Genomic DNA, 57,671 nt, shown 5'->3' with positions numbered 1-57,671 from the left:
TGCCAATAATGCCGGTGAGCATATTGTTGAAGTCATGGGCAATGCCCCCCGTGAGCTGGCCGACCGCTTCCATTTTTTGCGCATGGCGCAGGGCGTCTTCGGCGCGCTCACGCTCGAACATCTCGTTTTGCAGGCGCTGGTTGGCCTCGGCCAGTGCCTGGGTGCGCTGGGCCACGCGCTCTTCAAGGTTTTCATTGAGGTGGCGCAGGGCTTCTTCGGTGAGTTTGCGTTCGGTCTCATCGATCACAAAAATGTAGAAACCATTCACCGAGCCGTCATTGCTGAAGCGCGGCAAGTACTTCATCAGCGCGTGGCGCGGCCGGCCGTCGCGGTGCGGGGTGATGGTCATGAAACTGCAGGCCTTGCCGCGCAGCGCGGCGTCGATCTTGTCCGCGCGCCCGGCATACACCTCGTCGCCCAGCACTTCGCGGATGCTTTTGCCGTACAGCTCCTGGGGCGTCATGCCGTACCATTCCAGGTAGGCGCTGTTGTTGAGGCGAAAGCGTTGTTCGTGGTCGACGTAACCGATCAGCACCGGCATGGCGTTGATGATCAGTTGCAGCTCGGTCTGGCTTTGGCGCAGCGCCTGTTCGGTCTGCTTGCGCTCGGTCAGGTCCAGCGCGGCACCCAGGAAGCGCGCCGGGCGGCCTTGGTGGTCCTTGTAGCAGCGGCCACGGGCAAACACCCAGCGCACCTGGCCGTCGGCTTGCAGCAGTCGGTATTCCTCGGCGTATTCGGTGCCGAAGGTGATGCAATGTTTGATGCTGCGCGCGACCATGCCACGGTCTTCAGGGTGTACGCCGTGCAGGTAGTCGCTGATGGGCAAGAGGCCGGCGTCATTCGGGTCGACGCCGTGCAAATGGGCGAAGTGGGCGTCAGCGATAAAGCGATCCTCGCCGATGTCCCAGTCCCAGGTGCCCACCGCATCGGTCGCTGCCAGGGCCAGTTGCAGGCGTTGTTCGCTGTTGTGCTGGGCCTTGAGGCTGTCTTCGGAGCGCTGCTGCAGTTCGAGGGTTTTGCTGCGGCGCTCGTTGGTCTCAATGGCAGTGACCAGGATCCCGGCCACGCTGCCGCCTTCGTCGCGCACCGGGCTGTAGGTGAGGTCGAGCCAGATGTCGGTGTCGCGGTTATTGCGTTGCAGCACAAAGCGCTGTTCGCTGAAGGTGCGCACTTGGCCGCCGAGCACTGCGTCGTAGATCGGCGCAGTAAAACTCTCAAGCTCCGGCCAGGTGTCATGGGCCGGTTGGCCCAGCGCCTCGGGATGCTTGTTGCCCGCGAGCAGGGCAAAGCCATCGTTGTACAACTGGATGAGTTGGCTGCCCCACAGCAGCAACATCGGCATCGGTGAATGGATGACGATATCGACGGCTGTGCGCAGGCTTTGCGGCCAGTCATCAGCCTCACCGAGCGGGCTTTGCGCCCAGTCCAGCCGCGCAATCAATGCAGCGGCTTCGCTACCGGTGGATGTTCCATTCATGTAAAAGCCCTGCACCTGACACTTTGAAATACGACAAAAGCCGATTATCCCGCGAGACGGGAACGGCTGACTACCCCCGAAAAATAGCATGCATTGAGGGTTTGTCTTCAAATCAGTGCGTCAAAGCTGAAACCTTTCATCAGTCTGCCAGCTCAGGGCGGTTGCGAAACTGTTCCAGCGCCTGCGGATTGGCCAGGGCATCGGTGTTCTTGACTGGCTCGCCATGCACCACATTACGCACTGCCAGTTCGACGATCTTGCCGCTGATGGTGCGCGGTATGTCGCTGACGGCGAGGATCTTCGCCGGTACATGGCGCGGCGTGGTGTTGGCGCGGATCACCTGGCGAATCTGCTGCTCCAGGGCTTGATCCAGTTCAACCCCGTCATTGAGCCGCACAAACAACACCACCCGCACATCGTCCTGCCAGCGTTGGCCGATGGCCAGGCTTTCCAGCACCTGCGGGACTTTTTCCACCTGGCGATAAATCTCTGCCGTGCCGATGCGCACACCGCCAGGGTTGAGCACCGCGTCGGAGCGCCCGTGAATCAGCAGGCTGCCATTGGCGCGCTGCTCGGCGTAATCGCCCTGGGCCCACACGCCGGGAAACTGGCTGAAATACGCGGCGCGCAGTTTGGTCTGATCGGGGTCATTCCACAGGCCAATCGGCATGGCCGGAAAATGCCGGGTACACACCAACTCGCCTTTTTCCTCGATCAGCGGCTGGCCCTGGTCGTCCCACACTTCGATGGCCATGGCCAGGCTCTTGCACTGCATTTCGCCGCGCCGCACCGGCAGCACCGGGTTGCCGATCACAAAGCAGGAGACGATATCGGTGCCGCCCGACATTGACGACAGGCACAGCTCAGCCTTGATCTCGCGGTACACATAATCGTAACTCTGCGGCGACAGCGGCGAGCCGGTGGAGATCAGGCCCTTGAGGCTGCCTAAATCGTGGCTCAGGCGCGGTTGCAGGCCGGCCTTTTCCAGGGTGGCGAGAAACTTGGGGCTGGTGCCGAACACGCTGATTTTTTCCGCGTCGATCAGGTCGATCAGCCGTTCGGGGCCGGGGTGAAACGGCGAGCCGTCATACAGTACCGCCGTGGCACCGAGTGCCAGCACCGACACCAGCCAGTTCCACATCATCCAGCCGCAGGTGGTGTAGTAGAACAGGCAATCTTCGCGCGACAGGTCGGCGTGCAGGCCGTGTTCCTTGAGATGGGTGAGCAGCACACCGCCGGTGCCGTGGATGATGCATTTGGGCACGCCGGTGGTGCCGCTGGAGTAAAGGATGTACAGCGGATGATCGAACGGCACCGCGACAAATTCAGGCTCGCCGCCGGGTTGGTAGAAGTCGTCCCACAGTGCGACCCTGGCGTGGGTGCGGTAGTCCTCGATGCGTGCCTGGGGCCGGGCATACGGTACGATGATCAGCTGTTCCAGGGACGGCAGGCGTTCGAGGATTTCATTGAGTTTGGCGCTTTGGTCGATGTCCTTGCCGGCATAGCGATAGCCCGCGCAGGTGATCAACACCTTGGGCTCTATCTGGCCGAAGCGGTCGATCACGCCTTGGGTGCCGAAGTCCGGCGAGGAACACGACCAGATCGCGCCCAGGCTGGTGGTGGCAAGCATGCCGACCAGGGTTTGCCAGGTGTTGGGCATGCACGCGGCCACGCGGTCGCCCTGGGTGACACCGGCCGCTCGCAAGCTGCGCTGCAAGCCGGCAACATGCTCGGCCAGTTCGGCATAGCTAAGCTGTTCGCGCTGGCCGTCTTCACTGACCGCCACCACCGCCGGGTGGTCATCCCGACGGCGCAGCAGGTGTTCGGCAAAGTTCAGGGTCGCGCCGGGGAACCACTCGGCGCTGGGCATTGCCGTGCCTTCGATCAGCGTGGTGCTGGGCGGGCTGCGAAACTGCACCTCAAAAAAAGAGACGATCGCCTGCCAGAAGTCGGCGCGCTGGTCGATGCTCCACTGGTGCAGCGCGGGGTAGTCGCCGAGCTGCAGGTTGTAGCGTTGGTTGACGAAGCGCCGGAACTGGTCCATTCGCGTGTTGGCGATGCGTTCGGGGGAGGGTTGCCAGAGGATCTCGGACATACAGTTGCCTCTTCTCGTTCCCATGCTCTGCGTGGGAATGCCTCTATGGACGCTCTGCGTCCGCTCTTGGGACGCGGAGCGTCCTGGGCTGCATTCCCCCGCGGAGCGTGGGAACGATCATTACGATCATTACGATCATTACTGGGCCAGCCAGCCGCCATCAATGTTCCACGCGGCGCCGCGTACTTGGGCGCCAGCCTCACTGCACAGAAACAACACCAACTCACCCAACTGCGGCGGCGTCACAAACTCCAGCGACGGCTGTTTTTCCGCGAGCAAATCATGCTGCGCCTGCTGCGGATCAATGCCCTTGGCCGCGCGATCATCAATCTGCTTTTGCACCAACGGCGTCAACACCCAGCCTGGGCAGATAGCATTGCAGGTGACGTTGCCGGTGGCGGTCTCCAGGCCCACCACCTTGGTCAGGCCGATGACTCCGTGTTTGGCCGCCACATAGGCGGCCTTGCCCACCGAGCCGACCAAACCATGCACCGAAGCGATATTAACGATGCGCCCCCAGCCCTTGGCCTTCATGCCCGGCAAGCTCAAGCGCGTGCTGTGGAATACCGACGACAGGTTGATCGCGATGATCGAATCCCAGCGTTCCACCGGGAAGTCTTCCACGGCCGCCACATGCTGAATGCCGGCGTTGTTGACCAGAATGTCGACGCCGCCGAACTCGCGCTCGGCGTAGGCAAGCATGTCGGCGATCTGCGCCGGGTCGCTGACGTCCGCCGGGTGATGCCCGACCTTGCCGCCGAACGCCTGTACCTGGGCGATCACCACACTGGCGTCGCCGAAGCCGTTGAGGATCAGGTTGGCACCGGCCTTGGCCAGGCTCAGTGCGATGCCCAAACCGATGCCGCTGGTGGAGCCGGTAACCAGGGCGGTCTTGCCGTTCAAAGTCGTCATGAAAACCTCACACAATGCCGGTGGCGTAGAAAGTACCGATCACCACGAAGACCGCGAGGGTCTTGATGATCGTGATGCCGAAAATGTCCTTGTAGGCTTCGCGGTGGGTCAGCCCGGTGACCGCCAGCAGGGTGATCACCGCGCCGTTGTGGGGCAGGGTGTCCATGCCGCCGCTGGCCATGGCCGCGACCCGGTGCAGCACTTCAAGGGGGATATTGGCCGCATGGGCCGCCGAAATAAAGCTCTCGGACATCGCCGCCAAGGCGATGCTCATGCCGCCCGACGCGGAGCCAGTAATACCGGCCAGCAAGGTCACGGTAATCGCTTCGTTGACCAGCGGGTTGGGGATGCCCTTGAGCCAGTCCGCCAGTACCAGAAAGCCTGGCAGCGAGGCGATCACCGCGCCAAAGCCGTATTCCGAGGCGGTGTTCATGGCCGCCAGCAGCGCGCCGCTGACCGCGCTTTTACTGCCTTCGGCGAGTTTGCTTTTGATCGCCGACCAGCCGAACACCAGCACCATGACGATGCCCACCAGCAAGGCCGCCTGCACCGCCCAAATCGCCGTAAGCTTGGCAATTTCGGTGGTCACCGGCGTGCTCATGCCCGGCAGGCTGAGGCTGTGGGTCTTGCCGTACCATTGCGGGATCCAGTGGGTGAACAGCAGGTTCATCACGCCCACCAGAATCAGCGGCGACAGCGCGATCCACGGGTTGGGCAGCGCCAGGTTGTCGGCGGTTTCCGGCTCATTGCGCAGCTCGGTGCCATAGCCTTCACCGGCGCGTTGCGCCTTGTTGCGCTGGCGCGCCAGGTAGAGCATGCCGGTGCAGAACACGAAGACCGTGCCGATCAGGCCCAGCCATGGCGCCGCCCAGGCGGTGGTGTTGAAGAAGGTGCTGGGGATGATGTTCTGGATCTGCGGCGTGCCGGGCAGGGCGTCCATGGTGAACGAAAACGCACCGAGGGCGATGGTCGCCGGGATCAGGCGCTTGGGAATATCGCTCTGGCGGAACATCTCCGCCGCAAACGGGTACACCGCAAACACCACCACAAACAGCGACACGCCGCCGTAGGTGAGCAGGGCGCAGACCAGCACAATCACTAGCATCGCCTGGCGCGTGCCGAGCAAGCGGATGGCGGCGGCCACAATCGAGCGCGAAAAGCCCGACAGCTCGATCAGCTTGCCAAACACCGCGCCGAGCAGGAACACCGGGAAATACAGTTTGATAAAACCGACCATTTTCTCCATGAACACCCCGGTAAACGCAGGGGCGACGGCGGACGGGTCGGTGAGCAGCACGGCGCCGAGGGCGGCGATGGGGGCAAACAGGATAACGCTGTAGCCACGGTAGGCAGCCAGCATTAGCAGCGCGAGGGCTGCCAGGGCAATGATCACACTCATGGTGTGTCTCCAGATCGAATTGTTATTTTTGTGGGGGTAACGCGTTGGAGAGGGGCTATAGCGAGATGTGTGCCAAGTAACTAACTTATTGAAATATATACATATTTATAATTTTTATAACTAAGATTTTGCATTTTGTCTCGAATCAGAGACAAGTACATATCCAATGTGGGAGCGGGCTTGCTCGCGAATGCGGTGGTTCAGCAACAATTTTGCTGGCTGATACACCGCATTCGCGAGCAAGCCCGCTCCCACATTAGATTGTCTTTTTAATGAGATGTATGTCTCTTTATTGAGATTCGCTGATGCCCAGCGCCACCATCTTCTTGTACAGGGTCGATCTACCCAGCCCCAGCCGCTTGGCCGCTTCCACCACATTGCCTTCACAGGCCTTGAGCGCCGCCGCAATTACCTGCCGATCAAAGCGCTCCCGCGCTGCCGCAAACGTCTCGCCCTCCACCGTTTCCGCGGCTCCACGCGCCACCGGGCTGAACGTCCCGATCGCCGCACGAATTTCCCTGGCGTCCAGCACCAGGTCATCACTCAACAACGCCGCACGTTCCAACACGTTGCGCAGCTCACGGATATTGCCTGGCCACGCGTGCTGCGCCAGCAGCGCCAGGGCTTCGCGGTCAAGCTCATGCTGGCTGCGCAGTTCCTCAAGAATCGCCTCGGTCAACGCCGGAATATCTTCCAGGCGCTCACGCAGCGGCGGCACCTGGATCGGCAGCACGTTTAAGCGGTAATACAGATCCGCCCGGAACTCGCCGCGCTTGATCGCCGCTTCCAGGTCCATGGACGTGGCGGCTATCACCCGTACATCGCTGTGCACCATCTCGTTGGAACCCACCGGTTCGTATTCCTTTTCCTGCAACACGCGCAGCAGCTTGCTTTGCAGCGGCAGCGGCATGTCGCCGATTTCATCGAGGAACAGTGTGCCGCCCTGGGCGATCTGCAATTTGCCGGGGCGGCCCTTGCGGTCGGCGCCGGTGAAAGCGCCCGGTGCGGTGCCGAAGAACTCGGCTTCGAGCAGGTCGCCGGGAATGGCCGCGCTGTTGATACTGACAAACGCCTTGTGGGCGCGTGTGGAGGCGCCATGGATGGCCTGGGCCAACAGCTCTTTACCGGTGCCGGTCTCACCCAGCAGCAACACTGGCGACTCGGCACTCGCACTGCGCCGCGCCCGGCGTTTGACTTCCAGGCTGGCGGCGCTGGTGCCGATAAAATGCGCGAAGTTGTATTTGCTCTGGCGTGATCGCAACAGCGAACGGGTGGAGGCCAGCTCCTGCTGCATGCTCAGGTAGCGCTCGATCAGCGGCGACAAGTTGCGCAGCTCATCGAACAGCGCAAACCCGATCGCGCCGATCACCGCGCCTGCGTCATCGTGGATCGGCAGGCGCATCACCACCAACGGGCCTTTGGGTGTGTCCTGGATATCCAGCAGAATCGGCTGGTCGTTGCGCACCACCTGGCGTAACAGGCTGTTGGAGATCACCTGCTCGCACGGCTGGCCGATGGCTTCATCGGCGCTTTTAAGGCCGAAACGCTTGGCGTAGCGCTCGTTCATCCACACGATATTCGCGTCGCGATCGACAATCACCGTGCCTTCGCTGGACTGCTCGATAATCTCGAACAGCGACTGGATGGCCAGGCCGCGAACCTGCTGGTAGTCCTTGAGGCTGTCGCTGATGTTCATGTGTGCCGAATCCTGTGATGTGATCGTTCCCACGCTCTGCGTGGGAATGCCTCCCATGACGCTCCGCGTCACTTGGCGAGCGGGACGCGGAGCGTCCCAGGCTGTGTTCCCACGCGGAGCGTGGGAACAATCTCATAAAGGAATGTGCGCTGCGGCCAGCAGCTCTTTGGTGTAAGGATGCTGCGGCGCGTCGAACACCACATGGCTCGCGCCGCGCTCCACCACCTTGCCGTCCTTGATCACGATCATGTCATGGGCCATGGCCCGCACCACCGCCAGGTCGTGGCTGATAAACAGGTAGGTCAGGCCGTATTTTTCCTGCAGTTCACGCAGCAGCGCCACCACTTGTTTCTGCACGGTGCGGTCGAGGGCCGAGGTCGGCTCGTCCAGCAGCATCAGTGCTGGCTTAAGCACCAGGGCGCGGGCGATGGCGATGCGTTGGCGTTGGCCGCCGGAAAACTCATGCGGGTAACGGTGGCGGCTTTCGGGGTCGAGCCCTACATCCTTGAGCACCTGAGTGACCTGCGCATCACGCTCGGCCAGGCTGCAGGGCGCATGCACTTCCAGGCCCTCGCTGATGATCTGCTGCACCGACATGCGCGGGCTGAGGCTGCCGAACGGGTCCTGGAACACCACCTGCATCTGCTTGCGCCAGGGGCGCATCTGCTGGTTGTTCAGCGGGTCGAGGGCTTCACCCTGAAAACGGATACTGCCGGTGGAATCGAGCAACCGCAGGATCGCCTGGCCCAGTGTGGACTTGCCCGAGCCGGACTCGCCGACGATCCCCAAGGTCTTGCCGCGCTGCACGCTAAGGCTGATGCCGTCGACTGCGCGCAGCCAGGTTTTGCGCCTGAACAACCCGCCGCCGAGGGGGAATTGCACGCTCAGGTCGTCAACTTGCAATACGGTTTCGCGTTCATCACTGCACAGCGCATCGCCGGCCGGCTCGGCATCCAACAGCAGGCGGCTGTAAGGGTGTTGCGGCGCCGTGAACAGCGTTTCGCAGTCGGCCTGCTCGACAATTTCCCCGGCGCGCATCACGCACACGCGCTGGGCAATGCTGCGCACCAGGTTGAGGTCGTGGCTGATCAGCAGCAGCGACATGCCCAGGCGTTGTTGCAAGGACTTGAGCAGCAGCAGGATCTTGCGTTGCACGGTCACGTCCAGCGCGGTGGTGGGTTCATCGGCAATCAGCAGTTCCGGCTCGCAGGCCAGGGCCATGGCGATCATCACCCGCTGGCGCTGGCCACCGGAGAGTTGATGCGGGTAAGCCTTGAGTCGCTCTTGCGGCTTCTGAATACCTACCAGCTCGAGCAGCTCCAGAATGCGCGCCTGCGCTGCCTTGCCGCCCAGGCCCTTGTGCAGCAGCAGGGTTTCGCCGATCTGCTTTTCGATGCTGTGCAGCGGGTTGAGCGAGGTCATCGGCTCCTGGAAAATCATCGCAATGCGGTTGCCGCGCAACTTCTGCAAGGTGGCCGCCGAGGCGCCGATCAGCTCCTGGCCGCGATACTTCACCGAGCCGGTGGTGTGCGTGCCGGCCTCAGGCAGCAGTTGCAGAATCGAGTGGGCGGTCACTGACTTGCCCGAACCCGACTCGCCCACCAATGCCAGGCATTCGCCAGGGCGCACGTCCAGGCACAGGTTGCTCACCACGGTCTGGCCGTTGAAGGCGACACAGAGGTCGCGGATCTCGATCAGGTTCATACGCAATTACTCATGAGCGTGGGTCGAAGGCATCACGCAATGCCTCGCCGATAAAGACCAGCAGCGACAGGATCAGCGCCAAGGTAAAAAACGCCGTCAGGCCCAGCCACGGTGCTTGCAGGTTCTGCTTGCCCTGGGCGATCAGCTCGCCCAGGGATGCACTGCCGGCGGGCATGCCGAAACCGAGAAAATCCAGGGCGCTCAGGGTCGAAATCGCCCCGGTCAGGATAAACGGCAGGTAGCTCAAAGTGGCGGTCATGGCATTGGGCAGGATATGCCGGCGAATGATCTTGCCGTCGCCCAGCCCCAAGGCGCGCGCAGCCTTGACGTATTCCAGGTTGCGCCCGCGCAGGAACTCGGCGCGCACCACGTCCACCAGGGCCAGCCAGGAAAACAGCGCCATGATCCCCAGCAGCCACCAGAAATTCGGCTCGACAAAACCGGACAGAATGATCAGCAGGTACAGCACCGGCAGCCCGGACCACACTTCGAGGATGCGCTGGCCGAGCAGGTCGACCCAGCCGCCGTAGTAACCCTGCAACGCGCCGGCGGCAATGCCGATGGCGGCACTGATGGCGGTGAGCGCCAGGGCAAACAGGATCGACACCCGTGCGCCAAAGATCACCCGCGCCAGCACATCGCGGGATTGATCGTCAGTGCCCAGCCAGTTCACCGTCGAGGGCGGGCTGGGGGCAGGGCGGGTCAGTTCGTAGTTAGGCGTGTCGTCGCTGAACGGGACGGGCGGGAACAGCATCCAGCCGCCGTCCTGCTTGATCAGCTTTTGCACGTAGTCACTGCGGTAGTCGGCCTGGAAGGGCAGCTGGCCGCCGAACTGCTGCTCGGTGTAGCGCTTGAACACCGGGAAATACAGCTCGTTCTTGAAGCTCAGCACCAAGGGCTTGTCATTGGCGATCAACTCGCCGCCCAAGGTCAGGATAAACAGGCCGATAAACAGCCACAGCGACCACCAGCCACGGCGGTTCTTCTTGAAACGCTCGAAACGCCGACGGGCCACCGGAGACAGATTTAACATCAGGCGTTCCTCGCGGCGAAGTCGATACGCGGGTCCACCAGGGTGTAGCAGAGGTCGCCGATGAGTTTTATCAAGAGCCCGAACAGGGTGAAGATAAACAACGAGCCAAACACCACCGGGTAGTCGCGGGACACGGCGGCTTCGTAACTCATGCGGCCCAGGCCATCAAGGGAAAAGATCACCTCAATGAGCAGGGAACCGGCAAAAAACACGCTGATAAAGGCCTGGGGAATCCCCGAGATCACTAGCAGCATGGCGTTGCGAAACACATGGCCGTAGAGCACGCGGCGTTCACTCAAGCCCTTGGCGCGAGCGGTGACCACGTATTGGCGCGTGATTTCATTGAGGAATGAGTTTTTGGTGAGGATGGTCAGCGTGGCGAAACCGCCGATCACCAACGCGGTGACGGGCAACACCAGGTGCCAGAAGTAGTCGGCAATCTTGCCGATTGTGCTGAGTTCGTCGAAGTTCTCCGAGACCAACCCGCGCACCGGGAACCAGTTCAGCGAGGTGCCACCGGCGAACAGCACGATCAGGAACATCGCAAACAGGAAGGCCGGCATGGCATAGCCGATGACAATCGCGGTGCTGCTCCACACGTCAAAGCTGCTGCCGTGGCGCACGGCCTTGCGAATTCCCAAGGGGATCGACACCAGATAGGTGATCAAGGTGGCCCATAAACCGAGGGAAATGGTCACCGGCATTTTTTCCAGGATCAGGTCGATCACGCTTTTGCCGCGAAAGAAGCTGTTGCCGAAATCCAGCTGGGCGTAGTTCTTGAGCATCAGCCACAGGCGTTCCGGCGCGGGCTTGTCGAAGCCGTACTGTTTTTCGATGTCCTTGATCAGTTTGGGGTCCAGGCCACGGCTGGCGCGCGAGCCGTTAACGGCTTCGCCACCACCACTGCCGATGCCGCCACCACCGATGCCTTGCAGGTGGGCAATGGCCTGTTCAACCGGGCCGCCAGGCGCGGCCTGCACGATCACGAAATTGACTAGCAGGATAATCACCAGCGTGGGGATGATCAGCAGCAGGCGCCGCACGATATAGGCAAACATCAGCGCGTTCCTCCGCGTTTTTTCAGCTCGGCGTTCATCTGCTCATTGGTCAACGGTGTGGGGCTGATTTCCCACCAGGTTTCCAGCGCCTCGTCGTTCTTGGCCTCGATGGCCGGGCGGCCGAAGCGGTTCCACCACGCCGCCGAGGTGCCGGGCGGGTAGTAGTTGGGGATCCACAGGTAATTCCATTGCAGCACGCGGTCCAGCGCATGGGCGTAGGTGAGCATCTGTGCCTGGGTGTTGGCTTTGACCAGCCCGCTGATCAGGGTGTCGACGGCGGGGTCTTTAAGCACCATGTAGTTATTCGCGCCTGGGTCGTAGGCGGCCTGCGAGCCGAAGTAGTTGTACAGCTCCATGCCTGGCGAGGTGGTGACGGGGAAGCCGATCACGATCATGTCGTAATCACGCGCCATCAAGCGGTTAACGTACTGGGAAGAGTCGATGCGGCGGATATTGAGGGTGATGCCGATCTGCGCCAGGTTGCGTTTGTACGGCAGCAACAGGCGTTCCAGGCCGGCCTGGGCATTGAGGAAGGTAAACTCCAGCGGCTCGCCGTCGGCGTTGACCAGCTTGTCGCCCTTGGGTTTCCAGCCGGCCTCTTCGAGCAGTGCCAGGGCTTGCAGCTGTTTGTCACGGATCATGCCGCTGCCGTCGGTGACCGGCGCCTTGAACACTTGGGTGAACACTTCGTCGGGAACCTGGCCGCGCAGAGGCTCAAGAATCGCCAGTTCCTCTGGGGTTGGCGGTTGGCTGGCGGCCAGCGGGCTATTGGAGAAGAAGCTCTGCTGGCGGATGTACAGGTTGCGCATCATCTGCCGGTTGGCCCATTCGAAGTCCCACAGCATCGCCAGCGCCTGGCGCACGCGGCGATCCTTGAACATCGGCTTTTGCACGTTGAACACATAGCCCTGGGCCGGTTGCGGCATCTCCTTGGCCAAGTGCGCACGTTGCAGGCGGCCATCGTCGAGGGCCGGGCCGTTGTAGCCGATGGAGTAGCCGGTGGCGGAGAACTCGCGGTTGAAGTCATAGGCACCGCCGCGCAGCACCTGGCGGGCTACTTCGGTGTCGCCGAAGTACTCCAGGCTCAGGTGATCGAAGTTGTACAGGCCGCGGCTGACGGGCAAGTCCTTGCCCCACCAGTCGGGGTCGCGGGTGAAGGTGATGGTGCTGCCGGAGTCGATCTTGCTGATTTTATACGGGCCGCTGCCCAGCGGGGCTTCGTAGCCGCCTCCGTTGGCGAAGTCGCGGGTTTTCCACCAATGCTCGGGGAACACCGGCAGGGTGGCGATATCCAGGGGCAGGGTGCGGTTTTCATTGCTGGAAAAGTCGAAGCGCACCTGGCGCTCGCCTTCGACTTCGACGTGTTTGACGTCGGCAAACAGCGTGCGAAAGCGCAGGCTGCCTTGGGTCATCAGCAGGTCGAAGCTGTAGCGTACGTCTTCGGCGGTGATCGGCGTGCCATCGGCAAAACGTGCCTTGGGGTTGAGGTAGAAGCGCAGCGACAGGCCGTCTTCGGCGCGTTCCATTTTTTCGGCGACCAGGCCGTAGACGGTGTAGGGCTCATCCAGGGAGCGCTGGGCCAGTGGGGCATAGAGCCAGCCGTCGACCTGGGAGACACCGATGCCTTTGTCGATATACGGCAGCACGTGGTCAAAGCGCCCGATCTCGATGGCCGAGCGGCGCAGGCTGCCGCCTTTGGGCGCATTCGGGTTGGCGTAGTCGAAATGGGTGAAGCCGGTGGGGTACTTGGCTGGCTCGCCGTACACCGTGAGGTAGGCTTGCGGGGCCGCGATCACGGCGGTGCTGGCCAGTAGCAGGGCCAGGGTGGAGCTGAAGAGTTTTGTGGAAAAAACCAATCGCATTATCAGCCTTGAGCGCCGGGTGAATAGTAATAGGGATTTGTACGTTAACGGCTTATGGGGTGCCCGTCACCTGATGCACAACGGCCCACCAAAAGGCGGGCCGTTGTTTATAGCATCAGTGCAGACAGGATCAATCCTGGCGGCTGGTGACTTCCAGCAGGTGGTAGCCGAACTGGGTTTTTACCGGGCCTTGCACGGTGTTGACCGGGGCGCTGAAGACGACGGTGTCGAATTCCTTGACCATCTGGCCTGGGCCGAACGAACCCAGGTCACCGCCTTGACGGCTGGATGGGCAGCTGGAGTTGGCTTTGGCGATTTCTGCGAAATCGGCGCCGCCTTCGATCTGGGCCTTGAGTTCGTTGCACTTGTCTTCGGAGGAAACGAGGATGTGGCGGGCGGTGGCTTTGGCCATGGGGGTAACTCCTTGAAGTAAAAAGGGTGAGCCTACCGGATTCAGGCGGTTTTTTGTTGGCAAAGTTCCATCTTGTGGTGGAGTAGGGTAATTGAGGTGATCTGCTTCTCTGTGGGAGCTGGCTTGCCTGCGATAGCATCAACTCGGTGTACCTGACCCACCGAGGTGTCTGCATCGCAGGCAAGCCAGCTCCCACAGTTGATCGAGTATGGCTCCGCAGTTGCCGTTACCTAAATAACGGATATGCACACGATCAAACCACAACAGCAGGCACCAAAAACGCCGCTTCCAACAACTGCCGCGTATAAGCATGCTGCGGATCCGCAAAGATCCCCGCCGCGTCCCCTTGTTCCACCACCTGCCCATGCTTGACCACCATCAACTGGTGACTCAAGGCCTTCACCACCGCCAAATCATGGCTGATAAACAGGTATGTCAGGTTGTACTTGGCCTGCAAACCCCGCAACAACTCCACCACTTGCCGCTGCACCGTGCGGTCCAGTGCCGAGGTCGGTTCATCGAGCAGTATCAAGCGCGGTTTGAGCACCAGGGCACGGGCGATGGCGATGCGTTGACGCTGCCCGCCGGAAAACTCATGGGGGTAACGATGCCGCGAGTCCGGGTCCAGGCCCACTTCCTTGAGCGCCGCAATAATCGCCACTTCCTGCTCGGCCGGCGTACCCATCTTATGAATACGCAACCCTTCACCCACAATCTCACTCACACACATTCGCGGGCTCAAGCTGCCGAACGGGTCTTGAAACACCACCTGCATCTCGCGTCGCAGTGGGCGCACCTGTTGCTGAGTCAAGCGGTCAAGCTGCTGGCCTTCAAAGCGAATCCCGCCCTTGCTGGCGATCAAACGCAGAATCGCCAGGCCCAGGGTGGACTTGCCCGAGCCGCTTTCGCCGACGATGCCCAGCGTCTGGCCCTGGGGCAGGCTGAAGTTGATGCCATCCACCGCCTTGACGTAATCGACGGTGTTGCGCAAAAAGCCCTTTTTGATCGGGAACCAGACCTTCAGGTCGTCAACTTCCAACAGCGGCGGCCCGGCCTCGTTACTGGCTGGCCCACCGCTGGGCTCCGCCGCCAGCAGCTCCTGGGTGTAAGGGTGCTGAGGTGACTGAAACAGCGTCTCGCAATCCGCCTGTTCAACGATGCAACCTTGCTGCATCACACACACGCGGTGGGCGATGCGCCGCACCAGATTCAGGTCATGGCTGATCAGCAGCAAGGCCATGCCCAACCTGGCCTGCAGTTCTTTGAGCAGCTCCAGGATCTTCAATTGCACGGTGACGTCGAGGGCCGTGGTCGGCTCGTCGGCGATCAGCAGTTCGGGTTCGTTGGCCAGGGCCATGGCGATCATCACCCGCTGGCGCTGGCCTCCGGACAGTTCGTGGGGCAAGGCTTTGAGGCGTTTGTGCGGCTCGGGAATGCCCACCAGTTCGAGCAGTTCCAGGGTGCGCCGGGTCGCGACCTTGCCGGTGAGGCCTTTGTGCAGGCCGAGCACTTCGTTGATCTGCTTCTCGATGGAGTGAAGCGGGTTCAGCGAGGTCATTGGCTCCTGAAAGATCATCGCAATGCGGTTGCCGCGAATATGCCGGATGGTTTTCTCTTTGAGGGTCAGCAGATCATGCCCGGCGTAACTGATGGTGCCGGCCGGGTGCCGCGCCAGCGGGTAGGGCAGCAGACGCAGGATCGAGTGGGCGGTCACCGATTTGCCCGAGCCGCTTTCACCCACCAGTGCCAGGGTTTCGCCGCGCTTGATATCGAAGCTGACGTGGTTGACCACGCGGTGGTGATTGTCGCCGGTGACGAACTCGACGCAGAGGTCGCGGACTTCGATCAGATTGTCCTGGTTCATCTCATTTCCTCGGGTCGAAGGCGTCGCGAGCGGACTCGCCGATAAACACCAGCAAACTCAACATGATCGCCAGCACGGCAAACGCACTCATGCCCAGCCACGGCGCTTGCAGGTTGGATTTGCCCTGGGCCACCAGTTCGCCCAGGGACGGCGAGCCCGCTGGCAGGCCAAAGCCGAGAAAATCCAGGGCGGTAAGGGTGCCGATGGCGCCGGTGAGGATGAACGGCATAAAGGTCATGGTCGAGACCATGGCATTGGGCAGGATATGCCGGAACATGATCGCGCCGTTCTGCATGCCCAGCGCTCGGGCGGCACGCACGTATTCCAGGTTGCGCCCGCGCAGGAACTCGGCACGCACCACGTCCACCAGGCTCATCCACGAAAACAGCAGCATGATGCCCAGCAGCCACCAGAAGTTGGGCTGCACAAAGCTGGCAAGGATGATCAGCAGGTAGAGCACCGGCAAACCCGACCAGATCTCCAGGAAACGCTGCCCGGCCAGGTCGACCCAGCCGCCATAGAAGCCCTGCAAGGCGCCGGCGACAACGCCGATGATCGAGCTGAGCACGGTCAGCGTCAGGGCAAACAGCACCGACACACGAAAGCCGTAGATCACGCGCGCCAGCACATCGCGGCCCTGGTCGTCGGTGCCCAGCAGGTTCACCGAAGACGGCGGCGCGGGGGCGGGTACTTTCAGGTCATAGTTGATGCTCTGGTAACTGAACGGGATGGGCGCCCACAGTGTCCAGGCGTCCTTGGCCTTGAGCAGTTCCTGGATATAGGGGCTCTTGTAGTTGGCTTCCAGCGGGAACTCGCCGCCAAAGGTGGTCTCCGGGTAGCGTTTAAGCGCCGGGAAATACCAGCCACCGTCGTAATGGACTGCCAGCGGTTTGTCGTTGGCAATCAACTCGGCGCCCAGGCTCAGCACAAACAGAATCAGGAACAGCCACAGCGACCACCAGCCACGTTTGTTGGCTTTGAAGCGCTCGAACCGGCGGCGATTGAGGGGGGACAGATTCATCTCAATGCTCCCGGCTGGCGAAGTCGATACGCGGATCGACCAGGGTGTAGGTGAGGTCGCCGATCAACTTCACGATCAGCCCCAGCAAGGTGAAGATAAACAGCGTGCCGAACACCACCGGGTAATCGCGGTTGATCGCCGCTTCAAAGCTCATCAGGCCCAGGCCGTCGAGGGAAAAGATCACCTCGACCAGCAATGAGCCGGTGAAGAAAATCCCGATAAATGCCGAAGGGAAACCGGCAATCACCAGCAGCATGGCGTTACGAAACACATGGCCGTAAAGCACGCGGTGGTTGGTCAGGCCTTTGGCTTTGGCGGTGACCACGTACTGTTTGTTGATTTCGTCGAGGAAGCTGTTTTTGGTGAGCAGGGTCATGGTTGCGAAGTTGCCGATCACCAGTGCGGTGACGGGCAGGGCCAGGTGCCAGAAATAATCGAGAATCTTGCCGCCCCAACTCAGCTCTTCGAAGTTGTTGGAGGTCAGCCCGCGCAAGGGGAACCAGTCCAGGTAGCTGCCGCCGGCAAACACCACGATCAGCAGGATCGCGAACAAAAACGCCGGGATCGCATAGCCGACGATGATCGCCGAACTGGTCCACACATCGAAGTGGCTGCCATGCCGCGTGGCCTTGGCGATGCCCAGCGGGATCGACACCAGGTACATGATCAGCGTGCTCCATAACCCGAGGGAGATGGACACCGGCATCTTTTCCTTGATCAGGTCAATGACCTTGGCGTCGCGAAAGAAGCTGTCGCCGAAATCCAGGCGTGCATAGTTCTTGACCATGATCCACAAACGTTCCGGCGCCGACTTGTCGAAGCCGTACATCTTTTCGATTTCCTTGATCAGCGCCGGGTCCAGGCCCTGGGCGCCCCGGTAACTGGAGCCGGCCACCGAGACCTCGGCGCCGCCACCGGCGATGCGGCTGGTGGCGCCGTCGAACCCTTCGAGTTTGGCGATCATCTGTTCCACCGGGCCACCGGGGGCAGCCTGAATGATGATGAAGTTGATCAGCAAGATCCCGAACAGTGTGGGGATGATCAGCAACAGGCGGCGAACAATATAGGCCAGCATTTAATCGCCTCCGCTCGCCGGATCGGCGCTTTGGACAGTATCGACGGCAGGTTTGACTTCAGGTTTGGCCCACCAGGTGGCCGTGCCGACGTCGTAGCGTGGCGGGACCTTGGGGTGACCCAAGTGATCCCAGTACGCCACGCGGTAGGTCTTGATGTGCCAGTTGGGGATCACGTAGTAGCCAAACTGCAAGACCCGATCCAACGCCTTGGCGTGGTCGACCAAGCTTTGGCGCGAGTCGGCGTTGATCAATTCTTCGACGAGTTGGTCGACCACCGGGTCCTTGAGGCCCATGTAGTTGCGGCTGCCGGATTTGTCGGCGGCAGCGGACGACCAGAACTCGCGCTGCTCGTTACCCGGCGAGGTGGACTGCGGGAAGCTGCCCACCAGCATGTCGAAGTCCCGCGAGCGCAGGCGGTTGATGTACTGCGATACGTCAACGCGGCGGATCACCAGGTTGATCCCGAGGTCCGCCAGGTTGCGCTTGAAGGGCAGCAGTACCCGTTCGAAATCGGTCTGGGTCAACAGGAACTCGATGTTTACCGGCTTGCCGGTGGTGTCGACCATCTTGTCGTCAACGATCTTCCAGCCAGCCTCTTGCAACAGTTGGTAGGCTTCACGCTGCTGGGTGCGGATCATGCCGCTGCCGTCGGTTTTGGCCGGCTCGAAAGCTTGGGTGAAGACCTCGGCGGGGAGCTTGTCGCGAAACGGCGCGAGGATGGCGGTTTCCGCCGGGCCGGGCAGGCCGGTGGCGGCCATCTCCGAGTTTTCGAAGTAGCTGCGGGTGCGGGTGTAGGCGCCATTGAACAGCTGTTTGTTGCTCCACTCGAAATCCAGCAACAGACTGATGGCCTTGCGCACCCGCACATCCTGGAACATCGGTTTACGCGTATTGAACACAAATCCCTGCATGCCAGTGGGGTTGCCGTTGGGGATTTCTTCCTTGATCAATCGGCCCTGGGCCACGGCCGGAATGTTGTAGGCGTTGGCCCAGTTTTTGGCGCTGAACTCCAGCCAGTAGTCGAACTGCCCGGCCTTCAAGGCTTCAAGGGCCACGGTGCTGTCACGGTAGTAGTCGGTGATGCGGTTATCGAAGTTGTAGAAGCCCTGGGTCACCGGCAGGTCCTTGGCCCAGTAGTCCTTGACTCGCTCATAGCGCACCATGCGCCCCGGCTTGACCTCGGCAACCTTGTACGGGCCGCTGCCCAGCGGAATTTCCAGGTTGCCCTTGGCAAAGTCGCGCGTCGCCCACCAATGCTTGGGCAATACCGGCAATTGGCCGAGGATCAGCGGCAATTCACGGTTATTGGTGCGCTTGAACTTGAACAGCACACGCAGCGGGTCTTCGGCGACCACTTCGTCGACGTCGGCATAGTAGTTGCGGTAGAGCGGCGAACCGTCCTTGATCAGCGCCTGGAAGGTGAACACCACGTCTTCGGCCCGGATCGGGTGGCCATCATGGAAGCGCGCTTCGGGGCGCAGGTAGAAGCGCACCCAGCTGTTGTCCGGGGCCTTTTCGATCTTGCCGGCCACCAGGCCGTATTCGGTGACGGGCTCGTCCAGGCTTTGCATGGCTAGGGTGTCGTAGATCAGCGGCAGGTTGTCTGCGGGCACGCCCTTGCTGATGTAGGGGTTGAGGCTGTCGAAGCCGCCCATGCTCGATTCACGGAAGGTGCCACCCTTGGGCGCGTCGGGGTTTACATAGTCGAAATGCTTGAAGTCGGCGGGGTACTTGGGTGGTTCGCTGTACAGCGTCAGCGCATGTTGCGGCGCGGCGTTGGCTGCACCGCACGCTAACAAGGCGCCAAACAAGGCGGTGCGCAAAGTCATCATTGGGCTTTCTCCGAAGCTTTCAGCCACCATGCGCTCAGGCCCAGGCTGTAGGGCGGCGTGGTGACAAAGGCGAACCGGTTGCGGTACGCCAAGCGATGATAGTTGAGGTACCAGTTGGGAATACTGTAGTGCTGCCACAGCAGCACCCGGTCGAGGGCGCGGCCGGCGGCCAATTGTTCTTCGCGGGTCTGCGCCGCCAGCAGTTGATCCAGCAGGTGGTCGACCACCGGGTTGGTGATGCCGGCGTAGTTTTTGCTGCCCTTGATGGCCGCCTGGCTGGAGTGGAAGTACTGCCACTGCTCAAGGCCGGGGCTCAAGGTCTGGTTGAGGGTGATCAGGACCATGTCGTAGTCGAACTGATCCAGGCGCTGTTTGTATTGCGCCCGGTCAACGGTGCGCAGGCGCGCGTCGATGCCGATGCTTTTGAGGTTCTCGACGTAGGGCTGCAGGATGCGTTCAAGGTTCGGGTTGACCAGTAGAATCTCGAAGCGCAGCGGTTGGCCCTTGCTGTCGAGCAGGCGCTGGTCGGAGAGTTTCCAGCCGGCTTCGCCGAGCAACGCCAGGGCGCGGCGCAGCGTTTCGCGCGGAATACCCCGCCCGTCGGTCTGCGGCAGGCTGAAGGCTTGGGTGAACAGGTTGGGCGGCAACTGATCGCGGTAGGGCGAGAGCATCAGCCATTCATGCCCCACCGGTACCCCGGTCGCAGCAAACTCGCTGTTGGGGTAGTAACTCAGCGTGCGTTTATAGGCGCTGCTGAACAGGGTGCGGTTGGTCCATTCAAAATCGAACATCAACCCGAGCGCCTCACGCACTTTGGTCTGGCTGAAGGTCGGCCGCCGCGTGTTCATGAACAGGCCCTGGCTCTGGGTCGGGATCTGGTGGGCGATCTGCGCCTTGATCACGTCGCCGCGGTTGACCGCCGGAAAGTTGTAGCCGGTGGCCCAGTTCTTGGCCTGGTGTTCGATATAGATATCGAATTCGCCAGCCTTGAAGGCTTCGAAAGCCACGTCGCTGTCGCGGTAGAACTCCACTTCGACCTTGTCGTAGTTGTAGAAACCCTGGTTGACCGGCAGGTCTTTGCCCCAATAATCCTTGACCCGCTCGAACACCAGTTGGCGGCCCGGGGTGACCTTGGTGATGCGATAGGGCCCGCTGCCCAAGGGCGGCTCGAAGGTGGTGGCCTTGAAGTCGCGGTTCTTCCAGTAATGCTGGGGCAGTACCGGCAACTCGCCCAGGCGCAGGATCAGCAGCGGGTTGCCGGCGCGCTTAAACACAAACCGGATGCGATGGCGGTTGAGGATGTCGACCCGCGCCACTTCCTGCAGGTTGGTGCGGTACTGCGGGTGGCCTTCGGTGAGCAGGGTGCGATAGGAAAACGCCACGTCATAGGCGGTGATAGGCTTGCCATCATGAAAACGTGCCTCCGGGCGCAGGTTGAACACCACCCAACTGCGGTCCTCGCTGTACTCCACCGATTGGGCGATCAGCCCGTAGCTGGAGGTGGGCTCGTCACCGGAAGGCGCGTACTGGCCGGTGCCGACCATCAGCGGCTCGTTCAGCTCGTTGACGCCGTATTGCAGGAAGTTGGGCGTGGAAACCGGGCTGGTGCCCTTGAAGGTGTAGGGGTTGAGGGTGTCGAAGGTGCCAAATGCCATGACCCGCAATGTCCCACCTTTGGGCGCTGCAGGGTTTACCCAATCGAAGTGGGTGAATTTTGCCGGGTACTTGAGTCTGCCGAACTGCGTATAACCGTGGCTCTCGGTAATCGTCGCGTTCGCAGCAAAGCTCAAGGCCAGACTTATTAGTAGAAGGAGGGGACGCTTCAAGTCAGAGATCCGATCCAGGCGGCTTGGGCTTTATGATCGGTACAGTAACAGCTTGTTCCGGTTGGAAAAAGGCTGTTGAAAAGCCCTGGGGTCAGGGTTGGGAAGGTATCGAATTGGGTGAAGATCAAATGTGGGAGCTGGCTTGCCTGCGATGCAGGCACCTCGGTACATCTGTTACATCGAGGTGATGCTATCGCAGGCAAGCCAGCTCCCACACAAGCCAGCTCAATGCTGAAGGGGGCTTAGCGTGGCCCGGAAACCACCAGCATCTGCCCCGGCTTCAACGCCTGGCCAGTACGCGGGTTCCAACGCTTGAGATGTTGCATCTCCACGTTGAAACGCTTGGCGACGATGTACAGCGAGTCGCCTTTCTTGACCTTGTACTGCACCGGCTTCTTGCTGCTGGCCACCAGTTTGCGGGTGTCCTGCATCACCAGGGTCTGGCCGACCTTGAGGGCCTGGCCATTGAGCTTGTTCCAGCGCTGCAGGTCATGCACATCGACCTTGTTCGCCTTGGCGATCAGCGTGAGGTTGTCGCCACTGCGCACCTTGTAGTTGCGGGTACGCCCGGCCACCCGCGTGCTCTCAACTTCGTCGAACACCTGCTTTTTAGGGCGCATCGCCAGCAATTCTTCGGGCTTCATCGTCGAAAGTGTGCTGGTGAGCAACTGCGCCTTGGAGCTGGGCACGAGCAAATGCTGCGGGCCGTCCAGGGTGGTGCGTTGTTTCAGGGCCGGGTTGAGCTGGAACAGTTCGTCTTCGTCGATCTCGGCCAGCGCGGCAACCCGGGACAGGTCCATGCTTTGCTTGACTTCAACCACTTCGAAGTACGGCGTGTTGGCAATCGGGCTCAGGTTGACGCCGTAGGCCTCGGGGGCTAGCACCACTTGGGACAGCGCCAGGAACTTGGGCACGTAGTCCTTGGTTTCCTGGGGCAGGGGCAGGTTCCAGTAGTCGGTAGGCAGGCCGAGCTTTTCGTTGCGCTCAATGGCCCGGCTGACCGTGCCTTCGCCGGCGTTGTAGGCCGCCAGGGCCAGCAGCCAGTCGCCGTTGAACATGTCATGCAGACGCGTCAGATAGTCCAGGGCGGCGGTGGTGGAGGCGGTGATATCGCGGCGGCCGTCGTAGGCGCGGGTCTGGCGCAGGTTGAAGTAGCGCCCGGTGGAGGGGATGAACTGCCACAAACCGACCGCATCGCTGCGCGAATAGGCCATGGGGTTGTAGGCACTTTCGATCACTGGCAGCAGCGCCAGCTCCAGGGGCATGTTGCGTTCTTCAAGGCGTTCGACGATGTAATGAATGTAGAGGCTGCCGCGTTCTCCGGCGTTCTCTAAAAAGGACGGGTTGCTGACGAACCACAAGCGTTGTTGCTCGATGCGCGGGTTCACACCCAGGCCGTCCTGCAATTGAAAGCCCCGGCGCATGCGTTCCCAGACATCCTGGGGCACTTCGGGGCTAGGCTTCTCTGAGAGCCAAATAGGTTTTTGCTTGATCTTGGCAGCAAGATTGGGTTTGGGTTGCACGGTGGATTGTGCAGCGAAATTGGTCGATTGGCAGCCCGCCAGAGTCGCGGAAACGGCCACCGCCACGGCTTGAGCCAGGCGGGTCAATGCGTCTGAAGAAATGGATTTACGAATAGATGACGACATTGGCTGGAAGTAAGTTCCGGGCAAAAATGTCGGGCGATTCTAGAAAGCGCTTTGGTTCCGGTCAACCATTCAGAAATTCCGTATCAGATTGCATCCGCTTAGAACTTATCTTTCCAAGCCCTCAAGCTAGCAAACACCTCGGCCCCAGTGCGGTTATCGCGACCATTCCGTTCGTCCGCTTTTTGTTTAACGGATGTTTCGGTGGTACGCAAAAAAGGGTTAGTACGTTTTTCCAGGGCCAGGTTGGATGGCAGCGTCATCTCGCCACGGGCGCGCAATTGCTTGACGGTTTCGACGCGTTCGGCAATATCGGCATTGTCCGGTTCCACAGCCTGGGCAAATTTAAGGTTACTTTGCGTGTACTCGTGGGTGCAGTACACCAGCGTGTCGGCGGGCAGGGCGGCCAGGCGCTCAAGCGAGGTGTGCATTTGTTCCGGGGTGCCTTCGAACAGGCGCCCGCAGCCGGCGGCAAACAGGGTGTCGCCACAAAACAGCACGCCCTGGTGGTAATAGGCGATATGGCCGAGGGTATGGCCGGGCACGCTATAAACGTCGAAGTCCCAGCCGAGTGCGCTGATGCGCTCGTTATCGTGCAGGGCCACGTCGCGCGCGGGGATTTTCTCGTTCGCCGGGCCGTAGACCTGGGCGCCGGTTACCTGTTTGAGCTGTTCGACGCCGCCGACATGATCATGATGGTGGTGGGTTATCAGGATGTCGCTGAGCCTGTATCCAGGGTTTTGCTTGAGCCAGGCGAGCACCGGCGCGGCATCGCCGGGGTCGACCACGGCGCAGCGTTGGGTATCAGGGTCTTGTAACAACCAGATGTAGTTATCGGTGAAGGCGGGCAGGGCACTGATCTGTATCATTCTTCGATTCGCCAAGCTGAACACATTGGTGCATCTTAGAACGTCTAGGCGAGTTGGAGAATGCAATGACTGATAAAGCGTTCGCCCAGGCCGATCCTGAATGGCTGGCCCTGATCAGCGCAGCCCGTGATTGGCTGTCCGGGCCGATCGGGCAATTTTTGCTGGATGAAGAGCGGCGCATGCTCGAAGACGAGCTGGGCCGGTTCTTTGGTGGTTACCTGGTGCACTACGGCCCGTCAGCGCAGACGCCGCCCGCTGCGCCGCAGGTGCAACGCAATGTTCGCCTGGGCGCGCCGTTGCCTGGGGTCGAGATTGTTTGCGAGGAGCAGGCCTGGCCGCTGAGCGAACATGCTGCCGATGTGGTGGTGCTGCAGCATGGCCTGGATTTCTGCCTGTCGCCCCACGGTTTGCTGCGCGAGGCCGCCAGCAGCGTGCGCCCAGGTGGCCATTTGTTGATTATCGGCATCAACCCCTGGAGCAGTTGGGGCCTGCGCCATGTGTTCGCCCATGATGGCCTGCGCCAGGCGCGCTGCATCGCGCCGTCGCGGGTGGGCGACTGGTTGAACCTGCTGGGCTTCGCGCTGGAGAAACGCCGCTTCGGGTGCTATCGTCCGCCGCTTGCGTCTGCCAAGTGGCAAGGCCGGCTGGCCGGCTGGGAACGCCGCGCAGGTGCCTGGCAACTGTCGGGCGGCGGCTTCTATTTATTGGTCGCGCGCAAGATCGTGGTCGGGCTGCGGCCGGTGCGTCAGGTGGCGCGTCAGCCCATGGGCAAGCTGGTGCCGATGCCGATGGCCAAGGTCAACCGCAAGCAAAGCGAACCGTAAAACCCTTTTTTTGATTTAAGACCGAGCAACTGATGACCGATACCGTAGAACTCTTCACCGATGGCGCCTGCAAGGGCAACCCTGGCCCCGGCGGCTGGGGCGCGTTGCTGGTGTGCAAAGGCGTGGAGAAGGAACTGTGGGGCGGCGAAGCCAACACCACCAACAACCGCATGGAACTGATGGGCGCCATTCGCGGCCTGGAAGAACTCAAGCGCCGCTGTGACGTGCTGCTGGTCACCGACTCGCAATACGTGATGAAGGGCATCAACGAGTGGATGGTGAACTGGAAGAAGCGCGGCTGGAAAACCGCAGCCAAGGAGCCGGTAAAGAATGCCGACCTGTGGCAATTGCTCGATGAGCAATGCAACCGCCATGACATCACCTGGAAATGGGTACGCGGCCACATCGGCCACCCGGGCAACGAACGCGCCGACCAGTTGGCCAATCGTGGCGTGGACGAAGTGCGGGGCTACAAACAGAGCTGAACCGGTTGACGTGTTAACATCGCGCGCCTTGATTTACACCACACTGCATACCACCGTTGAGAGCTGAACCCTGATGGCCATCCGATCTGTTGTACTCGATACCGAAACCACCGGCATGCCGGTGACCGATGGTCACCGGATCATTGAAATCGGCTGTGTCGAACTGATGGGTCGGCGTCTCACCGGGCGCCACTTTCACGTCTACCTGCAACCGGACCGCGACAGTGACGAAGGCGCGATTGGCGTCCACGGTATCACTGATGAATTCCTCAAGGGCAAGCCGCGCTTCGCTGAAGTGGCGGACGAGTTTTTCGACTTCATCAACGGCGCTCAGCTGATCATCCATAACGCGGCGTTCGACGTCGGCTTCATCAATAACGAGTTTGCCCTGATGGGGCAGACCGAGCGTGCGGATATCTCCCAGCACTGCTCGATCCTCGATACCTTGATGATGGCCCGTGAGCGTCACCCCGGCCAGCGCAACAGCCTGGATGCCTTGTGCAAACGTTATGGCGTCGACAACTCCGGTCGTGAACTGCACGGCGCCTTGCTCGACTCCGAGATTCTCGCCGACGTTTACCTGACCATGACCGGCGGGCAGACCAGCCTGTCCCTGGCGGGTAATGCCTCCGATGGCAGCGGCTCGGCAGAAGGTTCGGGCAACCGGCCTTCGGAAATCCGCCGCTTGGCGGCGGATCGCAAGCCGACCAACATTATCCGTGCCAGCGAGCAGGATTTGGCCGAGCATGCGGCGCGCTTGGAAGCGATTGCCAAGTCGGCGGGTGCGCCGGCGTTGTGGTCACAACTGACTCAGCAATAATCACTGTCGAGCACGGTTGAACATGTGGGAGCGGGCTTGCTCGCGAATGCGGTGGGTCAGTTACAGATAAATTGACTGACCCACCGCATTCGCGAGCAAGCCCGCTCCCACAGTTGATTTGCGGTGTCCTCACAATCTTCATTCGCCACATCCACTCCCAGCTTCTACCCTGAGTGCATAGCCCTCAGGACGCCAAGCACTCATGTACAAAGACCTGAAGTTCCCTGTTCTTATCGTGCACCGCGACATCAAGGCCGACACCGTTGCCGGTGATCGGGTCAGAGGCATCGCCAGGGAGTTGGAACAAGAGGGCTTCAGTATTTTTTCCGCGGTGGATTACGCCGAAGGCCGATTAGTGGCTTCTACCCATCACGGCCTGGCGTGCATGTTGATCGCCGCCGAAGGCGCTGGCGAAAACACCCACCTGCTGCAAAACATGGTCGAGCTGATTCGCCTGGCGCGGGTGAGGGCGCCCAACCTGCCGATCTTTGCCCTGGGCGAGCAGGTTACCCTGGAAAACGCGCCGGCCGACGCCATGAGTGAGCTCAACCAACTGCGCGGCATTCTGTACCTGTTCGAAGACACTGTGCCGTTTTTGGCCCGCCAGGTTGCGCGTGCCGCGCGCGCCTACCTTGATGGCTTGTTGCCGCCGTTTTTCAAAGCGTTGGTACAGCACACCGCTGACTCCAACTATTCCTGGCACACCCCCGGCCATGGCGGCGGCGTGGCTTATCGCAAGAGCCCGGTGGGGCAGGCGTTCCACCAGTTCTTCGGTGAAAACACCTTGCGCTCGGACTTGTCCGTGTCGGTGCCGGAGCTGGGTTCGCTGCTCGATCACACCGGGCCCTTGGCCGAAGCCGAGGCCCGTGCGGCGCGCAACTTTGGTGCCGATCACACGTTCTTTGTGATCAACGGCACCTCGACCGCCAACAAGATCGTGTGGCATTCCATGGTGGCGCGCGACGACTTGGTCTTGGTGGATCGCAACTGCCACAAGTCGGTGCTGCATTCGATCATCATGACCGGCGCCATCCCGCTGTACCTGTGCCCGGAGCGCAACGAGCTGGGGATTATCGGCCCAATCCCCTTAAGTGAATTCAGCCCCGAATCGATCCGCGCCAAAATTGACGCCAGCCCGTTGACCCGTGGCCGGCCGGCGAAAGTGAAGCTGGCGGTGGTCACCAACTCCACCTACGACGGCCTGTGCTACAACGCCGAGCTGATCAAGCAGCAATTGGGCAACAGTGTTGAGGTGTTGCACTTCGACGAGGCCTGGTACGCCTACGCGGCCTTTCACGAATTCTTCGCCGGGCGTTATGGCATGGGCACGTCGCGCACCCCGGACAGCCCGCTGGTGTTCACCACCCACTCGACGCACAAATTGCTCGCGGCGTTCAGCCAGGCGTCGATGATCCATGTGCAGGACGGCGGTGCGCGCCAGTTGGACCGTGACCGTTTCAACGAAGCCTTCATGATGCACATCTCCACGTCCCCGCAATACAGCATCATCGCCTCGCTGGACGTGGCCTCGGCGATGATGGAAGGCCCGGCCGGGCGCTCGCTGTTGCAGGAGATGTTCGATGAAGCCCTGAGTTTTCGACGTGCGCTGGCCAATCTGCGCCAGCATATTGCAGCCGAAGATTGGTGGTTCTCGATCTGGCAGCCGCCGTCGGTGGCCGGCATCGACCGGGTCGCCACGGCGGATTGGCTGTTGCACCCGCAGGATGATTGGCACGGCTTTGGCGATGTGGCCGAAGACTATGTGTTGCTGGACCCGATCAAAGTCACCCTGGTCATGCCCGGCCTTAACGCCGGTGGTGCCTTGAGCGATTGCGGAATTCCCGCCGCAGTGGTCAGCAAATTCCTCTGGGAACGTGGGTTGGTGGTGGAAAAGACCGGTTTATATTCCTTCCTCGTGTTGTTTTCCATGGGCATCACCAAGGGCAAATGGAGTACCTTGCTCACCGAGTTGCTGGAGTTCAAGCGCAATTATGACGCCAATGCCAGCCTGGCCAGCTGTTTGCCCTCGGTGTTCAAAGAAGGCCCGGCGCGTTATCAAGGCCTGGGTTTGCGTGACCTGTGCGACCAGTTGCATAGTTGTTACCGCAGCAACGCCACGGCCAAGCACCTCAAGCGGATGTACACGGTGTTGCCCGACATTGCGATGAAACCGGCTGATGCCTACGATCATCTGGTCAGGGGTGAAGTCGAAGCCGTTTCCATTGACGCCTTGCCAGGACGCATCGCAGCCGTGATGCTGGTGCCGTATCCGCCGGGCATTCCGTTGATCATGCCGGGCGAGCGCTTTACTGAATCCACGCGCTCGATCATCGACTACCTGGCATTTGCCCGCACGTTCGATAGCAGTTTCCCCGGTTTTGTCGCCGATGTTCATGGGTTGCAACACGAAGATGACGGCAGTGGTCGTTGTTACACCGTCGATTGCATCAAGGGTTAAGGATGTTTATGCAAGCTGTAATGAACCCGAAGTATCCGGGGCTTAGTGTTCGGGTCGCCGACGAAGGCTTTGACGCCTACGTGTGGGGCAATGACTTCAGCTTTGAGGTCAGCGCCTATGGCGTGCCGGAGATGGGCCAGCGGGTCGATCAATGGGCGGTGGAGCGCATCCTGCCGTACCGCAAATGTTATGGCATCGACCCGGAAGAATTCGCCAGTTTTCGCGATGTTCCCGACAGTGCGATTTTTATGGCGTACCTGGATGATCGCGCGGTGGGGCACGTTGTGGTCAGCACCAACTGGAACGGTTTTGCCCATGTCGACGAGCTGGCGGTGGCCTTGCCTGCGCGACGCCATGGCGTGGCCAAGGCGTTGCTGGATGTGGCGCAGTTCTGGGCGCGCAAAAAGAATCTGCCGGGCATGATGCTCGAGACCCAGAACAATAACCTGGGGGCCTGCCGCCTGTATGAACGTTGCGGGTATGTGATGGGCGGGATCGATCAATTGCGCTATCGCGGGATTGATCCGCAAACCCGCGAAGTGGCGATTTTCTGGTATCGGCTGTTTAAGCCCGAGTCGCAAATGGCCTGAACACGCTGACGGCTGATGTTCAGGCCACGTTGAAGTACAGCGGCTAGATCAGGAATCGATCCAAGAGTGTTCGGCGCCGATTTCGATCTTCAACTGGTCACGGAACGCGTGGTAGTGCGTTTTGGCTTGCGCCACGCTTTCTTTGAGCCCATCCGGTTCAGTCAGGCCTTTATTGCGATAATACTGGCGAGTGTCGTCTTCCAACTTGAACTGGGGGCCGGAGGTGTACCTGTTATTGAGCTTTTGTATTTTTTCTTTGCTTATCCCATCAAAGCCTGCATCGTAAATGTCAGGTCGCTTGGTTTTCAGTACGTCGTCAAACATGTTCGGGCCGACGGTTTCAAAGATCTTGCCTTCGTACTCCAGAAAATCTTGGGTGTAGGTGAATCTGCCATTGGCCTCTTTGGAGAGGGTGGGGCGATTGGCCTCTAAGTACGCCTTGTTTTTAGTGAAGCGCCGGTTCATCTCGGCGATCATTTCGGTCACGACCGGGTTATCCGGTTGCGTGGCGAAGTTACTGGTATTGAAGAAAGGTTTGTAGTCGGTGACTTTGTGAGCGACCGGTTTGCTGAGCAGCATATCCGAGTCACCCGCGTTCAAGCCGGCGGACCCCACAGCACCTTTAATCGTGTCATCGGTGTCGAGATAAATACCGCCATATTTATTCATCAACGGATAGCGAGCCACATCGGAAGTGGCGGCAAGGTTTTTCCCCTGGCCCTTGCGGAAGTAGGTGTACAGTTCTGTTGTTTTCAATGGCTGGAAAAAGTCTTCGTCATGCAAGTTCATGACGGTAACGCCGGGAGCATCCGTCTCCAGCTTGAGCTTGATGGCCTGCAGCAACTCTGGAGTGTCGGCGTCGACGTGCACAATGGATGTGAAACCGGGCATCTTTTCGGCGTTGGCCGCGATGTTCTTGACCAGCTTGTCGGGGATTTCGCCGCCTGCCCAGAAGTAGTGAATGTTGGTAGGGATGGGCCTGATATTGCTGGGCATCTGCAAGATAGCCGGCGGGGTTGCATCGATGAACCTGAAATTGTGCTCGGGTATCTTCTGGGCTTTTTTAAGTTCTTCCAGTGGTCCCATCTGCCACTTGTTCTTGGCGCTTCTCCAGAAGTACTCGGCGGCCTTTCCGTTGGCTTTACCCGAACTAGCCATCCAGGCACCGACCTTGGTATCAAAGGTGGCGACAATGTTCATGCCCCGGTGTTTGATCGTGAAGGGGTATGAAGAATCCGTGGTTATTTTTACGTCGTCTACCGGCACGACGTAGGTGTGTTCGTTTAGTTTCCAGGGTGAGAGGGAGTCACCGCCGAACAAACGATTGGCGGTGGCGGAGGGTTCCCAACCGGCGCTGCCCAAGTCCTTGACCGCAATGTTGTCGCGTGGCGCGCTGGGGTGTTGGATAACCCGCTGGCCGTCCTTGAGGCTGGACTGATAGAGCTTGCCATCGACTTTTATATATTCTTTGTTGTTAGGGCCCGTATATACATTGCCCTGCAACCCTTTGACCCGCAGCAGGTCCGGATCAATCACGGCCTCATAACCCAGCAGCGAGGGTTTATTGAGGACTTTGACTTCCCCGGCAGCCGCCGCCATCGCAGGCTGGAAATCTTTCAGCGGTGAACCGTAGGGCCGCCCCTTGGCAGCGTCGAAGGCATACCAGTTGCCGCCCCGGAACAACGCATCACCTTCCAGAACTTCACCGGCAACCTTGGAGGTGCCTATAGCAACCAGGCCATGCTGCGTGCCGGCCGCTTTGAGTGCGTCGTTGCTGCCGCTGACGCCCTTGAGGGCACTGAATGCGCTCTTTCCCTTGGACCAGGTCCAGCGGCCAATGCCTTTGAGCAAGTCGCCCGCGCCGCCTAGCGGGTTGAGCACGTCGGTGGCGACGGTACCCAGAAACCGGGCGCTTCTTACTGCGCCCTTCAGGCCGGCGACACCCTTGGCGACCACTTTACTCGCCTGCGCGGCCTTGCCGGCGCCCAGGGTCACCAGGCCAATCACGTCCATGCCCAGGTCAAGCAAGCCATCGCCGATATTGCCCTGCATGAAATTAACAATCGCAGACCTGAACGGAATCATACTCAGGAAAAACTCGCCGATGGCCGTGTTCGCGGCGCTGGTTTTATCGTAGGACGTTGTTCCGCGTGCATGTTTGAGCAGGTCATCGCCCTGCAAGTCCAAGCGTTTACTGAGTACTTTGGCGATGTAGCGGGTACGGTCTGAATCGAACATCTGTGGCGTTTCAACGACCGCCGGCTTTTCCTTGGCCTGCTCGGTGTGCTCGTCTTCGAAGGGGTTGAATCGCACGGTTCTATGCAGTGTGTTGGCGTCTCGGCTATCGAGCCTGGAGTAGGGTGGCGAGTAAATATTTCTCAGGTAATCGTGTTTTGAAATGGTCCCGGCGCGTGTATCGATGCGGTAAATACTGACCTGGCCCTCACGGGTGATTTTCACGTCCAGCGTATGGCCTTTTTGGGTCAGGTTTTTTGTCGAGAAATCCAAGCCAATGAGATAGCTGTCGGTATGAAAAAATTCGAGTTGCCCATATTCGAAGTTTTTCCGGTCCTCGGGGGGCAACGTCGAGATCAGATACTGGGCCATCCCCGTGTGGCCTATTTCCAGCTTTGCCATGGCTGGTGTGTAGCGCTGGGTAAAGGTGTCTGCGACAGAGAGTTCGCCACTGTCGGAAAGCGCGCAAAACTGCTTGATGGGGATGCGCTTGTCGTTGGTGATCCAATGTTCGTTGTCATCATTTTTGACTGTGTCGCCGTGCATGACGACATCCAGCATTGAGTGCGTACCGGGGAAGCGTCCGGGGCGTCCTTTGATCAACCGGGCCTTCGTGAGATTTTTCGCCTTGAAGACCTCATCGGGTACGCCTGGAAATTTCTCCCTGAGCAAATCCATTCCCATGTTTTCACGCATCGGAATGGGGGTTGCAAGTGCCAGGGAAGTGGCTTGCAAGGCTGTCTGCTGGGCGCTGAAGGCACTCTGCACAGTGCGCATCTGAGTGTCGGTAGGTGTCTCGTCAGCCTTCAAGTAGCCATTGACCACCGCCCAATTGTGCACGGCTTCCCACTGGATATTTTGAGCGAGCGATGTACCAACGTCGCTCGCTTCGGCGGCGGCGAGTACTTCGCGATAGGTCATGGTGAGTACACGCCCCGGTGATTCGATTTCCAGCTTGGCCACAGCGATAGCCAATTGGGTCCAGGGAATGCTGCCGTAGGTCACGTTGGCCGGGATATCTTTGATCAGGTATTCAGGGGCGCTGTGTGCCAGCAACATGCGGGCCGCCAGTTCAGCCGATGCTGCGCTGGCTCGGCCTGTTGCCACCAGATGGCGGCTCAAGCCCTCGATGACTACCGTGGCCGGTCGGTTCCAATGCTGGCGCTGCCCCAGATCAAAGCCGGCAACGTTGTTACGCATCGGTGTGCTCACGGATTGCGGGTTCAGTCCCAGATGAATCGCCGCGAGCAAGTAGTCATTGACGCTGGTGTTCGTGGCAATGCCGCCCAACCGGGTCTGAATGGCCTGGCCCAGCGCTTGTGCCTTGGCCGATCCCAGCAGTGTTTCGACTGCGCTGCTGGGATATTTATAGTCATTGCTGGATAACTCGCAGGCGGACAACAGATAGCCCAGCACGCCTTTTGGGTCGGTCAATGGCAACCCTGGCAGCGCTGAGTCAGGTGCGTTCAACAAGGCGACGATGGCTTGTTTGTCTTGCGCCGAGAGCGGCATCGGCCAGGACAGCGCGCCGCTGAAGTTGCCCAGGGGCGGTGTCTGAACGTGCTTTGTCGCTAATTGATAAAGGGCCTGCAACGCATCCAGGGTTTTGGGAAGGGGCAGGTCGCTGCCGCTGAGGAAGGTGCCCAGTTTGACGATGCTGGTGGGCGCCAGATTGTGCTGCTGATAGTAGCTGGAGCCTTCGCATACCGATACTGAGACGCTGTTCAAGTGCGACGTCAGTTGGACCTCAAGCAGACTTTGCTGCTCACTGGAAAGGGGGGCCGGGAAGGCAGTGTGCAGATCCTCCAGGATCGTGTGCAGTTTTGCCGCCAGGGTTTCCCAGTTACACCGATCGGCAAAGGCTTTTTTAAGCGCTGCCGGGTTGTTCAGATCATCAGGTGTTGCATCGTTGGCTGAGGCTTCAATCAAAGCCGGCTCAGCGGTAATTAGCGCACCGGTGCCCTGCGACGCAGTGAGGTTGGCAGGGTTCTGTAGCGCTTGATGAGAAAGGGCAGATTGGAGGGTAGTCATAGGAAACGCTTCCTTGGTTAGAGTATGTCGTCCAGTGGAAAGCACGCAGCTGTGCTTTCTGCCTCTGTGAGTGCGACGTCTCTAGAACAAGGTTCCAACGGGTTTTTTTAGATTTTGTGTCGGTGAAAGGGTATACAAAAAGGTACGCAGGGCGGGGTCAGGTGGCAGCTGTGCCCGTCAGCAAGGCGTCGGCCTTAGAGGCGACGATCTCCAGCAGTGCATTCAGCGCTGGGGCGGGTTCAGACGCCTTCAACGTCAACGCGTAAAGGAGCACAGGTATCGGCGGTGACAACGGGCATGCATCCAGCCCTGCTTCCCGAGCCCCGTAGGCGGTGAACGGGTCGACAATCGCCAGACCTTCTCCGGCCTCGACCATGCTGCGCATCATCTGGTAGGTCTGCACCCGCGTTTGCACCACCGGCAGCGGGCGCAGGGCTTGCAGCTTGGCGTCCAACACACGGCTCAGCGGGTCATGGCCTTCCAGCCCGATCATCGACTGCCCGGCCAGGTCCTGCAGTGCAATGTACTTTTGCTTGGGTTTGAGCCAGCCATGGGGTGCGAGCAGTTGCAACTTGCCCTGGGCCAGCACGGTGCTGTGGATTTGCGGGTGTTGCGGATCATGCAGGCTAAGGCCCACGTCGGCTTCACGCAGCAACAGGCTCCTGACGATCTCCCGCGTTGGCTGGCTCGACAGGTTGCACGGCGTGTCCTGAAAGCGCCGGCGCAGCAGCGCCAGGCTTTGTGGCAAGAGTTGATTGGCCAGGGGCGGCGTACACAGCGTGCGCAAGGTCGGGGCGTGATGGTGTTTCAGGCGGCTGGCCAGGCGCTGCACTGGCTCCAGCGCCTCATAGAGATGGGCGATTTCAGCCTGCAGCTCCAGGGTTTCGCGGGTTGCTTGCAAACGTCCGCGCACACTGGCAAACAGCATAAAGCCCAATTGCTGCTCGGCGTCCTTGAGGGTCGCGTCCACATCGCCCACGGGGAGTTGCAACCATTCGGCGGCCGTGCCGAGATGTCCGGTCTGCAAGATGGCCTGAATCACTTCGATATGACGTAAACGCATCGCCGGAGTCTATGTTCAGTGCGGTGGGGTTTCAATGCCTGGGTAAAAAAGAGCACAGGCATGGGGGAGTATTGGCTACCGTCAGTGGGTATGTCACTGTCACGGGCAGGGTATACAAAGAATGTATCAATCGAGGGAAAGGGGGAACCTCAACATGCCAGCAAGTCTCTTGAACGGAAAAATACCCACCCAGCCCGACGCCCCCTTCGATCTGTTTTCATTCGGCAAGGACCGAACCCTGGGCGGCGTCGGCGCTAGCAAGGATATTACCTACGGCGACCACTGAATCACCTGGCATTCCCCATCGACCTGATTAGAATGGCGCATCTGATCATCAACGACCAATACCGCTCACCCGGCACTTAAAACAACAACAGGTCTGGTCTCACATGCCTCTACCCTCGACGTTTTTCGGGGTAACGGCCAAACAACTGCTGGTTCTGGTGACCATTGGCTGCGTGGCTGCTTACCTCTTCAATAATCAAGACGAACACCTCCCGGAAAACCATGCCCTTGAGGCGTTTATCCGTTCCCAGGAACAGGTGAGCGAGCAAGTCGGCGCGGTGCTGGAGATTGCGCTGGTCAGGCAGGTGGTGGCGTATCCCGCCTACGGCGCGCCGGGCTACAAGCGTTCGCTGTATGCCGTTGAAGGCGAGCGGGGGCGGTTGCTGGTGACGCTCAAGCAACTGGACGGTGAGCAAGGCGTGGAAGTGACGCAGATACGCCGGCCGTGATCACCCGGCCCAGTCAACGCCAGTAATGGCCAGGACTGAGCAGGTCGATAAGGCGCGATCTTATGAAGCGAGGGTGGTTTGCGATTCGCGGACGATGATGGTCCCCGACTGGATCAATTTGAATTCATCGCCTTCCAATTTCTCTACACGGTCGCCAATGGCCAGCTTGTAGGTGGTGGTAGGCGTCGAGCCAGCCTGGCTGTCCTGCGCCGGGTTGGATTCCTGGAACTCATGCACCGAATACACGCGTCCTTCCGCGTCTCTGGCATGGAACTGTCCGACAAGTACTGCAGCCATCTGTTTAGAACCTCTGGAGATAAACACTCGATTTGCGGTTCTGTAGACCGTCATGGAGCGGGGTAGTTTACCTATGGAAAAAAAATACTATTCGTTGATGTTTTCAGACGCTTCCTACGCGGGTGGCTTTGTGGGAAACGCTGTTGGGAGTATCAAAACCCGCTGGTGAAGCCGTCGCGAAGGCTCTATAACTACAAGTTCCTTTAGTCAGACGTCGGGAAACCTCAATGAGCAAGGTCTACACGATTGCCGTCCTGGTTGGCAGCCTTAGAAAAGAGTCGATCAACCGTAAGGTCGCGTTGGCATTGGCCGAACTGGCACCTGCCAACCTCAAGTTGAACATTGTGGAAATTGGCGATTTGCCGCTCTACAACGAAGACATCGACGGTACCGCGCCGCCCGCAGCCTACAGTACTTTCCGTCAGCAGGTACGTTCATCCGACGCGGTGTTGTTTGTGACCCCGGAATATAACCGCTCTGTGCCGGCCCCGTTGAAGAACGCCATTGACGTTGGGTCTCGTCCTTATGGGCAAAGTGTCTATGGTGATAAGCCTGGGGCGATCATCAGCGTGTCGCCGGGGGCCATTGGTGGGTTTGGGGCGAACCATCATTTGCGTCAGTCGCTGGTGTTTTTGGATGTGCCTTGCATGCAGCAGCCCGAGGCGTACCTGGGGGGCGCGGGTAGCGTGTTTGATGAGGCGGGTAAGGTGTCGGAGAAGACCCGGCCGTTTTTGCAGGCGTTTATTGATGGGTATGGTAAGTGGGTTGAGAAACAGTTGGGTTGATGGCTATTAGTGGGGGGTGTGTACATATCCGTTGCTGCGGTGATGGCTACTTAGGGTTCCGCCCTGACGGCGGGTCACTTTTGTAAAGACACAAAAGTAACCAAAAAGTCTTCGCCCCACCACTCGGTGCCTCGCTGTGGCTCGGCATGCCCTCACTCCGGCTTGAATCCGTGGGCCGCCGCGATGGGCCATCCTTGGCCCAGCGCGGCTAACCCGGCGTCCTGCCGGGTTACCCACGGATTCAAGCCTGCGTTCGGCCATCGTGGTTAACGGGGCGATTCTCAGATCAAAAGCAGATCAAGATCAAAAGCAGAGCACGGCGGCCTGAAAGCCGACCTGAGTGGTTGAAGCAAGAGCCAGATCAAGTGCAAAGCAAAAGCCTGTGTACCTGATGTGACGCGGTCTAAATGTGGGAGCGGGCTTGCTCGCGAATGCGGTGTGTCAGTCAATTCATCTGTCACTGATACACCGCATTCGCGAGCAAGCCCGCTCCCACCTTTGACCGAGTATGGCTGCGCAGGTGCTAACCCCCAACCGTCCCCAATCGATCAGCAAGCTTCAGCGCCAACCCCGCACTTTCAAGGCGCGACGCCTGATCCACCTCCGGCCCCAAAATAGTTTTTTCCACATAAAGCGAGTGCACCTCGCTCACCCCGATAAACCCCAGCCACGCCTCCATGTAGGGCTTCTGAAAGTCCATCGCCTGCGCGCCAGGTGCGGAAAAATCCATCCCTCGCGCATACACATTCACTGCGATCTTGTTATGCAGGAGCCCGCGCAACCCATGCTCCGGGCTGAATTCAAACAGCACATCCTTCTGCGACACCACGTCGATAAAGTGCTTGAGCTTGTAGGGAATCGCGAAATTCCACAGCGGCACCGAGAACACCAGCACGTCGGCCTGATGCAGGTGAGCCGCCAGCGCTGTGAGTGTCGCCCAGGCAGCGCTTTGTGCTGCGCTTAATGGCGTGCCCGCGATACCGGCGTATTTGGCGTCCATCACCGGCCCGTCAAACTCCGGTAAGTCCAGCGCCCATAAATCCAGGGTCACCACCTGGGTGTCCGGGGCGTTCTGCTGGTAGCGGGCGATAAACTGGCGAGCGATTTCCAGGGAGGCGGAGCGTTGTTTACGCGGCGAACATTCGATATGCAGGAGTGTGGTCATGGTGGGCCTCGGGGAAAGTTGACCGAGGCATTGCAACATAGCGCTTATTGAAATATAAATCGTATTTAAATCACCTATTGATCACCAATCAGAATATGTTCGACGTCTTGTTGCTCAAAACCTTCGTTGCAGTGGTCGATGAGGGTGGTTTCAGCCGCGCCGCAGAGCGCCTGCACCTGACCCAGTCGGCCGTCAGTGGGCATTTGCGCCGCCTGGAGGAGCAGGTGGGCAAACCCTTGCTCACCCGCACCACGCGCTCCCAGCAATTGACGCCGGATGGCGAACGGTTGATGGCCTATGCCCGTGGCATCCTGGCGCTGAACCGGGACGCCTGGGCCGCGCTGACGCGTTCGGCGTTTGAAGGAAACCTGCGCGTAGGCGTGTCGGAAGAGTTCGCGGATGCGCGCCTGCTGCGTGAACTGCAAAACGTCGAAGCGCAATACTCTGGCATGCACATCAGCGTGCAAGTGGGCATTCCCGGTTCGTTGTTGAGTTTGATGAAGCAGGGCGAGCTGGATGTGGTGCTGGGCTCGTTGTGCGAATCCAGTGAGCCAGGCCTGGCGCTGTGGCGTGAGCCGTTAGTGTGGGCCTGGTCCGGGCAGCCGCTGGTGACCTTGCCGAACCCGTTGCCCCTGGCCTTGTTTCCCGAGCCTTGCCCCTACCGCGAGGCGGCGCTGACGCGTTTGGCCCAAGCCGGCATCGCCCAGCGCAGCGCCATGCAGTGCAGCAGTTATGCAGCGTTGCATGCCGCCGCGTTGGCCGGGTTTGCCATTGCACCGATGGCGCAGAGCCAAGTCGGGCCGGGCTTGACGATACTCGGCACCGAACACGGTTTACCCGCGTTGCCCGATGCCGAGTTCCGCCTGTTCAGCGCCCCGGAGGCGGACCCGCGCCTGGTTGAAATAATCACCCAGGTGGTGGTCCGCTACGGCGCTGTTCGTCGCCACTGATGCTCAGCGCAACCAGTTGGTGCGCGCCAGTTCGATTACTTCATCGCCACGCCCGCTCATCACCGCCTTGAGCATATACAGGCTGAAACCCTTGGCCTGTTCCAGCTTGATGGTTGGCGGCATCACCAGTTCCTGGGTGGCAGTGACCACATCCACCAGCACCGGGCCGTTATGGGCCAGGGCGCGGCGCAAGGCCGGTTCGAGGTCTTCGGACTGCTCCACGCGTATGCCAAGAATGCCCATGGCGTTGGACATCGCGGCAAAGTCCGGGTTTTTCAGCTCGGTGCCAGTGTCCAGGTAACCGGCGGCCTTCATCTCCATGGCCACAAACCCGAGTGAGGAGTTATCAAACACGATGACTTTCACCGGCAGTTTCAACTGCGCCAGCGAGATGAAGTCGCCCATCAACATGGCAAAGCCACCGTCGCCGGACATCGAGATCACTTGCCGCCCGGGAAATGCCGCCTGCGCACCGATGGCCTGGGGCATGGCATTGGCCATCGAGCCGTGGTTGAACGAGCCTATCAAACGACGTTTGCCGTTCATCTTCAAATACCGCGCAGCCCACACGGTGGGCGAGCCGACGTCGGCGGTAAAAATCGCATCGTCATCCGCCAGCTCGCTGAGCAAGCGCGCCACGTACTGCGGGTGAATCGGCCGGTCGGCCTTCGACGGTTGCGCCAGGTCATCCAGGCCTTGGCGGGCTTTTTCATAGTGTTTCAACGAAGTGTCGAGGAAGCTGCGATCGGTCTTGCGCGTCAGGCGTGGCAACAGCGCATCGATGGTCTCGCTTACGTCGGCGGCGATGCCCAGATCCAGCGTGGCACGACGACCCAGCGCCTGCGGGTTGCGGTCGACCTGGATGATCTTGGCGTCGGTTGGGTAGAACTGGCGATACGGGAAGTCGGTGCCGAGCATGATCAGGGTGTCGCAGTTGAGCATCGCGTGGTAGCCGGAGCTGAAGCCGATCAGGCCGGTCATGCCCACGTCAAACGGGTTGTCCCACTCCACATGTTCCTTGCCGCGCAAGGCGTGTACCACCGGCGCGCCCAAGGCATCGGCCAGCGCCACCACTTGGTCGTGGGCGCCGGCACAGCCGCTGCCGCACAGCAGGGTGACTTTCTCGCTGCTCTGCAGGATCTCGCTGAGGCGCTGCAGGTCTTGTTCCGCCGGCAAGGTGCGTGGCGCGTACAGGGCCGGCCAGGGCTTGAGTTTGTCTTCCACTTCCAGCAACGAGATATCGCCCGGGATTACCACCACCGCCACGCCGCGATTGAGGATTGCCGAACGCATGGCGCGGTGCAGCACCTGGGGCATCTGCGCAGGGTTGGTGACCAGCTCGATAAAGTGGCTGCACTCTTTGAACAGTTCCTGCGGATGGGTTTCCTGAAAGTAGTTCAGGCCGATCTCGGAGGAGGGGATTTGCGCCGCGATGGCCAACACCGGCACATGGTTGCGATGGCAGTCGAACAGGCCATTGATCAGGTGCAGGTTGCCCGGCCCGCAGCTGCCGGCGCATACCGTCAGTTCGCCGGTGGCGGCTGCTTCGGCGCCGGCGGCGAAGGCGGCCACTTCTTCGTGGCGCACGTGCATCCACTCGATGCTGTCCATGGTGCGCAGGGCGTCGGTGAGGCCATTGAGGCTGTCGCCGGTCAGGCCCCAGATGCGCTTGATGCCCGCCTGTTCAAGGGTGGTCGCCAACTGCTGGGCCAGGTTGATTTTCGCCATGAAGAACTCCAATCGTCAGTGAGGTTAAAGGCTGCTGATCAGTAGAGGACAGTTCCAACACCGCGGATGTTCACCCTTAAGTGTGAAGATTGCGTCATGGGGCCGACCAAACGGCGCCCATAAAAAAACCCTGGCAAGCCAGGGTTTTTCACAACAGCAGATTCAGCGGCGACGGAACAGCGGCAACGGTTCATCCGTGGCAGCCTGGTAGGTCACCGAGAAGTCCTTGAGGCTTTCCAGTGCTTCATACGGGTCTTTGTCGGCGCGCAAGGCGAAGGCATCGAACCCGCAACGGCGCAGGTAGAACAGTTGGTCGCGCAGCACATCGCCAATCGCGCGCAATTCGCCCTTGTAACCATAACGGTCACGCAGCAGGCGCGCGTTGGAGTAGTTGCGGCCGTCGGTGAAGGCCGGGAAGTTCAGGGCGATGACCTGGAAGTGCTGCACGTCGTCGCCGATCTCTTCGGCTTCCTCGTCGGCGTCCAGCCACACACCCAGGCCGCCGTCGCGGGCCTTGAGGGCGTGCCCGTGTTCGCGCCACAGGGCCAACGGCACGATCAGGTCGTCGCAGTTGGAGATGCCGTCGAAGCTCGCGTCCTTGGGCAGCAGGTGCCAGGTTTCGTCGAGGACTTCGTTGTTTTTAATGATTCGCTGCATAGACGCGCTCCTTGAACAGGTCGATGCCGATGCGCTGGTAGGTGTCGATGAAACGCTCATCTTCGGTGCGCTGTTCGATGTACACATCGATCAGCTTGCCGATCACCTCGGGCATGGCTTCCTGGGCGAAGGACGGGCCGAGGATCTTGCCCAGGCTCGCATCGCGGCTGGCGCTGCCACCCAGGGACACTTGGTAGAATTCTTCGCCTTTCTTGTCCACGCCCAGGATGCCGATGTGGCCGACGTGGTGGTGGCCACAGGCGTTCATGCAACCGGAGATGTTCAGGTCCAGCTCGCCGATGTCGAACAGGTAGTCCAGGTCGTCGAAACGGCGCTGGATCGATTCGGCAATCGGGATCGACTTGGCGTTGGCCAGGGAGCAGAAATCGCCGCCCGGGCAGCAGATGATGTCGGTCAGCAGGCCGATGTTCGGCGTGGCGAAACCGCCTTCGCGCAACTCGCCCCACAGGGTGAACAGTTGGCTCTGCTCGACGTCCGCGAGAATGATGTTCTGCTCGTGGGAGGTGCGCAGTTGGCCGTAGCTGTAGCGCTCGGCCAGGTCGGCGACGGCGTCCAACTGCTTGTCGGTGATATCGCCTGGTGCAACACCGGTGGGCTTGAGCGACAGGGTCACGGCCACGTAGCCCGGCTTTTTGTGCGCCAGGGTGTTGCGCGTGCGCCAGCGGGCAAAGCCTGGGTGCTGCTGGTCGAGGGCCGCCAGTTCGGCGTCCTGATTGCTCAGGGCTTTGTAGTCCGGGTCGACGAAGTGCTTGGCCACACGGTGTACTTCGGCTTCGGTCAGGGTGGTCTGGCCGCCGCGCAGGTGTTCCATCTCGGCGTCGACCTTCTGGGCAAATACCTCAGGAGTCAGCGCCTTGACCAGGATCTTGATCCGGGCCTTGTACTTGTTGTCACGACGGCCGTAGCGGTTGTAGACCCGCAGGATCGCGTCGAGGTAGCTCAACAGGTCCTGCCAGGGCAGGAACTCATTGATGAACGCACCCACCACTGGCGTACGGCCGAGGCCGCCACCCACCAGCACCCGGAAACCCAACTCGCCGGCAGCGTTGTGCACCGGCTCAAGGCCAATATCGTGCACTTCGATGGCGGCGCGGTCCGAGGTCGAGCCATTGATGGCGATCTTGAACTTACGCGGCAGGTAGGCAAATTCCGGGTGGAAGGTGGTCCACTGACGCACGATTTCGCACCACGGGCGTGGGTCGATCAGCTCGTCGGCAGCCACACCGGCGAATTGGTCGGTGGTCACGTTGCGCAGGCAGTTACCGCTGGTCTGAATCGCGTGCATCTGCACGGTCGCCAGCTCAGCCAGGATGTCCGGCACGTCTTCGAGTGCCGGCCAGTTGAACTGTACGTTCTGGCGGGTACTGATGTGGGCGTAGCCTTTGTCGAAGTCGCGGGCAATCTTGGCCATCATGCGCGTCTGGCGCGAGGTCAGTTGGCCATAAGGCACGGCAACCCGCAGCATCGGCGCAAAGCGCTGAACATAAAGGCCATTTTGCAGGCGCAGAGGGCGGAACTCTTCTTCGCTCAGTTCACCTGCTAGGTAGCGTCGGGTCTGATCACGGAACTGCTTGACGCGGTCCTCGATGATGCGCTGATCGTATTCGTCGTATACGTACATATAGGTCCTGTTCTCGGCAAATCTGCGCGCACGGCCGCGCACTCCCAACGGAGCCGGCGCACGATACCAGTTTGCGTTTATGCGCAAAAGTGATGTTTGAGTATATGTAAATAACCAAATTGACTAATGAGAACCGTTATCGCGATACCCACATTTGTCATGCGGGCAATCATCAACTTTACTGTGCTCGTGTCTTCGTGCAATCACCTATAAAACCGACAAGAGGCGATGCAATGAGCAATTCAACCAAAGCCCGTAAACCTGACAGTACCGTTGATGCCTGGGCCATTCTGTTTCTGATTATTCTGGTGGTGGGAACCGCCGTGTTCTGGGTGAGCCACCAGTAAAAGAAGGTTGATTTAACCTCGATTGACTGTCGCATTGCCACTATGATGGCGATCAACATTCGAGGCTTAAATAACCATGTTGAAGGTTCTGATTGCGTGTGTGTGGTTATTGGGATCCGCGTATGGGGCAGGCGCCCATGCGACGTCGGTGGTATTTCTCAACCCGGGCACGTCCACGGAAACCTTCTGGGTCAGCTACGCGCAATTCATGCAGGCCGCCGCCAAGGACCTCGGCCTGGATTTGCGTGTGCGTTATTCCGAGCGCAACGCGGATAACACCTTGGCCCAGGCCCGCGAAGCGCTGCAAGGCAGCGACCGCCCCGATTACCTGGTGCTGGTCAACGAGCAATACGTCGCCCCGCAGATATTGCGCCTGGCCCAGGGCAGTGGGGTCAAGTTGCTGGTCGTGAACAACGCGCTGACTGCCGACCAAGTGCAATTGCTTGATACGCGTAAAGACGCCCAGTGGATCGCCAGCCTGGTGGCGGACGACGAGCAGGCCGGTTACCTGATGCTCACTGATTTGTTGCGCAGCCATGGCCCGGTGGCGCCGGGCACCGCGTTGGACCTGCTGGCGTTTTCCGGCGCCAAGAACACGCCGGCCGCACAACTGCGTGAACAAGGCTTGCACCGCGCACTGGCCGAACACCCCGAAGTGCGTTTGCGCCAGTTGGTGTACGGCGAGTGGAGTCGCCAGCGCGCCTTTGAGCAGGCCACCCAACTGTTCAAGCGCTACCCGCAGGCGGCGCTGGTGTGGTCGGCGAATGATGAGATGGCCCTCGGCGCGATGCAGGCCCTGCAAGCCAGCGGGCGCGTGCCGGGTAAAGATGCGTTGTTCAGCGCGGTCAACAGCTCACCGGACATCCTCAGGGCGCGCCTGGACGGGCGCCTGAGCACCCTGGTGGCGGGGCATTTCACCCTGGGCGGCTGGGCGATGGTGCTGATCAATGATGACGCCAAAGGGCTTGACATGGGGGGTTATGGCGGGCGCGACCGTCAGGAGGCGTTATTTCAGCTGATCGACGCCAACCAGGCACAGCGCTTGCTCGGGCCGACGTTGCCGGTGGATTTCCGGGCATTGTCGGCCGTGGGCAAACCCGCGTCCTATCGGTACCCGTTCAGCCTGCAACTGTTGCTGCGTTAACCCGCCGCGCTGTCCAATGCCAGGCCCTGCTCACTCAGGTTCGGCATTGTCTCGATCAAGAAACAGCTTATCCAGGGGCGGCCTGATCTTGGCACTGTCCCGGTTTATCACGGCGTGCTTGCTGGCTGCCTTATTGAGCCGGTCTCTGCCGGTGAGCCCGCGCTCATCTTTGGTTTTCAAATGGGCGTACTCTGCGGGTGATGCGGGGGCCTCGACCGATTTGTAGTGGAAGTGTGCATACCACAAGCCGTCGTTCGGGTTCTGTGCGCCCGCCTGGATTTTGCTGCTGTCATAGATGACGTACTCGGTGAGGTAGTCGCCGGCGGCCAACAGTTTGCGTGATTTGACCCGTTGGATATTGATAAAGCCGTACTGCCACAAATAGTTGACCTTGGAAATGGTGGGGCGTTGCAGCAAATACCCTTCACTGCAGACTGTGCGGGCCTGTTGGGTTGCAGCCTGTGCCTCGTTCAAGTAATCGGCACGCAACTGGGTGTATTCTCCAGCCTCGGAGTGGTTGCGTTCGAGTTCTTCGGCCAGCGCCTCAAATTTTTTCGCATATTGGTTCAGCATGACATCCCAGTCATAAGGCTCGACGCTCTCCCGTTGACGGGCATCTCGAAGTTTTCGCTGTTGGAACTGAATATTTGCATCGATCCCTATACGCTTGGTTCTTTGGGCCTGTGCCTCGGCTTTTATAGCCCTTAGCGAGCGCGCCACGGTGGCGGGTTTGACGACCTCCCAAAGCCCGCTGCTGGCATCCTCTTTGTAGGTGGCGAGTACGTGCTCGTTGTTGGGGTCATTAATATCGACGAAATGATCCGGAGTGTCGGGTTGGCTTGAACGCGCGTCGCCCACCAACATGCCGTTATCTTTGGTCTTGATGACTTTTCGTTTGGCGGGTTTAGGCCGGGGTGCCCGTGTTGGGGGCGGCAGTGGGGCGACCCCTTCTTCATCGAGGATTAAGTCGGCCAGTTGTGTTTCAAGGCTGGTGCGCAGCTCCCCGAGTTGTTTCAGGTAGGCGTCTCGATAGTCTTCCCGCAGGAGAGGTGCATCCAATTCAGTGACCGAGTTTACGGCGTTTTCCAAGCGCTCATACTGTTTGAGTGCAGCGTTGAGTACGTCGATCCGTTCAGCCGAAGAGTAACCATCGGTGGTACGCATTTCTGAATGTGCAAAGATGCTTAAATAGACGTTGGCGTCCTGGATAATTTCAATGAAAGGACGCACTTCTGGCTTTTCAATGGCAACCCCGCGATTGAGGATAAGTTCGCTGAGGTCTAATAAAATGGCATGCTTTATAAGGTCCGGGGTTGGCGCATTCGGATACTTTCTCGAAAAGCTCGCACGTTGTGATGGCGTTGCTTTTTGCAATAGAGCGTCGAGTTCTTCTGCGATTTCACGCATGTCCTTGAATATGTCTGCTCGGTGATTTAATGAATTTATGTACTCGTCGTAAGCGTCGGTTATGTTAGGAAGTTCACTGTTGATACGTGAGATGAGTTCACCCGTCGTCTCTCCGCGTTGGCTTTGCAGTGTCAGCTCTATTTTATTTCTCAAGAACTTGTAGAGCATTACCTTGGTCCCGAGAATGTCCGCAATGGCAATATCCTGTGCGCTTCTGTAGAGCGCTTCGGTACTGTTCAGTTTGATCATTTTGGCAACGGTGACGTTTACCTTTTGTTCCGTGGAGATAATCGTCAGTGCGTTTTGCCAATAGTGGTCGACGGCAATGTTCCAACGGACCTTCGCGTCTACCATTAACTGTTGTCGCTGCTGATGGCGCGCAGTGATGCCGGGGACCAGCTCGGGGAGCAATTGCGGGTTGCTGAGCATTTTCCAATCCGCTCTTACGGCAATGACTCGCTTCGTCAGTTCATCCCAGGCGGTTTTCACTGTGGTATTGAGCGTTTCCGCCTGCAACGACAGGCGTGTTAATTCTCGAGTGTGAGTGCTATATGTTGAAGACAGTCCAGGCAATTGATCTCTCTCACTCTGCTGCTGTTTACCCACCCGGGCTTTGCGCATGCCTCCCTCCAGCTTGGCGCCCAGGTCCAGCCGCCAATGCCCTTGCCCATCGCTGACCAGTCTGAAACCGGGATGCAGCGGGTGCTGCGGATGAACGATATAGACATCGCCGAAACCAGGCACCACGCTGACCTGGAACAGTAGCCCGGCGGTGCTGGCGTGCCATTTGCCGTTGATCCAGTAGAGCCCTGTGAGAGTGCCGGTTGTCAGCGGGGTTGGCAGGGGATCGGGCCACGGCACATGGACAGCAAGTAACGCTTCGAGCAATTTCGCGGCGGCCTGGGGGCTGGCAAGCGAGTGGCTGAAGTCAAGCACCGTGTGGCCTGTAGCCGGTGGCTCACCGGGCACTGCGACTGGGCCGTGGTGCACCACGGCGGCGGTTTGCGGGCGAGGCAGCCCTTCAGGGTGGCGCCAGGCTTGCAGAGTCAGGTCACGATCTTCTGCAGCGGGTTCTGACCACGGCCGTGTGGATCTGCTGGAGGGTGCGGCGGCGTGCAGCAGTACCATCGCGGTATTGAGCAACAGGTCGATCAGCGCCAGTTCGCGGGTGGTCGGGTCATTGCTGTCAAGGCCGGCCAAATCCTGCTCTAACGTGCTGACCAGCACCAGGAACCAGCCCACCAGCATTGCTGGCCCTGTTACCAGTGGCAGCAGCAATGTGTTGAACAACAACCACACACCCTCCATCACCACCGCCCAGCGGCTTTCGCTGTTGGACACCGACTCGCGATCCGCCAGATCGACCAGTGTCCGGGCGGTGCTGCCGAACAAGTGGTTAAGCAGCTGGCCGTTGACTTGCGACTGCAGCCACTCGTCGGCGCCCTCATCGACGGCCAGTGTCGCCGGCGCCGGTTTTTCGGGAATGCTGGAATCATCGCCGGGCAGGAAGCGAATGATGTGCGGCTCTTTTATTCCACCGTGGTCATAGATCGGGCGTGCCTTGTCGGTCAGCCAGGTCAGCACACTGTCTTGCAGCTCGCCAGGCTCGGCGATGGCCTCCAGCAAGGCTTGACGGGTCGGGTACTCATGCAGGGCGTCGTCATACAGCGGCCGATACAGCAGGTGCGGGCCGACACTGACATCCCGCGGTTCGATAATAAAGACGTTGTTGACTTGATCGGGCGTGGCCCCAGCCTTACGGCACAGGGCCAACGGGCGCAGCACGATCTCTTTGCCGTCGACAATTCGGGTCGAGGGTGTTTCCTCCATCAGCGCTTTCACATAGCGATAGCCAGTGACGGTGACGCCGTTCAGTTGCCTGATCTTGAATTCCAGCGCCTGCATCGGCAGCCGGGCTTTGAGTTCGCGGGTAAACAGGGTTTCTCGACGCCGTGCATCGACGGTGTCGGTCAATAACAGCGCCTTGATTTTTTGCGGGTAGGTGGTGCCAATGTCGACGCGCTGGATCAGCCCTTTGCTGCCCAACAGGTAGTCTTCACCCAACCAGGCGGGAAGTGCATCAGCGCCTTTGGACGCAAGCGTCAGCGTGCCCTTGGGTTTGCCTGCCAGGTTTTTCAGGGCCAGTTCGGTCAGCGACATTTTCACGTGTGAGATGATCCCGGCACCGCCTGGGTAGCCGGCGGCCACGGCGAAATCCAGCACCACCTCATCAGGGTCGAAATCTTCATGGTCTGCCTGCATCTGCTTGCGCAACGCGTCACGGCTGAAACGGTGGATGTTCTCAATGTCTTCGTTGAATGAGCGGCCTTCGTTCAGTCGCAGCACTTGCGCCATGTCCTGCAAATGGCGGTGGTAGGCAAAACGGTCGGCAGCCGTTGCTTGGCTTAACCATGCCGGCAGTTGGTCATTGACCTTCTGCAGGAGTGGGGTGGGGGGCGTCGCAGCTTTGGTAAAGAGCAGCGCCGGGTCCGTGAGGTTTTCCAGGCGTCGCTCGAGGGCTTTTTCGTCTTGCCCCTCAAATGTCAGCGCCGCCAGGTCTTCCAGTTGTTGATTGAGGATCAGGCCGGCCTGCTGTTCGAATACGTTGCCATCATGTTCGTTGCGCCTCCAGGTGAGGCTGTCGAACTCAAACCGCGCCTGCATCCTGGCGCCCCAGGCATGGCCGAAGGCATCAAGGGAATCAAATGCCTGGGTTTCCCCGGCCACGCTGTAGAGCAGCACCTGTTTATCACGCACCAGCAACATGTCGGGCGTCAGCAGCCGGGCTTCTGTGCCGGCGCGTACCAGGGTGGTTTCAATGAAATATACATAAGTAGCGGGTAAGGAACGGGGCAGGCGCGAGGCCAGCACCGGCCAGGTGGCGACGACCTTGAGCATATCTCGTTGAGTTTCAGTCAGGCTGGATTGGCCCGCAACGACAGCCGTCATGCGCCCCTTGAGAAACTCGCCCAGCCACTGCCAACGACTGTTGCCGTGACTGTCGATTGCGCTCCAGTAGTCGGCGTGGTCGTGCTGGAAATGGAGAAAGATCGATGAGCGTAATTGGTCGATGATCTGGGCGATGACCTCCATGTCTATCAGCGGTAGGGTCGCGGGCTTGAGGATGTTTGGGATGTTTTGCGTCAGGTAGTAAGGCAGTTCGCGTTTTGAGTGCAGGTCCAGCAACTGCGGGTTCAATATATGTGCGATGGCGACTTCCATCAGCAGTTGGTAAGTGTAATGACCATCGGGGTGTGGACTGGCCAGTTTCACTGTGAGCAGGTCCAGTTCAAGCGACGGATAGCGCGTCAAAATGTCGTTTCGCAGAGCATTGAACACCACGGAATAGAGGGCCGGGCGTGTGGCAAAACGTTCATGGACGGCCTGGGCAGGCAATTGGTTGAAGGGCGAGGGCAGGGGAGCAATCGGGTCAGGCATAACGCAATCCTTTGTTGTATAACTGCCGGTAATGTTGAGGTTGCCGGGCAGTGGACCGATGATCGGTCTCTCGTAGGAAAGCGAATTTCGTCGTGGCAGGGGCGGTACTGGGTTAGTGCTGAGCAGACTCGATGCTGCGTTAAACCCCGGCCAGGTGCAGCACCAATTTGACGATGCCAAACAAGGTCAAGGCAAACACCGCAGTGAACAGCAGGCCCAGGATCACAAAGTGGCTGGGCTTGCCATGGGTGAAGTCGCGGGCGCGGTTTTTGCCGCTCTGTACGCCAAAGGCCGCAGCCATGACGCTATGGAGCATTTGCCAGAAGGTCGGCGGTTTGTTGCCGATTGGATCGTCCATAGCGCCCTCGCGAGTTGAATTATCCTACAGAGCATAGACAATTTGCCGGTGAGCGCTCGTGCTCATACGTATGCACCACCGGCCAAGGGCTGAGCGGTGCTGTGCTGTCACTCCAAATCACAGGAGTGACAACATGGCAGATTTACCGACCCCTAACGTTGCCGACAAACCGCCGGCAGCAACCCTGAGTATTCACGGCGATTTTCTCGAAAAGGCCGTGCCGCAATGGCTGGTCGACGCAACACCGGCGCGTAAGTCCGCGCTAAAAAAAGCCACCCCGGTGGTACCGGACTTGTACAAAACGCTCTCGCCTGAACAGCGCAAGACCCTCAATGCGAGCATCAAGGCTAGCGTAATCGCCCAGGTCCAATTGGACACCACCATGGCCACATTCAAGGATGTCGACGCCTTCGCCAGGCCATTGTTGCTCAACGCCTTGAAAGACCAGTACCAAGTGGAGGTCGATGTCGACACGACATTGCTCTGCCTGCGGCGTGCGCTGCAGATCAGTGTGCTGGAGGTTGAAATCGACTCATTCGAGTTTCTCAAGCTGTCGATGCTGCAGGCGTGCCTGCATAACTTTGAAGCCTGGGAGTGCAGGTCGGGCGCTTACCACTCAACCTCCGGATTTATGCTGGAGACCACCACCGGCGGCAACTTTGAGTCGGCCACCCTCAACTTGACGGTCAGCCAGTTCATGACCTTGTGCCGCAGTCTTGATATCGGCGCGCAGTACCAGACTTATCTGAAAGGGTTCTTTGCGCCGGTAGATGCGAGCCCTGAACCGCCGCTTCGTCAACACTTTATTGCCAGCCAAAAGGCGAGCATGAAGGCTGCCGCAGAGCACGCCTTAGTGACCGGCGATATCGAACCTGCGGATCATGCGATGATCCTTTCGGTGGTCAATGGCAATCTTTACCCCACCCTTGGCAGCAAACGGGTGTGGCCGTTCGACATGAGCCTGATGAAAAAAAGACTGGTCGGCTGTGTTTACTTTGCTATCGGAGACGCCTACAGCGACGAATTGATTCTTTACATCCCGAATGACCCGGCGCACCCGCTCAAGCGCTATACCAAACAAGGCATGCGCGACGAGCTCAAACGCCAGTTCACCGCACGTGAAGGGATGGCGGCCGACGATCCCGCACCCACGGCCTATCAGCGCTTCTTCAGTCAGTTTGTAGCCTATGATCAGCGGCCCTACTATTTCAGTCAGTTCACCCAGAAGTCCGCTGACTCCCCAAGTGGTCCGTTGAACTCTCCGTGGCGAAAGTTTGTAGAGATCCTGTTTGGCAGCACGCCGATTACACGGATCAAGGAACTGCCACCTGAAAGACCCGCGAAGATGGAGCCGGTAAGCGACCCTTACCTTGCGCCCGGCAGCATGAAGCCCTATCGCGGTACAGGCACCTTTTCCGGGCTGCTCGACCTTTGGCCGTTCCTGTACGAAAAGCATCGCGCCAAGATCCTCGCCGACGCCCGTGCCCATGCGGTGCCCACCGCTGATGTCGATGCCAAGGCGCGGGAGGCCAAACTGGCGCACTTGTTTGAGGTCGGGATGCTGGCGCTCAATCTGGTGTCGATGTTTGTGCCCGTGCTGGGTGAGGTCATGATGGCGGTGATGGTCGAGCAATTGCTCACCGAGACCCTGGAAGGCTCGATCGAGTGGGCCGAGGGCGACAAGCACGCGGCCAAGGCGCACCTGATTGATGTGGCCGAAAACCTGGCCCAGATAGCGCTGATGGCAGGCATCGGGGCAGCGGTCAGCAAATTCAGGGCCGCCAGGGCGGAGCCGGTGCTCGAAAACCTCAGCCCGGTCACGTTGCCCAACGGCGAAACCCGCCTATGGAAGCCGGACCTGGCGGGCTATCAAAGCGCCGTCACCCTGGAGGCAGGCGCAGTGCCCAACGCGCAGGGGCAATATACGCTCAACGGCAAGACCTATATTCGCCTGGGCGATCAGGTCTACGAGCAGGTTTTTGATGAGTCGATCAAAAGCTGGAGGATCAAGCATCCGACCAACGCCGAGGTTTATCAGCCGATTCTTCAAAGCAACGGTCGAGGATCCTGGCGTCACACCCTTGAGCGGCCTGCCGAGTGGGACCGCCTGACCTTGCTGCGGCGCATGGGGCCAGAAACCGACGCGTTTTCCGATACGCAGTTGCTCACGGTGGCGGATGTCAGCGGGGTCAGCGACAGCGCCCTGCGCAAGATGCACATGGACCTCGCGGCACCGCCGCCTGAACTGCTGGATGCCATGCGCTTGTTCAAGGCCGACGCGGGCAGCGGGCAGGTGATAGAGCAGCTGCGCGGCAACCAGCCAATTGACGAGCGTTATCTGTTTGCATTGCCGCTGGTGGCCGAAATGCCGCGTTGGCCAAAAACGCGCGTGCTTGAGGTGTTCAAGGGCGTTGAGTTCTCTGGGGAGTCCGTGAAGTACGGTGTTGGGCGTGTGCCGCGTGGTGGCGTCGCGAAGACGCCGATCCGGATTTCCCGCGCTGACGTCCTGGGTGGGCGCTTACCTGCGGTCATACTGGCGGCATTGGATGAGACGGAAGTCACCAGTCTGTTGGGCCCTGAGGGCGCGTGGGCCCGTGACGCGAGGCCGCAAACGTTTCGCCAGCAAATCGCCGACTATGCCCAAACCCGCAAACCGGCAATTTTCGACAGTATTTATGCAGGCACCGAACCGGTCGATAGCCAGGTCAAGCTATTGCAACGAACCTGCCCCGGACTCAGCGAAGCCGCTGCCCGGGAGACACTGGCCCACGCGTCCCTGGACGACCTCAAACGCCTGGAAGCGACGCGCAGGGTGCCTTTGACCCTGCTGGAGGAGGCGCGCTGGTACGCCACCCAAGGTCGGCAGACCCGGGCCTACGCGGGTTTGCGCAGCGAAACCATGGCGTCGGCGGACAGCCGCCGGCTGGCGCTGCACACCCTGGAAAAATTGCCGGGCTGGCCCGACACCTTGCGCCTGGAGGTGCGCGAAGGCAGTGACAGCGGCCTGTTGCTGGACAGCATCGGCAGTCCCACGGCACAGGACAAGAAGTACCTGGTGAAAAAAGGCCCGCGCTTTCAAGCGTTCGATGAGCGGGGAGAGGCACTCAACAGCCTGCCCACGCAGGGCGATAATTTTTACGCCTCGCTGATGCATGCCATGCCCGATGGCGCGCGCCAAGCGCTGGGTGTACCGCACGTTGGTCAAAGTGCGCAGCTGCAAGCAAAACTCATCGCGTTTGCTGACCGTCATCGCAGCCAGGCACCGCAATGGCTGGCGCCGCAACGCAGCTGGTTCAAGCCGCCGGTACGCATCAACGACAGGTTGGTGGGGTATTACGCCAGTGGGCGAGCGGCGGGCCAGACCTTGAGTCTTGAGTCACGCGCGCAAGCGCTCTATGGCCTGAGCGAAACCCAGGCCGGTGAGTACATTTTGGAGTTGCAGGCACAGGGCAAGGACAACAAGGCAATCTTCAACCATCTGCAAAACCGTGAACGCCAATACACAGAACTGACGTCCACACTCGACGAGTGGGCCACGCCCTCGCAGGGCACTGTTTCCAATGCTCGCCAGTCCTCTTATAGATCCAGCCTGGCGCAACAGCTCAAGGATGCCTGGCGCAATGAACCGTTGGTGGGGCGGGTCAACAACGCGGATCGCTTGTACGTCAGCGTCGATGGGGATCTACCGCCTTTGACGGTTGATTTTTCTCATATTCGTATGCTGATGGTGACCGGAGGGCCGGTGAACGAAGCCCAATTGGAAGCTTTTTTGACGCGGTTTCCCAATGTACAAACCCTGGGTATTGGCCAGCCCCCCGTGTTATGGGGGCTGGCTGAGACAGGGCCCAGGTCGACACTGCTGACAGTACCCTCGGCGGTGACCGGTATGACCCGCCTCAAAAGCCTCAGGTTTGGCGCGTCGGTGGTGCAACTGGCGCCTGAGTTTTTCTCAAGGCTTAACGCTTTGACTTCGCTGGAGGAGTTGCATATCGCTTACCATGGATTTTCCGGCACCGCGCTCAACAGTCTGAACCTGTCAGCGCTGGTACAACTGAAAAAGTTGACAATCGAGGCGCCGATTGGCCTGTCGCAGTGGCCTGCCTATGTTGAAAACCTGCCGAGCCTGGAACGTCTCGATTTGAGCCGCACCGCGATCGGTGAGCTGCCCGCCAGGCTCTACAGCGGGCATGAACAACTGTGGGCAGGGCTGTCGATGGACTGGTCAAGGTTCTCGCGCGAAGCGTTCAGGCCTGCCTACGAGTACATCACGGCCTACAAGGGCAACAGGGGGCACTTGGTTGACTTGCACCAGATGGTCAGTGACTACACCAGTGGCGAGCTGCGGTTCCTGACCCCTGACTCTATATTGGCTAGCCAACTGCATCGAAAAATGATCATAAAGGCGCAAACCCCTGAAGCGCGGTTTGATGCTATTGAGCAACTCAGCGACAAATACACCGGCGTTTTTGCGCAGTTTTACAACCTGGCAGCCACTAACGCGCAGCGGTTCAGGGTGCGTTCGGCGGGTTGGCAGACAGGGGCAAATGCCCATGTAATCAGTGCGCTTGAGGCCAATTGGTGGGCGGCCGTAGGCGAGGAGTATGGAATCATCAGCACTTGTTCGGTGTTTGAGTTGCCGGCACCGGAGTTTGCAGTGAGCACCCCGCTGTTGCAGGTGGATTCGGTGGAACTGCCCGAGTTACCCGCCGCAAGCTTTGCCCATGTACGCACGCTGCGCCAGCGTTGGCCGGGCGCATCCATTGAGCAGACACGCGGCTTTATTCGCGCATTCAGCAATACGCAAACCCTTGAACTCAACGGCCTGGGCTTGACTGAAATACCCATAGGCAAGGGCGATCTTCCGGCCTTGACCCGGCTCGACCTTTCCAACAACCGCCTGGCCATGCCGGCCTTGCAGGCGCAACTCAATGATCTCAAGAGCCTTGAATTCCTGGATCTGAGTCACGGCAGCAACCCGCTTACCGGCGTGGATGTCAGCGAACTGACGCAGCTCAAGGCGTTGAACTTACGCGGGACAACATTGCAGGCCTGGCCGGCCGGAGCCGAGCGCCTGCCGCGATTAACCTGGCTGGACCTGCGCGACAATCAACTGGTGAGCCTGCCGCCCGAGGTGCTGGCCAATGACGCGCTATTGTTGAAAACCAACATGGCGGCAAACCCCTTCAGTACGGCGGGTGCGGCCGAGCTGGAATCAGCACGCCAGCGGGTCGAGGGCGCCGGAGCCTTGCCACAGGGTGCGTTGGCGCGGTTTGAACAGCAAAGTGTGCCGGCCGTCTTTCCTCCGGCGGAAACTGGCCTGACGATGATGAATTATTTGTTGCCCTTGCCCCGGCGAATCACGGTGATCAAAGGGCGTGTGGGGTTTGTCGGGCGCTTGCAGGAACTCACCCCATCGGTGACCGAGGAAGAGGCTCTGCAATGGTTCGAACAGTTACGTACTGTCGGTGGGATGAGTGACCTGCAAATAGATGCCATGTTGACCCACTGGCACCAGGAATATGAGGCCCTGACGCGCGCGCTTAACGGCTGGCTGTATACCCGCGAGTTACCTGGCCCGAACATCAGCCAAGTGGCGCAGACACGTCGTCTTGTCGCAAGCAAAATCGCTGAGTGCTGGCAAACCGGCTTGTCAGCCGAAACCGGTTATGAACTGAACCTGCAAGGCCTGCAAACCGACAGTCTGCCTGAATTGACGGTGCAGCATAATTATGTGCACACGCTGAATTTAACCGGTTTAGGGATCTCGGTGGCGGGTGTCGAAGGCTTCCTCAACAGCTTTCCTTCGGTACGCAAGCTGGTCTTGAGTGGAAATAATCTGTCGGTCGTTCCCGAGGCGGTGGGGCGCATGGCTGAGCTTGAGGAACTGGAGTTGACCGCTAATGTCATCACCGATCCCGAGCCTCTGTATCGCCTGGTGGGAGGCGAAAGCTTGCACCGGTTGGATCTGGGCAGAAACAACCTGAGAGAGTTCAGTATCCAAGCCTTCAGTCGGCTTGAAACGTTGGACCTGAGTTACAACGTTCTGGACGAATGGCCCGACGGTACACTGCAATCTTCGAGCCTGCGAACGCTGAACCTGAGTGGCAATGAGATCAGAGAGCTGCCCTACGGCTTGCTCGATGGCCGTCATCATGCGCTGGTGCAGGGGACGGACCTTTCCGAGAACGAATTTCTTTCATTCGACAGCCTTGATGAGATGAGGGTCTACAGCGATGGGCCGGTGATGGGCTGGAGTCGCGCAGATATCGAGCGGGGGATCGAGGCGCATGAAGAGTCCGATCATTCCGATGGCGATGGCGATGGCGATGGCGATAGAGGGGTAGATGAACCCCTGGAGGATATCCAGAACCCAGAGGGGGACGCTGGAGACGCGGTGCTGGCCTCCTGGCTGGCGTCCTCACCTCAAGAGTTGGTCACGGCCCGGCAGCAGTTGTGGCTGCAATTGTCCCAGGAACCACTGAGTGAGCGCTTCTTCCATCTGCTCGAACGGCTACGTGACACCCCTGAATACCGGTACAGCCAGGCTGATCTTACCCGTCGGGTATGGGCGGTGATCGAAAGCGCCTCCGGCAGTGCGCAGATGCGCGAGTCGTTGTTCGCCGCCTCGGCAACCCATGGCACCTGTGTTGACGGGCGCATCCTTACGTTCAGTTCAATGGAAGTGATGGTGCTCGTAGAGCAGGTGTTGCGTGAAGTCCCGGTCAACACGCTCAGGCTAAGAGGGCAACGTCTGCTGGAGCTGTCCCGGCAATTATTCCGGGTGGAGCAGATCGATACCATTGCCATGCGCGATACTCGTGGGGGAGACGAGGCCGAGGTGCGCCTGGAGTACCGGATTGGTTTGACCCGCGGCTGGCCCGACGGGCTGGAGCTGCCGGGGCAACCCAGGCATATGAGATACAGTAGTCATCTCGGGGAGCAAGTGTTCAATCGCGTGCGCAGCCAAGTGTTGGCGGCGGAAGCGTCCAGCAGGTTTTATGAACGCCTTGTTCGCGAAGATTACTGGGTCCTCTATCTGAAAGAGCGTTATCCCGATGAGTTCGAACAGCTTGAGAGCAACGCTCGTGCAAGCCATGAGGCGCTCGAGGACGAATATGAAGGGGATCTCAGCGATCCACTCTACACGGCGGCACTGAACCAAATGCAGTTTGCTCGAGATAGCGCACGGGTGCAGTTACTGCTTGGATTGTCTCGCGACGCGGTGTTGGAACTCGCGACGGGTACTGTGGCTCCGGCAACGAGCGGCCCGGCTTCACCGCAGCCCGGCCCGTCGACACGGCCGTAATAAAGTCAGGAAGCGGGCGTGCTCGCTTCCTTCCTTTAGCCTTGGTTATGATCGTTCCCATGTGTGGGAACGATCAAGAAGCGCCTTACACTTCCAGGTGCAGGAACAGTTTCTGATCCAGCGGTGCCTCGATCCGGGCGTCATCCAGATAGATCACGACGCGGTTATTGGCCTTGTCCCGCTCCATCAGTTGTTTGCGCGTAAACAGGCGTTCTGCGGGGGTTTTCAGGTGGCCATAATTAGGCGGTGAGACGGGCGAGTCGACGGCGGTGTAATGGAAATGCGCGTACCACAGGTTGGCTTCCTCCCCCTTTATTCCTGCTTCGATTTTACGTTTGTCACGTATGACATATTCGGTGAGAAAGTCACCGGCCTTCAGTGCAATGCGTTTTTTCACCAGGTTGATATCGACAAACCCATGGGTGTGTAAATAGTCGACCTTGTAGGCTTTGGGGCGTTGTAGCAGATACCCTTCGGCGCACACCTGGTAAGCCTGTTTAGCGGCCGCCTTTGCTGCGTCATTGTAGTGATTGCGCAGGGTAGTGACTTGTTCGCCAGCCCCGCTCTCAAGTTCCTTGGCAAGTGCTGCAAATTGCGCTGCATGTTGACTCAGCATCTCTTCCCAATCCTTGGGGTTGACGGTCTCTCGTCGACTGGGATCCTGGAGTTTGCGCTGTTGGTAGCTGATAACGTTATCAATGCGGGTTCGCTCGGTTTCGAGGGCTTGTGCATCCTCTTTGATTCTTTTCATTCTTCTCAATGGGCGAGCCACAGGCCTGGGCGCTGTTGTCGGCGCACTCGCGGCTTCGACGACGTTCCAAACACCGTCACTGGCGTGTTCGTGGTAAGAGGCGATGACTGTCTCGGTGAATGGGTCCGTAATGTCGACAAAACTGCCTTCAACACCTGGCTCGCTCGGGCGTAGGTCACCCACCAGGGTCCCACGGTTGCGGGTCTTGATCACTCGGCGGTTGGTGGGTTTTTGCCGGACGGTCCGGTTGGGGGCGGGTTTACGGGCAAAGCCCTGCTCAGACAAGATCAAGGAGGCCAATTGTTCTTCCAGGGCTGTGCGTGACTGACTGAACTGTTTCAGGAACGGGTCTGTGTATTGTTCTCGCAACATCCTGGAAGGCATTTCAACTAATGCGTTGACGGCGTTTTCCAACTGGACGTACTGCTGGAGCGAGTCCCTGAGTATGGCGATTTGATCGGTCGGCGAGTAACCGCCGGTGGTTTGCATTTCGATATGGGTGAGTAGGGGTGTAGTCGCTCGCAGATCAGTGAGTAGATCGAGGTAAGGACGCTCCTCTGGGGTGCTGGTGCCAAGCGCCCGATTGACGATCAACTGAATAAACGTCATCAGGATGTGCTGTTCCACGATAAATGAAGAAATCGGTTGGGAGGGCTTGAAGGTTTTCCTTAGTT

Annotated in this window: 38 protein-coding genes (2 of these 38 cut by a window edge); 11 read left to right on the top strand and 27 right to left on the bottom strand. The window is 59.7% G+C overall.

Annotated elements, in window-relative coordinates; all coding sequences use genetic code 11:
• The 17 genes from K0H48_RS02945 to gloB form a co-directional block, all read right to left on the bottom strand.
• Positions 1-1,477: the 5' portion of a PAS domain-containing sensor histidine kinase gene (locus K0H48_RS02945; RefSeq protein WP_219266338.1), read on the bottom strand. The gene continues 1,061 nt to the left of window position 1, outside the view; the window shows 1,477 of its 2,538 coding nt (coding positions 1-1,477); it begins with the start codon at positions 1,475-1,477; the stop codon falls past the left edge of the window.
• Between the two features lie 139 nt (positions 1,478-1,616).
• Positions 1,617-3,572, bottom strand: coding sequence for an acetoacetate--CoA ligase (locus K0H48_RS02940; RefSeq protein WP_219266337.1), 1,956 nt, complete (start codon positions 3,570-3,572; stop codon positions 1,617-1,619).
• A gap of 138 nt (positions 3,573-3,710) precedes the next feature.
• Positions 3,711-4,484 (bottom strand): 3-hydroxybutyrate dehydrogenase, encoded by a 774-nt coding sequence (locus tag K0H48_RS02935; protein WP_219266336.1) that lies wholly within the window; start codon positions 4,482-4,484, stop codon positions 3,711-3,713.
• Positions 4,485-4,491: 7 nt separating this feature from the next.
• On the bottom strand, positions 4,492-5,883 hold the full coding sequence (locus tag K0H48_RS02930) for a GntP family permease (RefSeq protein ID WP_219266335.1): 1,392 nt from the start codon (positions 5,881-5,883) through the stop codon (positions 4,492-4,494).
• Between the two features lie 289 nt (positions 5,884-6,172).
• The gene (locus K0H48_RS02925; RefSeq protein WP_219266334.1) at positions 6,173-7,579 is read right to left on the bottom strand and encodes a sigma-54-dependent Fis family transcriptional regulator; all 1,407 of its coding nucleotides are present in this window, start codon (positions 7,577-7,579) and stop codon (positions 6,173-6,175) included.
• Between the two features lie 132 nt (positions 7,580-7,711).
• On the bottom strand, positions 7,712-9,283 hold the full coding sequence (locus K0H48_RS02920) for an ABC transporter ATP-binding protein (RefSeq protein ID WP_219266333.1): 1,572 nt from the start codon (positions 9,281-9,283) through the stop codon (positions 7,712-7,714).
• A gap of 10 nt (positions 9,284-9,293) precedes the next feature.
• Positions 9,294-10,316: an ABC transporter permease gene (locus K0H48_RS02915; RefSeq protein WP_219266332.1), complete on the bottom strand. Its 1,023-nt coding sequence runs from the start codon at positions 10,314-10,316 to the stop codon at positions 9,294-9,296.
• Entirely contained in the window at positions 10,316-11,374 is a 1,059-nt protein-coding gene (locus tag K0H48_RS02910; RefSeq protein WP_219266331.1) for a microcin C ABC transporter permease YejB, read from the bottom strand. The genes K0H48_RS02915 and K0H48_RS02910 overlap by 1 nt, the downstream gene beginning before the upstream one ends.
• Positions 11,374-13,236: an extracellular solute-binding protein gene (locus tag K0H48_RS02905; protein WP_219266330.1), complete on the bottom strand. Its 1,863-nt coding sequence runs from the start codon at positions 13,234-13,236 to the stop codon at positions 11,374-11,376. Before K0H48_RS02905 ends, K0H48_RS02910 begins: the two co-directional genes overlap by 1 nt.
• 130 nt (positions 13,237-13,366) lie before the next feature.
• The gene (locus tag K0H48_RS02900) at positions 13,367-13,648 is read right to left on the bottom strand and encodes a peptidylprolyl isomerase (RefSeq protein ID WP_003417019.1); all 282 of its coding nucleotides are present in this window, start codon (positions 13,646-13,648) and stop codon (positions 13,367-13,369) included.
• 253 nt (positions 13,649-13,901) lie between these two features.
• Positions 13,902-15,512 carry an ABC transporter ATP-binding protein gene (locus K0H48_RS02895; RefSeq protein WP_219266329.1) on the bottom strand — a complete coding sequence of 537 codons (1,611 nt, stop codon included), beginning with the start codon at positions 15,510-15,512 and terminating at the stop codon, positions 13,902-13,904.
• A 1-nt stretch (position 15,513) separates the two neighbouring features.
• Positions 15,514-16,533 carry an ABC transporter permease gene (locus tag K0H48_RS02890; protein WP_200433912.1) on the bottom strand — a complete coding sequence of 340 codons (1,020 nt, stop codon included), beginning with the start codon at positions 16,531-16,533 and terminating at the stop codon, positions 15,514-15,516.
• A gap of 1 nt (position 16,534) precedes the next feature.
• Positions 16,535-17,608: a microcin C ABC transporter permease YejB gene (locus tag K0H48_RS02885; RefSeq protein WP_056859494.1), complete on the bottom strand. Its 1,074-nt coding sequence runs from the start codon at positions 17,606-17,608 to the stop codon at positions 16,535-16,537.
• Positions 17,609-19,441, bottom strand: coding sequence for an extracellular solute-binding protein (locus K0H48_RS02880; protein ID WP_219266328.1), 1,833 nt, complete (start codon positions 19,439-19,441; stop codon positions 17,609-17,611).
• Complete coding sequence (locus K0H48_RS02875; RefSeq protein ID WP_219266327.1) at positions 19,438-21,267, bottom strand: extracellular solute-binding protein; 1,830 nt, start codon at positions 21,265-21,267, stop codon at positions 19,438-19,440. Before K0H48_RS02875 ends, K0H48_RS02880 begins: the two co-directional genes overlap by 4 nt.
• A 242-nt stretch (positions 21,268-21,509) precedes the next feature.
• Positions 21,510-22,916 carry a transglycosylase SLT domain-containing protein gene (locus K0H48_RS02870; RefSeq protein WP_138815762.1) on the bottom strand — a complete coding sequence of 469 codons (1,407 nt, stop codon included), beginning with the start codon at positions 22,914-22,916 and terminating at the stop codon, positions 21,510-21,512.
• Between the two features lie 98 nt (positions 22,917-23,014).
• Positions 23,015-23,782 (bottom strand): hydroxyacylglutathione hydrolase, encoded by a 768-nt coding sequence (gloB, locus tag K0H48_RS02865; RefSeq protein ID WP_138815763.1) that lies wholly within the window; start codon positions 23,780-23,782, stop codon positions 23,015-23,017.
• Between the two features lie 65 nt (positions 23,783-23,847).
• Here gloB and K0H48_RS02860 point away from each other — a divergent pair, with 65 nt between their 5' ends.
• The 5 genes from K0H48_RS02860 (at position 23,848) to K0H48_RS02840 (ending at position 28,959) form a co-directional block, all read left to right on the top strand.
• Positions 23,848-24,606 (top strand): class I SAM-dependent methyltransferase, encoded by a 759-nt coding sequence (locus K0H48_RS02860; protein ID WP_017136933.1) that lies wholly within the window; start codon positions 23,848-23,850, stop codon positions 24,604-24,606.
• Between the two features lie 32 nt (positions 24,607-24,638).
• A complete protein-coding gene (rnhA, locus tag K0H48_RS02855; protein WP_017136932.1) occupies positions 24,639-25,091 on the top strand; it encodes a ribonuclease HI in 453 nt (150 codons plus the stop codon).
• Between the two features lie 79 nt (positions 25,092-25,170).
• On the top strand, positions 25,171-25,911 hold the full coding sequence (gene dnaQ / locus K0H48_RS02850) for a DNA polymerase III subunit epsilon (protein WP_219266361.1): 741 nt from the start codon (positions 25,171-25,173) through the stop codon (positions 25,909-25,911).
• Positions 25,912-26,113: 202 nt separating this feature from the next.
• The gene (locus K0H48_RS02845) at positions 26,114-28,369 is read left to right on the top strand and encodes an arginine/lysine/ornithine decarboxylase (RefSeq protein ID WP_056859488.1); all 2,256 of its coding nucleotides are present in this window, start codon (positions 26,114-26,116) and stop codon (positions 28,367-28,369) included.
• 8 nt (positions 28,370-28,377) lie between these two features.
• Positions 28,378-28,959 carry a GNAT family N-acetyltransferase gene (locus K0H48_RS02840; RefSeq protein WP_138815767.1) on the top strand — a complete coding sequence of 194 codons (582 nt, stop codon included), beginning with the start codon at positions 28,378-28,380 and terminating at the stop codon, positions 28,957-28,959.
• Positions 28,960-29,007: 48 nt separating this feature from the next.
• Here the strand turns inward: K0H48_RS02840 and K0H48_RS02835 are convergent, their stop codons facing one another.
• Complete coding sequence (locus K0H48_RS02835) at positions 29,008-33,225, bottom strand: glycosyltransferase (protein WP_219266326.1); 4,218 nt, start codon at positions 33,223-33,225, stop codon at positions 29,008-29,010.
• A 157-nt stretch (positions 33,226-33,382) separates the two neighbouring features.
• Positions 33,383-34,288 (bottom strand): LysR substrate-binding domain-containing protein, encoded by a 906-nt coding sequence (locus tag K0H48_RS02830; protein WP_219266325.1) that lies wholly within the window; start codon positions 34,286-34,288, stop codon positions 33,383-33,385.
• 154 nt (positions 34,289-34,442) lie between these two features.
• On the opposite strand from K0H48_RS02830, the gene K0H48_RS30660 reads away from it, so the two are divergent.
• On the top strand, positions 34,443-34,574 hold the full coding sequence (locus K0H48_RS30660; protein WP_257626821.1) for a type II secretion system protein GspG: 132 nt from the start codon (positions 34,443-34,445) through the stop codon (positions 34,572-34,574).
• Between the two features lie 103 nt (positions 34,575-34,677).
• Positions 34,678-35,022, top strand: coding sequence for a hypothetical protein (locus K0H48_RS02820; RefSeq protein ID WP_219266324.1), 345 nt, complete (start codon positions 34,678-34,680; stop codon positions 35,020-35,022).
• A 60-nt stretch (positions 35,023-35,082) separates the two neighbouring features.
• Here K0H48_RS02820 and K0H48_RS02815 read toward each other — a convergent pair whose 3' ends face one another.
• Positions 35,083-35,319 carry a hypothetical protein gene (locus K0H48_RS02815; protein ID WP_017136925.1) on the bottom strand — a complete coding sequence of 79 codons (237 nt, stop codon included), beginning with the start codon at positions 35,317-35,319 and terminating at the stop codon, positions 35,083-35,085.
• Between the two features lie 227 nt (positions 35,320-35,546).
• Here K0H48_RS02815 and K0H48_RS02810 point away from each other — a divergent pair, with 227 nt between their 5' ends.
• Positions 35,547-36,104 (top strand): NADPH-dependent FMN reductase, encoded by a 558-nt coding sequence (locus K0H48_RS02810; RefSeq protein ID WP_219266323.1) that lies wholly within the window; start codon positions 35,547-35,549, stop codon positions 36,102-36,104.
• 523 nt (positions 36,105-36,627) lie between these two features.
• Here K0H48_RS02810 and K0H48_RS02805 read toward each other — a convergent pair.
• Positions 36,628-37,269, bottom strand: a complete 642-nt coding sequence (locus K0H48_RS02805) for an FMN-dependent NADH-azoreductase (protein WP_219266322.1) — start codon at positions 37,267-37,269, stop codon at positions 36,628-36,630.
• 95 nt (positions 37,270-37,364) lie between these two features.
• Between K0H48_RS02805 and K0H48_RS02800 the strand changes: the two genes are divergently transcribed.
• Positions 37,365-38,219, top strand: a complete 855-nt coding sequence (locus K0H48_RS02800; RefSeq protein ID WP_219266321.1) for a LysR family transcriptional regulator — start codon at positions 37,365-37,367, stop codon at positions 38,217-38,219.
• A gap of 3 nt (positions 38,220-38,222) precedes the next feature.
• Here K0H48_RS02800 and poxB read toward each other — a convergent pair whose 3' ends face one another.
• From poxB to K0H48_RS02785, 3 genes are all read right to left on the bottom strand, one after another.
• Complete coding sequence (gene poxB / locus K0H48_RS02795) at positions 38,223-39,947, bottom strand: ubiquinone-dependent pyruvate dehydrogenase (RefSeq protein ID WP_219266320.1); 1,725 nt, start codon at positions 39,945-39,947, stop codon at positions 38,223-38,225.
• A 162-nt stretch (positions 39,948-40,109) separates the two neighbouring features.
• On the bottom strand, positions 40,110-40,604 hold the full coding sequence (locus tag K0H48_RS02790; protein WP_017136920.1) for a DUF934 domain-containing protein: 495 nt from the start codon (positions 40,602-40,604) through the stop codon (positions 40,110-40,112).
• Complete coding sequence (locus K0H48_RS02785; protein ID WP_219266319.1) at positions 40,588-42,246, bottom strand: nitrite/sulfite reductase; 1,659 nt, start codon at positions 42,244-42,246, stop codon at positions 40,588-40,590. Before K0H48_RS02785 ends, K0H48_RS02790 begins: the two co-directional genes overlap by 17 nt.
• A gap of 423 nt (positions 42,247-42,669) precedes the next feature.
• Here K0H48_RS02785 and K0H48_RS02780 point away from each other — a divergent pair, with 423 nt between their 5' ends.
• Positions 42,670-43,737 carry an ABC transporter substrate-binding protein gene (locus tag K0H48_RS02780; RefSeq protein ID WP_219266318.1) on the top strand — a complete coding sequence of 356 codons (1,068 nt, stop codon included), beginning with the start codon at positions 42,670-42,672 and terminating at the stop codon, positions 43,735-43,737.
• 30 nt (positions 43,738-43,767) lie between these two features.
• Here the strand turns inward: K0H48_RS02780 and K0H48_RS02775 are convergent, their stop codons facing one another.
• Both K0H48_RS02775 and K0H48_RS02770 read right to left on the bottom strand, forming a co-directional pair.
• The gene (locus K0H48_RS02775; RefSeq protein ID WP_219266317.1) at positions 43,768-48,582 is read right to left on the bottom strand and encodes a DUF6543 domain-containing protein; all 4,815 of its coding nucleotides are present in this window, start codon (positions 48,580-48,582) and stop codon (positions 43,768-43,770) included.
• 139 nt (positions 48,583-48,721) lie between these two features.
• The gene (locus K0H48_RS02770; RefSeq protein WP_219266316.1) at positions 48,722-48,940 is read right to left on the bottom strand and encodes a DUF2970 domain-containing protein; all 219 of its coding nucleotides are present in this window, start codon (positions 48,938-48,940) and stop codon (positions 48,722-48,724) included.
• A 133-nt stretch (positions 48,941-49,073) separates the two neighbouring features.
• Between K0H48_RS02770 and K0H48_RS02765 the strand changes: the two genes are divergently transcribed.
• Positions 49,074-56,246, top strand: coding sequence for an NEL-type E3 ubiquitin ligase domain-containing protein (locus K0H48_RS02765; RefSeq protein WP_219266315.1), 7,173 nt, complete (start codon positions 49,074-49,076; stop codon positions 56,244-56,246).
• An 85-nt stretch (positions 56,247-56,331) separates the two neighbouring features.
• Here the strand turns inward: K0H48_RS02765 and K0H48_RS02760 are convergent, their stop codons facing one another.
• A protein-coding gene (locus K0H48_RS02760; protein ID WP_219266314.1) for a DUF6543 domain-containing protein crosses the window boundary here: on the bottom strand, positions 56,332-57,671 show its end. Its footprint extends 3,499 nt past the window's final position; the window shows 1,340 of its 4,839 coding nt (coding positions 3,500-4,839); its start codon lies beyond the right edge, outside the window — the gene reads right to left on this strand; the stop codon is at positions 56,332-56,334.

Source organism: Pseudomonas sp. Xaverov 259, from assembly GCF_019352915.1.
GTDB lineage: Bacteria > Pseudomonadota > Gammaproteobacteria > Pseudomonadales > Pseudomonadaceae > Aquipseudomonas.
Note: the sequence above shows the minus strand (reverse complement) of the source record. Positions and strands in the feature narration are given on the sequence as shown.

Coding starts and splice junctions, on each gene's coding strand:
- K0H48_RS02940 (WP_219266337.1), bottom strand. CDS start 3,572: ATGTCCGAGATCCTCTGGCAACCCTCCCCCGAACGCATCGCCAACACG.
- K0H48_RS02935 (WP_219266336.1), bottom strand. CDS start 4,484: ATGACGACTTTGAACGGCAAGACCGCCCTGGTTACCGGCTCCACCAGC.
- K0H48_RS02930 (WP_219266335.1), bottom strand. CDS start 5,883: ATGAGTGTGATCATTGCCCTGGCAGCCCTCGCGCTGCTAATGCTGGCT.
- K0H48_RS02925 (WP_219266334.1), bottom strand. CDS start 7,579: ATGAACATCAGCGACAGCCTCAAGGACTACCAGCAGGTTCGCGGCCTG.
- K0H48_RS02920 (WP_219266333.1), bottom strand. CDS start 9,283: ATGAACCTGATCGAGATCCGCGACCTCTGTGTCGCCTTCAACGGCCAG.
- K0H48_RS02915 (WP_219266332.1), bottom strand. CDS start 10,316: ATGTTAAATCTGTCTCCGGTGGCCCGTCGGCGTTTCGAGCGTTTCAAG.
- K0H48_RS02910 (WP_219266331.1), bottom strand. CDS start 11,374: ATGTTTGCCTATATCGTGCGGCGCCTGCTGCTGATCATCCCCACGCTG.
- K0H48_RS02905 (WP_219266330.1), bottom strand. CDS start 13,236: ATGCGATTGGTTTTTTCCACAAAACTCTTCAGCTCCACCCTGGCCCTG.
- K0H48_RS02900 (WP_003417019.1), bottom strand. CDS start 13,648: ATGGCCAAAGCCACCGCCCGCCACATCCTCGTTTCCTCCGAAGACAAG.
- K0H48_RS02895 (WP_219266329.1), bottom strand. CDS start 15,512: ATGAACCAGGACAATCTGATCGAAGTCCGCGACCTCTGCGTCGAGTTC.
- K0H48_RS02890 (WP_200433912.1), bottom strand. CDS start 16,533: ATGAATCTGTCCCCCCTCAATCGCCGCCGGTTCGAGCGCTTCAAAGCC.
- K0H48_RS02885 (WP_056859494.1), bottom strand. CDS start 17,608: ATGCTGGCCTATATTGTTCGCCGCCTGTTGCTGATCATCCCCACACTG.
- K0H48_RS02880 (WP_219266328.1), bottom strand. CDS start 19,441: ATGATGACTTTGCGCACCGCCTTGTTTGGCGCCTTGTTAGCGTGCGGT.
- K0H48_RS02870 (WP_138815762.1), bottom strand. CDS start 22,916: ATGTCGTCATCTATTCGTAAATCCATTTCTTCAGACGCATTGACCCGC.
- gloB (WP_138815763.1), bottom strand. CDS start 23,782: ATGATACAGATCAGTGCCCTGCCCGCCTTCACCGATAACTACATCTGG.
- K0H48_RS02860 (WP_017136933.1), top strand. CDS start 23,848: ATGACTGATAAAGCGTTCGCCCAGGCCGATCCTGAATGGCTGGCCCTG.
- rnhA (WP_017136932.1), top strand. CDS start 24,639: ATGACCGATACCGTAGAACTCTTCACCGATGGCGCCTGCAAGGGCAAC.
- K0H48_RS02845 (WP_056859488.1), top strand. CDS start 26,114: ATGTACAAAGACCTGAAGTTCCCTGTTCTTATCGTGCACCGCGACATC.
- K0H48_RS02840 (WP_138815767.1), top strand. CDS start 28,378: ATGCAAGCTGTAATGAACCCGAAGTATCCGGGGCTTAGTGTTCGGGTC.
- K0H48_RS02835 (WP_219266326.1), bottom strand. CDS start 33,225: ATGACTACCCTCCAATCTGCCCTTTCTCATCAAGCGCTACAGAACCCT.
- K0H48_RS02830 (WP_219266325.1), bottom strand. CDS start 34,288: ATGCGTTTACGTCATATCGAAGTGATTCAGGCCATCTTGCAGACCGGA.
- K0H48_RS30660 (WP_257626821.1), top strand. CDS start 34,443: ATGCCAGCAAGTCTCTTGAACGGAAAAATACCCACCCAGCCCGACGCC.
- K0H48_RS02820 (WP_219266324.1), top strand. CDS start 34,678: ATGCCTCTACCCTCGACGTTTTTCGGGGTAACGGCCAAACAACTGCTG.
- K0H48_RS02815 (WP_017136925.1), bottom strand. CDS start 35,319: ATGGCTGCAGTACTTGTCGGACAGTTCCATGCCAGAGACGCGGAAGGA.
- K0H48_RS02810 (WP_219266323.1), top strand. CDS start 35,547: ATGAGCAAGGTCTACACGATTGCCGTCCTGGTTGGCAGCCTTAGAAAA.
- K0H48_RS02805 (WP_219266322.1), bottom strand. CDS start 37,269: ATGACCACACTCCTGCATATCGAATGTTCGCCGCGTAAACAACGCTCC.
- K0H48_RS02800 (WP_219266321.1), top strand. CDS start 37,365: ATGTTCGACGTCTTGTTGCTCAAAACCTTCGTTGCAGTGGTCGATGAG.
- poxB (WP_219266320.1), bottom strand. CDS start 39,947: ATGGCGAAAATCAACCTGGCCCAGCAGTTGGCGACCACCCTTGAACAG.
- K0H48_RS02790 (WP_017136920.1), bottom strand. CDS start 40,604: ATGCAGCGAATCATTAAAAACAACGAAGTCCTCGACGAAACCTGGCAC.
- K0H48_RS02785 (WP_219266319.1), bottom strand. CDS start 42,246: ATGTACGTATACGACGAATACGATCAGCGCATCATCGAGGACCGCGTC.
- K0H48_RS02780 (WP_219266318.1), top strand. CDS start 42,670: ATGTTGAAGGTTCTGATTGCGTGTGTGTGGTTATTGGGATCCGCGTAT.
- K0H48_RS02775 (WP_219266317.1), bottom strand. CDS start 48,582: ATGCCTGACCCGATTGCTCCCCTGCCCTCGCCCTTCAACCAATTGCCT.
- K0H48_RS02770 (WP_219266316.1), bottom strand. CDS start 48,940: ATGGACGATCCAATCGGCAACAAACCGCCGACCTTCTGGCAAATGCTC.
- K0H48_RS02765 (WP_219266315.1), top strand. CDS start 49,074: ATGGCAGATTTACCGACCCCTAACGTTGCCGACAAACCGCCGGCAGCA.